This is a genomic window from Corynebacterium macclintockiae (assembly GCF_027570165.1).
Taxonomy (GTDB): domain Bacteria; phylum Actinomycetota; class Actinomycetes; order Mycobacteriales; family Mycobacteriaceae; genus Corynebacterium; species Corynebacterium macclintockiae.
Genome location: NZ_JAKMUV010000012.1, coordinates 1 through 53,788, shown reverse-complemented (window position 1 = coordinate 53,788; position 53,788 = coordinate 1). Strand labels below are relative to the sequence as shown.

Annotated in this window: 46 protein-coding genes, 3 tRNA genes and 1 pseudogene; 23 read left to right on the top strand and 27 right to left on the bottom strand. The window is 60.4% G+C overall.

Features of this window, described 5'->3' with window-relative positions; all coding sequences use genetic code 11:
* Nucleotides 1–760 (top strand): TIGR02391 family protein (locus L8U58_RS08875; protein ID WP_269955159.1); only part of this gene is annotated, 760 nt, incomplete at its 5' end.
* On the opposite strand, the gene L8U58_RS08870 is transcribed toward L8U58_RS08875, so the two are convergent.
* The 3 genes from L8U58_RS08870 to L8U58_RS08860 all read right to left on the bottom strand — a co-directional run bounded on the left by L8U58_RS08870 (nucleotide 693) and on the right by L8U58_RS08860 (nucleotide 4,128).
* Nucleotides 693–1,262, bottom strand: coding sequence for a hypothetical protein (locus tag L8U58_RS08870; protein WP_149029082.1), 570 nt, complete (start codon nucleotides 1,260–1,262; stop codon nucleotides 693–695). The two genes, L8U58_RS08875 and L8U58_RS08870, sit on opposite strands and share 68 nt — an antisense overlap.
* Before the next feature lie 715 nt (nucleotides 1,263–1,977).
* Entirely contained in the window at nucleotides 1,978–3,456 is a 1,479-nt protein-coding gene (locus L8U58_RS08865; RefSeq protein ID WP_232501698.1) for a hypothetical protein, read from the bottom strand.
* A 504-nt stretch (nucleotides 3,457–3,960) separates the two neighbouring features.
* Nucleotides 3,961–4,128, bottom strand: coding sequence for a hypothetical protein (locus L8U58_RS08860; protein WP_155272463.1), 168 nt, complete (start codon nucleotides 4,126–4,128; stop codon nucleotides 3,961–3,963).
* A 186-nt stretch (nucleotides 4,129–4,314) separates the two neighbouring features.
* On the opposite strand from L8U58_RS08860, the pseudogene L8U58_RS08855 reads away from it, so the two are divergent.
* The 5 genes and pseudogenes from L8U58_RS08855 (at nucleotide 4,315) to L8U58_RS08835 (ending at nucleotide 11,352) form a co-directional block, all read left to right on the top strand.
* Nucleotides 4,315–6,160: pseudogene (locus tag L8U58_RS08855) on the top strand (site-specific DNA-methyltransferase).
* 2 nt (nucleotides 6,161–6,162) lie between these two features.
* Entirely contained in the window at nucleotides 6,163–8,757 is a 2,595-nt protein-coding gene (locus L8U58_RS08850; RefSeq protein ID WP_269955158.1) for a DEAD/DEAH box helicase, read from the top strand.
* Nucleotides 8,758–8,806: 49 nt separating this feature from the next.
* Nucleotides 8,807–9,379: an SLATT domain-containing protein gene (locus L8U58_RS08845; RefSeq protein ID WP_115737492.1), complete on the top strand. Its 573-nt coding sequence runs from the start codon at nucleotides 8,807–8,809 to the stop codon at nucleotides 9,377–9,379.
* 5 nt (nucleotides 9,380–9,384) lie between these two features.
* Nucleotides 9,385–10,674: a nucleotide-binding domain-containing protein gene (locus L8U58_RS08840; RefSeq protein ID WP_011273192.1), complete on the top strand. Its 1,290-nt coding sequence runs from the start codon at nucleotides 9,385–9,387 to the stop codon at nucleotides 10,672–10,674.
* Nucleotides 10,675–11,022: 348 nt separating this feature from the next.
* Nucleotides 11,023–11,352, top strand: coding sequence for a hypothetical protein (locus L8U58_RS08835; RefSeq protein ID WP_011273190.1), 330 nt, complete (start codon nucleotides 11,023–11,025; stop codon nucleotides 11,350–11,352).
* 46 nt (nucleotides 11,353–11,398) lie between these two features.
* Here the strand turns inward: L8U58_RS08835 and L8U58_RS08830 are convergent, their stop codons facing one another.
* The gene (locus tag L8U58_RS08830) at nucleotides 11,399–12,166 is read right to left on the bottom strand and encodes a DUF6882 domain-containing protein (protein ID WP_034975742.1); all 768 of its coding nucleotides are present in this window, start codon (nucleotides 12,164–12,166) and stop codon (nucleotides 11,399–11,401) included.
* A gap of 159 nt (nucleotides 12,167–12,325) precedes the next feature.
* On the opposite strand from L8U58_RS08830, the gene cmrA reads away from it, so the two are divergent.
* From cmrA to L8U58_RS08810, 4 genes are all read left to right on the top strand, one after another.
* Nucleotides 12,326–13,129 (top strand): mycolate reductase, encoded by an 804-nt coding sequence (cmrA, locus tag L8U58_RS08825; RefSeq protein WP_269955160.1) that lies wholly within the window; start codon nucleotides 12,326–12,328, stop codon nucleotides 13,127–13,129.
* Between the two features lie 58 nt (nucleotides 13,130–13,187).
* Nucleotides 13,188–13,820 carry an oligoribonuclease gene (gene orn / locus L8U58_RS08820; protein WP_034969063.1) on the top strand — a complete coding sequence of 211 codons (633 nt, stop codon included), beginning with the start codon at nucleotides 13,188–13,190 and terminating at the stop codon, nucleotides 13,818–13,820.
* A 96-nt stretch (nucleotides 13,821–13,916) separates the two neighbouring features.
* A tRNA-His gene (locus tag L8U58_RS08815) sits at nucleotides 13,917–13,992 on the top strand.
* A 27-nt stretch (nucleotides 13,993–14,019) separates the two neighbouring features.
* Complete coding sequence (locus tag L8U58_RS08810) at nucleotides 14,020–14,517, top strand: flavin reductase family protein (protein WP_237744606.1); 498 nt, start codon at nucleotides 14,020–14,022, stop codon at nucleotides 14,515–14,517.
* A gap of 83 nt (nucleotides 14,518–14,600) precedes the next feature.
* Here the strand turns inward: L8U58_RS08810 and L8U58_RS08805 are convergent, their stop codons facing one another.
* Nucleotides 14,601–14,822: a heavy-metal-associated domain-containing protein gene (locus L8U58_RS08805; protein WP_034975739.1), complete on the bottom strand. Its 222-nt coding sequence runs from the start codon at nucleotides 14,820–14,822 to the stop codon at nucleotides 14,601–14,603.
* 447 nt (nucleotides 14,823–15,269) lie between these two features.
* Here L8U58_RS08805 and L8U58_RS08800 point away from each other — a divergent pair, with 447 nt between their 5' ends.
* Nucleotides 15,270–16,244: a phytoene/squalene synthase family protein gene (locus tag L8U58_RS08800; protein WP_269955157.1), complete on the top strand. Its 975-nt coding sequence runs from the start codon at nucleotides 15,270–15,272 to the stop codon at nucleotides 16,242–16,244.
* Here L8U58_RS08800 and L8U58_RS08795 read toward each other — a convergent pair.
* Entirely contained in the window at nucleotides 16,241–17,446 is a 1,206-nt protein-coding gene (locus L8U58_RS08795; RefSeq protein ID WP_269955156.1) for a L,D-transpeptidase, read from the bottom strand. The genes L8U58_RS08800 and L8U58_RS08795 overlap by 4 nt on opposite strands.
* Before the next feature lie 358 nt (nucleotides 17,447–17,804).
* Here L8U58_RS08795 and L8U58_RS08790 point away from each other — a divergent pair.
* Together L8U58_RS08790 and L8U58_RS08785 are read left to right on the top strand one after the other, a co-directional pair.
* Nucleotides 17,805–17,877, top strand: a tRNA-Lys gene (locus L8U58_RS08790).
* Between the two features lie 436 nt (nucleotides 17,878–18,313).
* Complete coding sequence (locus L8U58_RS08785) at nucleotides 18,314–19,348, top strand: LLM class flavin-dependent oxidoreductase (RefSeq protein ID WP_269955155.1); 1,035 nt, start codon at nucleotides 18,314–18,316, stop codon at nucleotides 19,346–19,348.
* A gap of 11 nt (nucleotides 19,349–19,359) precedes the next feature.
* On the opposite strand, the gene L8U58_RS08780 is transcribed toward L8U58_RS08785, so the two are convergent.
* Nucleotides 19,360–20,517: an AbrB family transcriptional regulator gene (locus tag L8U58_RS08780; protein ID WP_269955154.1), complete on the bottom strand. Its 1,158-nt coding sequence runs from the start codon at nucleotides 20,515–20,517 to the stop codon at nucleotides 19,360–19,362.
* 10 nt (nucleotides 20,518–20,527) lie between these two features.
* Nucleotides 20,528–20,806: a DUF3618 domain-containing protein gene (locus L8U58_RS08775; protein WP_034969047.1), complete on the bottom strand. Its 279-nt coding sequence runs from the start codon at nucleotides 20,804–20,806 to the stop codon at nucleotides 20,528–20,530.
* A gap of 89 nt (nucleotides 20,807–20,895) precedes the next feature.
* On the opposite strand from L8U58_RS08775, the gene bcp reads away from it, so the two are divergent.
* Complete coding sequence (gene bcp / locus L8U58_RS08770; protein WP_035001543.1) at nucleotides 20,896–21,387, top strand: thioredoxin-dependent thiol peroxidase; 492 nt, start codon at nucleotides 20,896–20,898, stop codon at nucleotides 21,385–21,387.
* 90 nt (nucleotides 21,388–21,477) lie between these two features.
* Here the strand turns inward: bcp and L8U58_RS08765 are convergent.
* Nucleotides 21,478–21,559, bottom strand: a tRNA-Leu gene (locus L8U58_RS08765).
* A 101-nt stretch (nucleotides 21,560–21,660) separates the two neighbouring features.
* On the opposite strand from L8U58_RS08765, the gene L8U58_RS08760 reads away from it, so the two are divergent.
* Together L8U58_RS08760 and L8U58_RS08755 are read left to right on the top strand one after the other, a co-directional pair.
* Nucleotides 21,661–22,092 carry a hypothetical protein gene (locus tag L8U58_RS08760; RefSeq protein ID WP_034973368.1) on the top strand — a complete coding sequence of 144 codons (432 nt, stop codon included), beginning with the start codon at nucleotides 21,661–21,663 and terminating at the stop codon, nucleotides 22,090–22,092.
* Nucleotides 22,093–22,095: 3 nt separating this feature from the next.
* Nucleotides 22,096–22,461 carry a DUF3817 domain-containing protein gene (locus L8U58_RS08755; RefSeq protein WP_034969037.1) on the top strand — a complete coding sequence of 122 codons (366 nt, stop codon included), beginning with the start codon at nucleotides 22,096–22,098 and terminating at the stop codon, nucleotides 22,459–22,461.
* A gap of 26 nt (nucleotides 22,462–22,487) precedes the next feature.
* Here the strand turns inward: L8U58_RS08755 and L8U58_RS08750 are convergent, their stop codons facing one another.
* The 9 genes from L8U58_RS08750 to clpS all read right to left on the bottom strand — a co-directional run bounded on the left by L8U58_RS08750 (nucleotide 22,488) and on the right by clpS (nucleotide 30,187).
* Nucleotides 22,488–23,882 carry an amidohydrolase gene (locus tag L8U58_RS08750; RefSeq protein ID WP_035007862.1) on the bottom strand — a complete coding sequence of 465 codons (1,395 nt, stop codon included), beginning with the start codon at nucleotides 23,880–23,882 and terminating at the stop codon, nucleotides 22,488–22,490.
* Nucleotides 23,883–24,004: 122 nt separating this feature from the next.
* The gene (locus tag L8U58_RS08745; protein WP_034973381.1) at nucleotides 24,005–24,658 is read right to left on the bottom strand and encodes a non-canonical purine NTP pyrophosphatase; all 654 of its coding nucleotides are present in this window, start codon (nucleotides 24,656–24,658) and stop codon (nucleotides 24,005–24,007) included.
* 41 nt (nucleotides 24,659–24,699) lie between these two features.
* The gene (rph, locus tag L8U58_RS08740) at nucleotides 24,700–25,470 is read right to left on the bottom strand and encodes a ribonuclease PH (RefSeq protein WP_269955153.1); all 771 of its coding nucleotides are present in this window, start codon (nucleotides 25,468–25,470) and stop codon (nucleotides 24,700–24,702) included.
* A 77-nt stretch (nucleotides 25,471–25,547) separates the two neighbouring features.
* Nucleotides 25,548–26,357 carry an MBL fold metallo-hydrolase gene (locus tag L8U58_RS08735; RefSeq protein WP_192816938.1) on the bottom strand — a complete coding sequence of 270 codons (810 nt, stop codon included), beginning with the start codon at nucleotides 26,355–26,357 and terminating at the stop codon, nucleotides 25,548–25,550.
* Nucleotides 26,358–26,494: 137 nt separating this feature from the next.
* Nucleotides 26,495–27,037: a hypothetical protein gene (locus L8U58_RS08730; protein ID WP_034973385.1), complete on the bottom strand. Its 543-nt coding sequence runs from the start codon at nucleotides 27,035–27,037 to the stop codon at nucleotides 26,495–26,497.
* A gap of 240 nt (nucleotides 27,038–27,277) precedes the next feature.
* Nucleotides 27,278–28,135, bottom strand: coding sequence for a glutamate racemase (gene murI / locus L8U58_RS08725; protein ID WP_051873892.1), 858 nt, complete (start codon nucleotides 28,133–28,135; stop codon nucleotides 27,278–27,280).
* A complete protein-coding gene (locus L8U58_RS08720) occupies nucleotides 28,119–29,285 on the bottom strand; it encodes a P1 family peptidase (RefSeq protein WP_269955152.1) in 1,167 nt (388 codons plus the stop codon). The genes murI and L8U58_RS08720 overlap by 17 nt, the downstream gene beginning before the upstream one ends.
* A complete protein-coding gene (locus L8U58_RS08715; protein ID WP_034973397.1) occupies nucleotides 29,282–29,854 on the bottom strand; it encodes a DUF2017 domain-containing protein in 573 nt (190 codons plus the stop codon). The genes L8U58_RS08720 and L8U58_RS08715 overlap by 4 nt, the downstream gene beginning before the upstream one ends.
* Nucleotides 29,855–29,881: 27 nt before the next feature.
* Nucleotides 29,882–30,187: an ATP-dependent Clp protease adapter ClpS gene (gene clpS / locus L8U58_RS08710; protein WP_034975882.1), complete on the bottom strand. Its 306-nt coding sequence runs from the start codon at nucleotides 30,185–30,187 to the stop codon at nucleotides 29,882–29,884.
* A gap of 63 nt (nucleotides 30,188–30,250) precedes the next feature.
* Here clpS and L8U58_RS08705 point away from each other — a divergent pair, with 63 nt between their 5' ends.
* Nucleotides 30,251–31,573 (top strand): nicotinate phosphoribosyltransferase, encoded by a 1,323-nt coding sequence (locus L8U58_RS08705; protein WP_269955151.1) that lies wholly within the window; start codon nucleotides 30,251–30,253, stop codon nucleotides 31,571–31,573.
* 29 nt (nucleotides 31,574–31,602) lie between these two features.
* The gene (locus L8U58_RS08700; RefSeq protein WP_269955150.1) at nucleotides 31,603–33,714 is read left to right on the top strand and encodes an ATP-dependent DNA helicase; all 2,112 of its coding nucleotides are present in this window, start codon (nucleotides 31,603–31,605) and stop codon (nucleotides 33,712–33,714) included.
* 45 nt (nucleotides 33,715–33,759) lie between these two features.
* On the opposite strand, the gene L8U58_RS08695 is transcribed toward L8U58_RS08700, so the two are convergent.
* Nucleotides 33,760–35,046, bottom strand: coding sequence for a hypothetical protein (locus L8U58_RS08695; RefSeq protein ID WP_269955149.1), 1,287 nt, complete (start codon nucleotides 35,044–35,046; stop codon nucleotides 33,760–33,762).
* A gap of 367 nt (nucleotides 35,047–35,413) precedes the next feature.
* Here L8U58_RS08695 and L8U58_RS08690 point away from each other — a divergent pair, with 367 nt between their 5' ends.
* The 3 genes from L8U58_RS08690 to L8U58_RS08680 all read left to right on the top strand — a co-directional run bounded on the left by L8U58_RS08690 (nucleotide 35,414) and on the right by L8U58_RS08680 (nucleotide 40,967).
* Nucleotides 35,414–37,300: a dynamin family protein gene (locus L8U58_RS08690; RefSeq protein ID WP_269955148.1), complete on the top strand. Its 1,887-nt coding sequence runs from the start codon at nucleotides 35,414–35,416 to the stop codon at nucleotides 37,298–37,300.
* Nucleotides 37,301–38,773: a dynamin family protein gene (locus tag L8U58_RS08685; protein ID WP_034981100.1), complete on the top strand. Its 1,473-nt coding sequence runs from the start codon at nucleotides 37,301–37,303 to the stop codon at nucleotides 38,771–38,773.
* A gap of 73 nt (nucleotides 38,774–38,846) precedes the next feature.
* Nucleotides 38,847–40,967, top strand: a complete 2,121-nt coding sequence (locus tag L8U58_RS08680) for an Hsp70 family protein (RefSeq protein WP_269955147.1) — start codon at nucleotides 38,847–38,849, stop codon at nucleotides 40,965–40,967.
* A 109-nt stretch (nucleotides 40,968–41,076) separates the two neighbouring features.
* Here the strand turns inward: L8U58_RS08680 and L8U58_RS08675 are convergent, their stop codons facing one another.
* Together L8U58_RS08675 and L8U58_RS08670 are read right to left on the bottom strand one after the other, a co-directional pair.
* Entirely contained in the window at nucleotides 41,077–41,655 is a 579-nt protein-coding gene (locus tag L8U58_RS08675; RefSeq protein WP_269955146.1) for an RNA polymerase sigma factor, read from the bottom strand.
* 15 nt (nucleotides 41,656–41,670) lie between these two features.
* Nucleotides 41,671–42,216 (bottom strand): hypothetical protein, encoded by a 546-nt coding sequence (locus L8U58_RS08670; RefSeq protein WP_269955145.1) that lies wholly within the window; start codon nucleotides 42,214–42,216, stop codon nucleotides 41,671–41,673.
* Between the two features lie 324 nt (nucleotides 42,217–42,540).
* On the opposite strand from L8U58_RS08670, the gene L8U58_RS08665 reads away from it, so the two are divergent.
* Nucleotides 42,541–44,112, top strand: coding sequence for an AMP-binding protein (locus L8U58_RS08665; RefSeq protein ID WP_043011431.1), 1,572 nt, complete (start codon nucleotides 42,541–42,543; stop codon nucleotides 44,110–44,112).
* A gap of 107 nt (nucleotides 44,113–44,219) precedes the next feature.
* On the opposite strand, the gene serB is transcribed toward L8U58_RS08665, so the two are convergent.
* The 3 genes from serB to nrdF form a co-directional block, all read right to left on the bottom strand.
* A complete protein-coding gene (gene serB, locus L8U58_RS08660; protein WP_035001568.1) occupies nucleotides 44,220–45,644 on the bottom strand; it encodes a phosphoserine phosphatase SerB in 1,425 nt (474 codons plus the stop codon).
* A gap of 919 nt (nucleotides 45,645–46,563) precedes the next feature.
* A complete protein-coding gene (ctaD, locus tag L8U58_RS08655) occupies nucleotides 46,564–48,261 on the bottom strand; it encodes an aa3-type cytochrome oxidase subunit I (RefSeq protein ID WP_034969547.1) in 1,698 nt (565 codons plus the stop codon).
* Nucleotides 48,262–48,513: 252 nt separating this feature from the next.
* Nucleotides 48,514–49,509: a class 1b ribonucleoside-diphosphate reductase subunit beta gene (gene nrdF / locus L8U58_RS08650; RefSeq protein WP_269955144.1), complete on the bottom strand. Its 996-nt coding sequence runs from the start codon at nucleotides 49,507–49,509 to the stop codon at nucleotides 48,514–48,516.
* A gap of 340 nt (nucleotides 49,510–49,849) precedes the next feature.
* Between nrdF and L8U58_RS08645 the strand changes: the two genes are divergently transcribed.
* Nucleotides 49,850–50,338 carry a ferritin gene (locus tag L8U58_RS08645; RefSeq protein WP_034993291.1) on the top strand — a complete coding sequence of 163 codons (489 nt, stop codon included), beginning with the start codon at nucleotides 49,850–49,852 and terminating at the stop codon, nucleotides 50,336–50,338.
* Nucleotides 50,339–50,398: 60 nt separating this feature from the next.
* Here the strand turns inward: L8U58_RS08645 and nrdE are convergent, their stop codons facing one another.
* From nrdE to nrdH, 3 genes are all read right to left on the bottom strand, one after another.
* Nucleotides 50,399–52,561, bottom strand: coding sequence for a class 1b ribonucleoside-diphosphate reductase subunit alpha (gene nrdE, locus L8U58_RS08640; protein WP_080719939.1), 2,163 nt, complete (start codon nucleotides 52,559–52,561; stop codon nucleotides 50,399–50,401).
* Between the two features lie 135 nt (nucleotides 52,562–52,696).
* Entirely contained in the window at nucleotides 52,697–53,140 is a 444-nt protein-coding gene (nrdI, locus tag L8U58_RS08635) for a class Ib ribonucleoside-diphosphate reductase assembly flavoprotein NrdI (RefSeq protein WP_035001572.1), read from the bottom strand.
* Between the two features lie 74 nt (nucleotides 53,141–53,214).
* Nucleotides 53,215–53,445, bottom strand: coding sequence for a glutaredoxin-like protein NrdH (gene nrdH, locus L8U58_RS08630; protein WP_034969565.1), 231 nt, complete (start codon nucleotides 53,443–53,445; stop codon nucleotides 53,215–53,217).
* Nucleotides 53,446–53,788 lie beyond the last annotated feature (343 nt).

Genomic DNA, 53,788 nt, shown 5'->3' with positions numbered 1-53,788 from the left:
GATCACCTCGCTTATCCTCGACATAAAGTGTGGACGGTTCGATCCCGGAGGAGGGATCACGAAGTGGAAGCGAATCGACGAGGCCATTAGTCGGCAGCAGGTTGCCCAAGGAGACGGCCGCCCCCTTCTCGCGGTCGCGTGCAAAGCGGTCGAACCTAGTCGCTTGATGTCCGCGGAGTATCCCGAAGCTGCTGAGCACTTACATGCGGAGCTCGACACCGTCCTGTCCACCGAAGGCTACGGGCTAACCGACGACGGGCGGGCCCACAAACTGGCACGTAAGGCAACCTTCGAAGAAGCCCGCAACAAGGCGTTGAGCTTGAGAGAACACCTCCAAAAGCGCGGCTCCCACGAGGAAATTCTCAAGCACTGTCGGGAAGAACTTCTACAAGACGAATCGGACTACTACGAGCTCGTTTTTGAAGCGGCCAAAGGTTTGGAGGATAGAATCCGCCTGCTGTCTAACAGCACAATGGACGGACGCAATCTCCCGCAGAATGTGCTCGGGTCGAAGAATCGCAAAGTTCCAATCAACTCGGGTGCAACGAAGACACAGCGCAATGAGCAAGATGCCGTCGCACTTCTCGTTGAGGGCGTGATCGCCGGATTCCGCAATCCACAAGCCCATGAGACGAGGCTTAGCTGGACAGTGACGAAGGAGGACGCTCAGGACGTCCTCGGTTTGATGGCGCTCATCCACCGGCGCCTCGACACCGCGGAGGACATTCTGCGCGGCGGGGGTGCTGACACTGTGAGCTAAGAGCCGTTGATGGCCTCGGTGACTTCGCCCGCCATGAGCTGAGCAATACTTTTGCATCGAAGCGCTCGCCCTGCTTGACCGTGACCCAATCATCGTTTCGGAGCGAGATGAGCGCTGACGAAACAATGGGAGACCCGTTGATCGGGCTCGTCCAGGTACCACCGTCAACGACGTACTCATCATCAGGGGTGATAACGAGCCGCTTGTACCTGCACTCAAAATCCGTCGGCCGAGTCTCCGGCTGGGATTTTCTCACTTTGAGGTCCTCGAACGACTCGGCGAGGGTTTCTCGCACCGTGTCCAGGTCGGTGGTGTCGTGGACAACGTGAACCGACTCGACGTAGTAGTCGTTGCCAGAGGCCGCGAAGATGCGGACGGGTTTATCAAACTTCGCAGAGGAGAACGATCCGTCATCGAAAGACGTGGTCGTCCCCGCCTTAACGTGGTCGGTTAAGCCCGGAACCATGTACGCCAACGGCATGTTCGACAACGTCGTTGTCACGCGAGTTTCCGCCTCGGAGTCCGTATCGGCTTTCGTTGCGGGTTTCGGTGCGAGCCCTTGAGCCGCCCCGCCCTTCTGCTTAGAAGCAGGGCCGGTGTAAGCGGTGTTACGCACTCGTCGGCCGTCTTTGGTCTTGACGAACTCTAAGTGTGCTTGACTCGGGCGGTGAGCGGTGTCTTTGCGGCGTGGCATCGTTTTCTCCTTGCGCTAATCGGCGGGTGCGCCAGAGAAACTAGCCGGAGGCGTCGAAGTTCTAACCTGCAACGACCGAACGTTCCGTTAGACAGACCACTGCCGGGATACCCGTCTTGCGAATCGCAGCCGCCTTCCGTTTCGCTTTACCGAGGTCTGTGGTGCGCCCGAAGAACTCCGAGCCGCACTCGCTCCATACCTCGTAGCACCTGTCATGGAAGCAGGTCTGCGCAGGTTCCCGGGGTTGATCCTCAAACGGGTACTGCCCCTCCCGTTCCAAGACATGCTGCTCGAAGTGGTCCTCGGCTATCAGCGCTCCGCGCTCCCACAGTGACAAAGCTCCAAACGGCGCTTCTGCTTCCAGACACAGCAATCCGGTTGGCCGGTCGGTGCAACGGAGCAAGGTTTAACAGAACACGGGTTGTGGGTACAAAGAGGGTATGACTAAGTTAGCTGGCTAAGTGTGAGCAGATCAACCTTAACTTTTTTTCACTAGTCAGACCCGAGAGCGCCAAGTTGGAGCCTAGTCTCCATGTCCTTCTTCAACATCACTGTTTTGATCACTAGTATCCAATACATCTACATCCGCGTGATTCCAACGGAAGCTACTATCCGCTTTAGTTAACCGAGCGCATTCCTGCTTCCATTCCTCGTCCGTCAACAGAATTGCCCAATTGTCATTATCTAATTCATCCTGCGATTTCGGATAGAACTCTTCAATGTTGGTTATACGGCTCCAGGTGTAATCCATAATCGGATTGTGGGGGTCGACTTGGAAACAACACCAAGCTCTAAGCCAGTTAATGCCTTGTTCTGCCGTTCGCACGATTTCTGCAAATTCAGGATAATCATTATCGGCATGCTTGATCCCTTTGTAAGCGGTGTTAAATCTGCTAGCCCATTGCGCAGGATGCAACATTGCAATCCTTGGCATGCTAAGGCATATCCGTTTCAGATAGACAGGAAAACAGTTATCTACTGTTCCCCGCTCTACTTGGCCAGGGATTCTGTGCCCGAATTCCTCTACCGCAACTGCTACATTTAACAGCCGATTCTCCCAAGAGATCTTTTCGGATAAAGCTCTTTTTAAAGCATCGACACCGGGCTTATTATTTGCCCAGAACTCTAGCCAGCGGGAAAGAACCTCGGGGTTTTCCGTGGAATAGTGGATTAGCGCCTCAGGATTTCGGCCTTTTTCTATATCAAGCAAAGCACCCTCGTTACCTAAAGTTTCGACTCTACACTCCTCCCAATAGTCAGGATCGATTGGTCGATGATTGAGGTCAAGTACCGGATTGCTACTCGAGCTAACGCTTCGCTCAGAAAAACCAATAGGTTGACCGTATATGATCGAAAGAAAGTCGAGAATTGCGGAATGTTCCTCAAACGCAACATCACGTTCTTCTGGCTTCTCCAGCTTTGTGATAATTCGAGCAATGCTAAATGCCTGTAGCCCCTTGCCCATTCCGATTGACTCAGTACGTGCTTCAATAACAATCCGGTGGTTCAACTGTCCCTTAAACGGAATTGTCTTCGGCTTCTTGAGATTGATCGCCAGCCAGTTTTTATCGTCTCTGTAATCGGAATCGATAAGCTCTGTACACTCCGGCATCCAGTTACGCAGCATCGGCACGTACGAAACAACCTCAGATGCGTTCTCCCATGTCCTGCCATTTCCATCGAAGATCAATTGTTGAGGTCGCAGTTCCCACCGTTCAACTCCCTGAAATGGCCCCGCACCCTGCACCTGAATTGTCCAGCAATTTGCTACCTCGACTTGCCCCAGTTCGTCTACAAAAAGGAAGTCAAACGAACGGTTCCAGGTGCCACGGGGAGTTACCGAACCCGTCCAACGTTCCTTAGGCTCGGCATATTCCGAAACCAGTGAGATCACACACTGACCACCCCGTCGTGATAACGATGCTGAAATTGGCGCATGTCCATCTGAGATGATCCAACCTTGCCGATCCCGATCTGCGGTCAAAACGTTATTGGTTTTCAATTCCCAGCCAATCCGAAAGTAGTTTCATCAACCCTGCGAAATGGGCAACCCTAATTTTAACCATGTTCCTCAACTAACTGTTCATAATTTGTCTGCAAAAGACACTGAGAGTGCAGATTTTCAAGAATGCGTGAGCGGCCTGCACGTCTACAGCAACATGCTCGCCGTCGGGTTCGAGAAAGCGGACGGCGCTCTCATTGCGGCGCATGAAAATTTGTAGGCTCGCGAGGCTGTCTCGGTCGAGGTGTAGGTCAAGGTGCAGAAGCACTCGGTCGTTGTCTGTTCGGCTGTGCCGGCTGGGGTGGTGGAGGTTCATGGGAGCACAGCCTGCCTATTCATCCCTGGTAGTCGTCAACCACGGGGGCACATGTTCTCTACTCACCAGCGTGACGTTTCAACCGCGGGTCGTTTTTCGGATTCGATCCGCTCCCACGTTGCCCCGTAGACGGCGGCTTTCTCTCCCTGTGCCAAGCGTTCACCTACTTCACCGAGGGCGGCACGAGCCTACCAGTGGACGGACAGGAGCTGAAAGTCCTCGTCACGTACTTCGAGTCGGAAACCCGAGGCGGGGTACGTGTCGCTCAGCGCATTGCCGTGGAGGGCATAAAACGTGTGGGGCGCAGCCTGGTCAGCCCAGGAGTCACCGGGGCGTTGTCGTGGAGTCTCAGTCATGGAATGACAGTGTGACGTCGCCATCGGTTTACCGCCAGCACCGGGGGTACAAGTTACGACCGGAGATGCGACGACAATATGTTCGAATCGAGGCGTTCATTTTCTTCGGGCTTGTCTGACCTCCCCGCTACGATAAGACAGACAAGATCAATACCGTCCCGACGAACGAAGCGAGGCAGCGAAGCGGTGGCCGGAGCGAAGCAACTACTTGAGTTGACCTGGTTCAACAAAGACAAGGCACTCATTCCCAGTGAGGAAGGCAAGTACGCCTACGAGTGGGTTGACCCCAAAGACCCCCGGTACTGCGAAACCCGCACTCTCGTCATTGACGAAGTCGTCACCGGCTCGCAGTCTCCAAAAAAAAGAGGGCACCCAGTACTCGGAACGCGCTGACCTGGAGCCCACCGACGACAACCTGCTCATTCTCGGCGAGTCAGGCGACGTGCTTGAGGCGCTGACTCGGGTACCTGAGCTTCGAGAGAAGTACCTGGGGAAGGTCAAGTGCATTTACATTGATCCGCCGTTCAACACTGCCCAGACTTTCGCGAACTACGAGGACAACCTCGAACACTCCGTGTGGCTCACCATGATGCGTGACCGCCTCATTCACCTCCGCAAACTGCTAAGCGCTGACGGGTCGATCTGGGTTCACCTTGATGATGTGGAAAACCACCGCATGCGCGTACTCATGGACGAAGTGTTTGGAGCCGGCAGTTTCGTTGGCGAGATGGTGTGGGAAAAAGATAAAGGTCGTCGAAACGATACCGGTATTTCCGGAGCCAACGACTTCATACTCGTCTACGCCCCCATGGGTAACCAATGGAAAAATGCCCGAAATTTGCTGCCTCGTTTGGCATCGCAGGATGCGCGTTATCAGAATCCAGATAACGATCCGCGTGGTCCATGGTTGCAAGGAGACAACGGTACTGCGAAGAGCGGAACTGAGGCCAACAGATTCCCGGTCACTTTGCCCTCCGGCAGGGTAGTGACACCACGAGGAAGATACTGGCGTTTCACTCCGCAAGGGTTGGAGGACGCCCGAGCGGAGGGGCGAGTTTGGTTTGGCCGCGATGGCGACTCTCTGCCAGTCATCAAACGCTACCTCACTGATGTCCAGCAAGGCCTGGTTCCAAGAACCTGGTGGACGGCCGACGAAGTGGGGCACAATCAAGAGGCGAAGCGGGACCACCTGAACAAAATGTTCCCTGAGCTGGAGGATACTTTCGCTACCCCTAAACCAGAGCGTCTGCTGGAGCGAATCATCCATATAGCGACGAATCCCGGTGACATCGTTCTCGATGTATTCGCAGGTTCTGGAACTACAGCTGCTGTCGCACAAAAGATGGGACGGCGTTGGTTGTCTTGTGAACTGGTTGAAGACACCTTTCGGCGCTTCACACGCCCACGGTTGGAAAAGGCCATCAATGACAACGACCCAGGAGGAGTCACCTTTACGAAAGATCGGGAGCCCAAACCCGGTGTGGAGGTGCCAGAGAAGTTCGACACAAAGAAGATGGAAGACGCTTCCAAACTTCTGCGAGCCATCCGTTCCGAACGAGACCTGAGCGACGACGAAAGCGCCGCGATTAAGACCGCTCTTAAGTTGATCGCCACCCGCCCCAGCACTGTACGGAACTGGCGCGGAGGCGGCGGCTTCACAGTTGCCCACCTTTCGCCACAATGTTTCGACTATTCACCGGAACTGAACCTCGTCACGCTCACCGAGGCGGCAACCGGACCGACATTGGTCAACTCTGTGGCTGCGAACCTCAACTTCGCGCTCACACCCGATCACCGTCACTTCGACGGCAAGCGCGGTTCCATGTTCCTCAAGGTCGTGGAGGGCCGCCTTGACCGCGAAAAGGTCGAGGAGCTGCTCACACACCTCGGGAAAGGCGAAGGCGCAACGCTTGCCGCAACGGAACTCGAACCGGGAGTTCGACAATTCGCGAGGACAACTGACAAGCCGTGCCAGATTGTCCACATTCCCAACGACATCTTTAGCTACTCGGGCACGCAGGAGGGCAAGTAGACATGGCACTTCCAATCGCACTTGACCAAGGTCTTATCGACACTATTGCGGCCGAGTTCGACCTGCGCGACCCGAACAAGCGAGCGTTGCGTCAACTCATTTTCAGCCTCACCGGCGACTTCGATCCACAAGAACCGATGGTCATGCACATGGCTACCGGAGCGGGCAAGACGTACCTCATGGCCGCGCTCATCGAGTATTTGGCACGATTCGACCTCACGAACGTGATGGTTGTCGTCCCTCCTTCGACGGTCTTGGAGAACAAGACCGTCCAGAACTTCACGCAAGGCTCGCGTCGCTACGTGGGTGGTTTTTCGGCCGCGCCACAGGTTGTCTCCCCGGGCAACTATGGTGCTTGGCGAGCCGGCCAGTCGGAGGTGTTCCGCGACACCGCCGACGGTCCTATGGTCTTCGTCTTCAACGTGACACAGCTCATCGAGCCAAAGAAGGCTGACGCTGCTGCGGGCACCGAGGACGGCATGCGCCGCAAGATTCGAGACCACCAGGAAGAAACCGGATCACTTTACGACCACCTAGTCGGCCTCGATGACCTCGTGGTGATCGCAGACGAATCGCACCTTTTCGGCTCGTCCGCGAAGGCGTTCAACCAGGCGCTCAAGGACCTCCGCCCCGCGGCAACGATTGGTCTGACCGCTTCGGCATCCGATACGGACCATGTCATCTTCCACTACCCGCTGTACCAAGCCATTGAAGACGGCTACGTGAAATCCCCGATGCTGGTGTACCGCGAAAACGGTTACCCGAAGGACTCCGCAGAAGAACGCCAACTCCTCGACGCAGTGTCACTTCTTCGCAACAAGGAAGCAGCGTACGAGGCTTACGGCGCAGCCAACTTCCCCGGTGAAGCTGGTGAAGCGAAACGCACAAAACCACTGCTGTTCGTGATCTGTGAAAACGTGGCCCACGCGGACGAGGTGACAAAACTGCTCCAAGGCCCAGGGTATTTCGATGATCCAGAGGCAGTACTCCAGTTCGACAACAAACACAATGACGCTGTCACGCTGCGGCGCCTAGACGAGCTCGACAGCCCGGCCTCGACGGTGCGGGCCATCGTCTCAGTTGATCGGCTCAAAGAGGGCTGGGACACCAAGAGAGTTGCGGTCATGTGCGCTCTTCGCGCCATGTCCTCAGACATTCTCACCCAGCAGACAATGGGTCGCGGCCTCCGGTTGCCTTACGGGGTAAGGACGGGTATCGCGGGGCTCGACCAGTTGGACATCTTGAGTCACAAGTCGTTCAAGTCACTGCTCAAAGACGAGGACGTGCTGCACTCATTCGGTCTAGGGGATGCCGCTCAAGGCGCCATCTCGGGAATGGACGTGGAGGAGAGTTTCCTCCAAGGAGAGCAGCAGGTTCAACCCCAGACCGGAGTGGCCGGCCACGGAGACAACCAAGCCACCCCGGGTGCTGGCTCGACGGCGTGGCCAGGCCCCCAGGCCGGTGGTAACGATGCCGATGCTGGACAGGCAGGCGCCTCTACCGCTGGGGAGACGACACAGGTCACCGGTGGTGAAAACGGAGGCGTGAAGTTCCGCAGGGTCGGCGACGACGAGTCCATGCAGAACCAGAATCCGATTCCCGCGACGGTCATCAAGGTCAACCACGAGTTCGCGGGGAAAACGTTCCTGTTCCCCTCAACTGTGATGGCGAAAGCAACGTCGCCGTTCCTCTTGAGCCACATTGACGACGAGGACATTATCCGGGCTGCGAAGCGTGTCTCGGACTCCAAAGAGGCGCTCACCCGTGAAGAAATCGTGGTCCGAAGGGACAAGCTCGACACGAAACGAAGCGCCGACGCGGAGGTCGAATCGGCTCCCGTGGCGGAAGACGTTGTCATCAAAGAACTGACCCGACGCGTGTTTGGACTTGGTGTTGTCACCCAGGACAAGAAGAACGCCATCACCCTGGCTCGGTATATTCTGCCGACATTCATGCAAAACGCGGGCATCGACCACTGGACAGAGAAGGCGAAGCAGTCCGCAGTTGACGAACTCGTCGCCCTGGTCAACGCGAAAGCGAAAGAGCACGCCAGCAACTTGCAGACCGAAACGACCATCGTTCCGGTCGAATTGCCGATTGACGAGGTAGTGACCTTGCCATTTGGCAAAGGGGTGCTCCAGCAACTCTCGAAAGACCAGCAGGCGAAGTTCAAGCCGCGAGAGTTTTACGACGGGTGGAACCGCGGACTGTTCCCCGCAGCGAGCTTCGATTCGTGGGGCGGCGAGTACTTGCTGGCTCTGTTGCTGAACTACACCTCGGACATTGTCTGGTGGAAGCGGCTGTACGTCTCTGACGGGGCGTCAATCATGTACAACACGAAAGACACCTACTACCCGGACTTCGTCGCACAAGATGCCGCCGGCACCATGTGGATCATCGAGGGCAAGTCCGACAAGGGACGAGATGACGAAACGGTTCAAGCGAAACGAGCCGCGGCCCGGGTGTTGGTACGCGAACTGCTCAGCGAGGACGACTTCGAGGGCCAGGAGTGGGGCTACGTCATTGCCTACGAATCAGACATTCGCGCGTCCGAATCGTGGGAGGACTTGAAGCGGAAGTCGAATCCTGGCTTGTAGGGATACAGATGGTGAAAGACCTTCAATGAAGAAAGGAAGGTGTAAAGGCTTGGGCAAAGAACGAAATCCAGATTCGGTAGCAGCACTAACCGGGCTTCTCGACGCGAGAAGAGACCGGATGCTTTACACGTACCGCACTCAAGAGAAAGCAGCAGACCGCTACCAGCAATGGGAAAAATGCCGCAAGACCACTTCGATCATTTTGACAGCCTTAACTGCGGGTGCTTTCCTAGCGAGCTTGGGGGGCCTGTTTTTCGATCCCGAGGTGAACGCTGTTCTGGTTTCCGGGGCGGCAGCGTTGGCCACAATGCTTACATTTTTGGGCGAGTCTGTTGACTGGAAGAAGTCTGTAGAAGCCCACAGAGCGGCCGCAGTGGACCTACGTACCATTCACAATCGGTACGAGTCACTCACCTGGGATATTGAACACGATGCAATCTCTCTTGAGGATGCTCTGGTCAAAAGAGACGAGCTGGAAAGGGACGAAAGGAATCTGCTTTCGAAATCACCGCGAACAACGAGTGGGGACTACAACAAGGCTGATGAAGCGATTAATGGTAAAGAAAAACCTCAATCCACGCAGAAGGAAATTGACGCACGCACGCTATGGCGGAGGAAGTAACCGTAGTGGATCAGAACGAGCTTCTCAGTGAAACATTAAACAACCTGAAAATCGACAATGCGAACATCATTGAGCAACGCCGCGATGAGATTACCAAGGCCTTAAACAAAGAGTTTGCCGGTTCAGAGTCTGACTCTACCAACCGGTTAATGGTTGGGTCCTGGGGCCGCCACACCGCTATACGCGGTATCTCTGACCTCGATATGCTGTACCGCTTACCTGCATTTCTTCGGGACGAATTTGTAGCCGATGGAGGTGCTTACAAGGCGCTAAGCCAGGTTCGAACCGCTCTCAAGCATCGGTACCCTAAGACCGAGATTGGTGTGGACAGATATGTCGTGAAAGTCCAGTTTGGTGACTTCAAGTTCGAGGTACAACCGGTTTTCGAAACCGATGAAGGTCATTTCGAATATCCCGATACGTACAAAGACTGTTGGAAATTAACAAAGCCGAGGGATGAGATTGAAGCCATCCGTGAGCTCGATGGATCAACAGGAGGCAAAGCTCGTAAGCTCTGTAAGCTGACGCGTGCTTGGAAGAAGAAGCACGATGTCCCGATTAACGGCCTCCTCATCGACACACTCGTTCATCGTTATCTCGCTTCGCAACTAGCCGATGATGTGACGCTTCCCAGACTTCCGATACTGATAAAAGAATTTTTCGACTACCTCTCCGAGCTGCCCAAGCAGGACACTTGGTACGCGCTCGGCAGCGGGCAGAAGATCACTAACGAGAGGAACTTCCAGAACAAAGCGAAGGAGGCACTTTCACTCTGCCAAGATGCAATCGCGGCCAATGGTAAGTCCACGATGAATCAAAAATGGAGGTCCATATTCGGAAAGTGCGTCCCTCTGGATTCGAACGATCAGGCGCGGGCTACTCGGTTGGAAACCTTCAACTACATCGACACTGAACAGTTCATTGAAGAGCGTTTTCCGACGGCAGCTACTGTCAGCGAATTAGCTGTCGAGTGCATGGTTACGCAGAATGGCTTTCGATCTGGACCGTTGAGACGAATCCTGGAGACCTACAATTTCCTGCGTCCACATAAGCAACTTGATTTCACGGTAGATACGAGAGACCTACCGCCGAGAACTGAGCTCTGGTGGAAGGTTCTCAATCGTGGAGACGAGGCTAAACGGCGGAACCAAATCCGCGGCCAAATTTTCAAGGATTCCGGAAAAGGGAAACATCGGGAATCTACCTTGTTTAGTGGCCATCATTACGTCGAGTGCTACGCCATCAGGGATGGTGTTCTGATAGCCCGCGGACACGTAGATGTACCGATTAGTTGAGCCCTACTGTTCGCGCTTGGGGGCGAGTTTGGACTCAATGCGATTTTTCCACGGACTGAAGCCTCCGTTAGAGAACGATCCTTGCTGCTAGATTAAATTTCGGAAACCGCCTCATGAGTCGCGACATAGTTGACACTTCAGTCGTGGCAAGGTTGCTATTTCAACCACAGCATCGCGGACACGCTGGCACCCCAGCCCCCCCCTACTTGTGAGTTGCCGTGGATGTGAAACGCGTCTCATCTAAGAAAGGGTTTAACGTTTCCTGAGCGTCGACCCCTTTTCTTGGTCTAACCTAAGAGCGATTGCAATAGAAATTGCATGTTTTTGAAACCTCAAAAGGAGACCCCCATGAAGCGTTTTGCTACTGCTGCCGTCGCTGCTGCGACAGCCCTCAGCCTCGCTGCTGCCCCAGCTCAGGCTGCTCCGAGTACACCCACTGACGCTCAGAAGATTGAAGCCGCAAAGCTAGTTGGTATGTTCGTCCTCCGTGGAACCGGTGCTGCACCGAACACCAAGGCGACCGGAGAGATGGCTGCAGGATCCGTCATGGCAGGCTCTTCTGCCAAGACTGCTTACGGCGCCACCCAGTTCGGTTGGACCCTCACCTGGATCGCCGTGGCTGCCGCAGGCATCGGCCTGATCGGCGCCGCTGCAAAGCAGGCTGGCATCCTGCGTTAAACCACTGCATCACTTTTCTGGCCACGAAGGTGCCTGACAGTTCTCGTCAGGTACCTTCTTCCGTGAAAAGTCCCTTCTTACTAAGGGACATGTAGCGCTCTTCTCTGTTAACCGTTAGCTCGGCCTCGAAGTATCGGCCCTTTTCGTCGACGATTCTCCACGCGCGCTGATATTCCTCGGGTTCAATCTCTTCGACGCGCCAGTCTGGTCGCATGTGGGAAATACCTTCGATACTCCACGCTGGGTCATCGCACTGCGACAGGATGCGATCCCACTTAACGAAGATCTCTTCGATAGTCATCTCTGGCATGGGAATGCTGAACCCATCCAGCAAGAAGGTTGCGAATGTGCCGCTCTGATTGATGGGGACGTACAAGAAAACGGTCTGTGGGCCAAAAATCTCAAACGCGGCATCGCCAACGTCCCCCGCAACCGAAGTAACAGCATCCTCGCCCGGCTGATATGGAACCTCCTGATTAACAAAGCCAGGTAGATCTTGTTGCAGCCCCCACTTTCGCATCGCTTCCGCAGCGTTGCTGACATTCAGACCGGCTGTATTCCCTTCCTGAGCTTGCCCAGACCATCGCCACAGAAGCGTTGGAGGGTCCTCAGCGACAGAAGCGATTAGGTGAGCATTAGCTGTTAGCTCTCCCTTAGGCCCCTTGAACACAAAACGGTGGATGCCACCATAAGATTCAATGTTGTACTGCCATCCCTCACCGAGTTGGTCGATTATGAAGTCAATAATCTGCTCGTTACGTGCTGTTGCGTAGAGAGTCGCGTGCTGCCCGACTCTGCGAATATCGGGGATCATGCGGTTAAACTAACACCGCCCAATTCAGCTCGCCCGCTGAACCTCGACCCCCTGTCCGGGCCGCCCGCTATGGTTGTAGCCATGACTGCGAATAGCCGCTTTAACCCTATTGACGCCCTCCGCTCCCTCCCCCTGGGCAAGTCCCAGAAGTCCGCGGAACTGGATCTTCCAGCTCCCACTCCGGGCTCCTTCGCTGTGATCACCGGCGCTTCCTCCGGCATCGGCAAGGCCATCGCTGAGGAGCTCGCCCGGCGCGGCTACGACCTGCTCCTGGTCGCCCGCACCGTAGCCCCAATGCAGGAAATCGCGGATGCATTCCCGGACCGCGACGTGCAGATCCGTTCCGTCGACTTGGCGGATGCGCCCGCCCGCGCAGAGCTGCTGGAAGAGCTGCGCACCACCCCGGTCAGCATCATCATCAACTCCGCGGGCGTTGCCACCTTCGGCCAGTTCAAGGACCTCGACTGGGACTACGAGCGCCTGCAGTTCGAGCTCAACGCCACCGCGCTCTACGAACTCACCCAGGCCGTGCTGCCCGGCATGCTGGAACGCGGCGAGGGCGGCATCGTCAACGTCGGCTCCGCCGCGGGCAACATGGCCATCCCCGGAAACGCCACCTACGTCGGCACCAAGGCGATGGTCAACACCTTCACCGAGTCCCTGCACTACGAGCTCAAGGATCACGGCATTAAGTGCACCCTGCTGGCGCCCGGCCCGGTGCGTGAGGCTCGCAAGGAAGACGAGCAGCTCACCGAGGTTGACGATGCCGTACCGGATTTCCTCTGGACCACCTACGAAGACTGCGCCATCGACACCCTGGTCGCGCTGTCCAAGAACAAGCTCCGCGTAGTCCCCGGCCCGCTGTCCAAGGCCATGAATTTCGTCTCCACCTACCTGCCGCGGAAGGTCACCGCGCCGATCGTGGGTAAGTTCTACTCCCAAATGGCAACCGAAAGCGACTGATTCCGAGGGGGCGTCACCAAAAACGACATAGAATTATCAACAACAGAAAGGAACCTCCGTGAACACCACCCCGAATCAAGTTGCCAAGAACGATCGACTCGTGTGGGTCGACTGCGAAATGACGGGCCTCGACCCGGACCAACACGTGCTGGTAGAGATCGCAGTGATCGTGACGGATGCGGACCTGACCCCGCTCGACGAGGGACTGGACGTGGTGATCCACGCGACCGAGCGCGACCTTGACCGCATGGATGCCGTCGTGACGAAGATGCACGGCGAATCCGGACTGACGGAACAGATCCGCGCCTCCGACTTCACGCTGGAAGAAGCCGAAGAGCAAGTCCTGGAGTACGTGAAGAAGCACGTCCCCACCGCAGGTGTCGCACCGCTGGCAGGCAACAGCATCAGCGTCGACCGGAAGTTCATCACCCGCTACATGCCGCACCTGGACCAGTACCTGCACTACCGCATGATCGACGTCTCCAGCCTGAAGGAGCTCGCCCGCCGCTGGTACCCGCACGTGTACAACGGCCAGCCCGCCAAGGGCATGACGCACCGCGCGCTGGCAGACATCAAGGAATCCATCCGCGAACTGGATTACTACCGCCGCGCAATGCTGGTGGAAGCCGACCCGGCCAATGCAGACGTGAACGCCGCCGCGAAGGCAGCGACGGAACGCTTCCCGATCTAGCGCCGCTTTAGCCCGCGTTCAGACCTCCCGACCTGGCATTTTGGTTAAGTCGCGGGGTGTCGGCTAACATGAAATCCGCTGTTTTCAACAGCAATGGTGACTGTAGTTCAGCTGGTAGAGCACTAGGTTGTGATCCTAGGTGTCGCGGGTTCGAGTCCCGTCAGTCACCCCAAATCTTTTCCAAGGTCTAGTGATGCTAATGAGTAACACCGATCTTCAAGCAGCGTTTCGGGACGTCTTCCGCGGACACCCGGCGGGGGTAACGCTGATCACCGCGACCGTCGACGGCGAGCCCGTCGGCCTGACCGCATCGTCTGTTTCTTCCCTATCGCTAGACCCACTGTCGATCAGTTTCTCGCTGATGAAACGCACGGGTTCGGCAGGCAAGTTGCTGCGTTGTAGCAGCATGTTGGTGCACTTTCTTAATGACGCCCAGTCCCCCATCGCGCACTCCTTCGCCACCTCGGGCGCGGACCGCTTCGCGGAATCTCAAGGGTGGGTAACCGCGGAGACTGGCGAGCCGCTGCTGCCGAATTCCCGGGCAGTGATCCGCGCGCGCATTTCCGATACGGCGCAGGCCGGGGAGGCCACGCTGGTGGCCGCGGAAGTGCTGGATGTGTCGGAGACTTCCACCGATTCCGCGCTGCTCTTCCTGGGCCACGAGTTCTACAGCATCGACGGCTTGCAGCCCTTCTAGCGGCGGCGCAGCTGGGCGCCACGCGCGACGCGCATGCGGCGCTACGCGCGACCTTCCGCGGCTTGTCGTTTCCGCCCGCGGCGCTACGCGCGGCGGGTGGCTTCGTAGCCGGCCTCATCGACCGCGTCGACGACCTGCTGATCCGTGAGCTCCCCTGCTGCGCCGTCGTGTTCGAACGTCAGCAATCCCTTGTCGGCGCTGACCTCAATGTTCGTGACACCCGGAAGGTTAGAAACTTCTTCCTTGACGGCGTTTTCGCAGTGTCCGCAGCTCATTCCAGTGACGTTGTAGGTGTATGTGCTCATGATGCTTGCCTTTCTTTGCCGTTGCTTTCGTAGCCTTCTTAGTTTTCAGCGCTTCGAAAACACGCTTTATTCCACGGTATGCCACAGCGGGTACGCCATACTGCACTGCATGGGCTCGCAGTGCCTGCACCTCGAAGATATGTGCGCGCGGACACGCGCGGACACGCGCGGACACGCGCGGACTTCTCCCTCCCTTTCAGGGGCAAATGTCCCAAATCTTCGAGTTATTGCGAAAACCAGAATCTCCGCCAAAATCCGACCCCCTCTGACCTGCACAAACAGAATAGTTATGTTCTAAGACGTGGAATTTGGGACATTTGGACTCCCCAGGGCATCCCCGAGTGCCCCGCGCCCCCAGAAAAATCCCCGGATTCACGGCTGCTGTCCAGGGATCCCTGCCTCACCTCCCAGCCAGCCTCTGACCCCCGTGGACTAGCATTAATCTCCATGGCCCGCCTGCCCAAACTCCCCCTCCGCGCACGCTTCAGCGCCAGCGCCACCGCACACCCCAGTGCACACCTCAACACCACCGCACACCCCAGCGCCGCCGCCAGCATCCACGACGACCCCGGCGCGCTGTACACGCAGGCCTCCACCGCCGCGGCCTCCCGCATCATCCGTCGCTATTCCACCAGCTTCTACCTGGCCAGCGAACTCCTCGCGCCCACGGTGAAACTGCACATCCGCAATATCTACGCTCTCGCCCGCATCGCGGATGAAATCGTCGACGGTACGGCTGAGGCGCTGGGCTTGCCGGCCTGCGGCGTCACCAAAACACTCGACGACTACGAACGCACCGCCCTCGCGGCGCTAGACACCGGCTTCAGCACCGACCCCATCGCGCACGCCTTCGCCTTCACCGCGCGCTGGGCGGAGTTCGACCGTTCCTGGACGGTGGATTTCTTCGCGTCCATGCGTTCGGACGCCCCTAGCTCCAACTCCTTGCCCCTCCCCGCCTACGTGCACGGTTCCGCGGGCGTGATTGGGTGGATGTGCAACGCGGTGTTCGCCGCACACGCCGAGCAGGCCGGGCGGCCGTTGACCCCGAAGCAGCGCGCCCGAACCGACGAGGGCGCCTACGCGCTGGGCAGCGCCTTCCAAAAGGTGAACTTCCTGCGGGACTACAGGGAGGACACGGTCGGGCTGCAGCGCTCCTACCTGCCGAAACTCACGGAAGAGTCGAAGACAGAGCTGGTGGACGAGATACGCGGGGAACTCGCGCAGGCTCACGCCACCATGGCGCTACTGCCGCTGGCCGCGCGCGTGGGTGTGCTGGGCGCGCACGATCTGTTCGCCGCGCTGAATGAGCGGCTGGCGCGCACGCCCGTCGAACAAATAAAAACGGCCCGCGTGCAAGTGCCGCGAGACGAAAAGGCGAAGATCATAGCGCGCGCCGTCCCCCGCGCCGCGCGCCTGCGCTAGCCGTCTGCGTTCCCGGCCTTCCATGTCTTCCACGGGATATTCCAGTCACCCAGGCCGTCGGAGCCGTTCAGGGTCTCACCCTGCGTGTTCTTCACCTCTACAATGTCGCCACGCTTCATGTTGTTAAACACCCAGGCAGCGTTTTCGACGGTCACGTTGATGCAGCCGTGCGAGGTGTTGGTGTTGCCCTGCGCGTACACGCTCCACGGCGCGGCGTGGATGTAGATGCCGGAGTAGCTCATCTGCGTCGCATACTGCACGTCCGTTCGGTACGCCCCAGAGCCGGTCAGCCCGAACGTCGAGGAATCCATCGTCAGCGACTCATGCTGATCACCGATGATGTAGGTACCGTTCGGCGTGGGGTACTGGTAGTCCATGCCCAGGGAGACCGGCATGGTCTGCACAGTCTTGCCGTTCTTCTTGATGGTCATCGTCTTGGTCTTGTCATCCACCAGCGCACGCATGTCGTCGCCGATGGTGAACTTCGCGCTGCGGTCCTCGCCGCCGTACACGCCTTCACCGATCTTGGTGCCGTAGAGGTTCGCCTTAACGTTGACCTTGGTGCCGGGCTTCCAGTACTTCTCCGGGCGCCAGCGCACGTCCTGTGCCGTGATCCAGTAGAAAGCACCTTCCACCTTCGGCGTGGTTTCCACGGTGATTGCGTCTTCCACGGCCTTGCGGTCTTCCACGGGGGCGTCAAAATGCAAGGCGATGGTTTGGCCGATGCCAACGGTCGAGCCGTCGAGTGGGGCGAGCGCGCCGTCGAGCGTCATACCCGGGGTCATGGTAGTGAACGTCTGCTTAAGCTTCTGTTCGCCCGACTTTGCGGTCAGCGTGTACGTGCGCGAGTAACCAAGCTTCGTGGGCACGGTCCATTCGGTCTTGTCGTCGTTGAACTTGCCCTTGACTTCCTCGCCCGCGTCGTTGGTCAGCGAGACCTTGTCGATCTTCTGGCCAGCCTTGACCTGCACGTGCTCGGTGACGTCGACCTCGTCGTCGCCGTCTTTGATGTTGGAGGTCAGTTTGTTCTCGGCCTTCTCGTCGCCGTTGCCCTGCTTGCCCGTGGAGGAACTTGACTCGATCTGATGTTCGTTGTTGTCGCGATCGATGGTGCAGGATGCGGTGAAGCCAAGCAGTGCAATGCTTAACGACGCCACAGTGATCCGTGAGAAGGTTTGGCCGAAAACCTTGGTGCTGCGCAAGACTAACTCCAAGAAGAAAAGCGTGTGAATAAAGTGACTGTTGCTGAGAATAGCGCCTGAGAGCACCTTAACGTTAGCCAATTCGGCGCGTTCCAGCGGTTCGTGGCTTAAACGTTATAAACGGTGGGCTGGGGTGAGCCAAGCAGGGTGGGAGGCCGGGGAATTCAAGCGGGCAGCTGTGCCGCGTTGCCGCGGATTGACGACCCCACAGCCGTACCGCGCAGGCGTACTGCACTGAACACTTTAGACGCAATCGCATGCGCATAAAATCCCCTTCCGACCTGGCGATTTGTGTTGCAAGGCCACTGCGGTATAAAGTTTTCCACGTTGCCGAGGCGCACAGCGCTTCGAATAACGCGGGCTATTAGCTCAATTGGCAGAGCAGCTGACTCTTAATCAGCGGGTTCGGGGTTCGAGTCCCTGATAGCCCACACCGCCAACTCCCCCGTTCACTTGGAATCTTATCCGGTGAGCGGGGGTTTTACTTTCGATTCATCGGCTTCTCAATAGCGCTTTCAAGAGCCGAATGTCCCAAATCTTCCATTCTTAAGAATTTCAGCGATTTGACGGTTCCGTCAAAACCTCCTGACCAGCAGAAACAGAATAGCTATAAAAGTAGAGTGGAAGATTTGGGACGTTTTCCCTCTAACGTCAGGCGATCGTCGTCCACTGCGAGGTAGTTTGCGGGGTGGCTTGCGCCGGAATTGACCCTTCCCGCTCCCGCCCCTCCCAACGGGAATATTCGCGCTGCCAGGGCGGTTATCGTTAGTTAGGAACGCAGGCGCAAGAGCAGTGCAAGCGACCGGCGCTGCAAGCTATCAGCGCTGCAAGCTATCAGCACCACAGTCAGGAGGCATCAACACCACAATGACGGACACAACGGCAAACGGAAACTCCCCAGCAAACTCTCTCGCCCCGCTGAGCCTCCTCGACTTCGCCACCGTCTTCAAGGGCGAACGCCCCGCAGACGCCTTCGACCGCTCCGTCCAGTGGGCCCAGCAGGCCGAGAAGCTCGGATTCGAGCGCATCTGGTATTCCGAGCACCACAACATGAAGTCCATCGCCAGCTCCTCCCCCGCGGTTCTTATCGCACACATCGCAGCGAAGACTTCCACTATCAACCTGGGCGCGGGTGGCGTCATGCTCCCGAACCACGCCCCGCTGGTCATCGCCGAGCAGTTCGGCACCCTCGCGGAGCTGCACCCAGGCCGCATCGACTTGGGCCTCGGCCGCGCACCTGGCACCGACCAGATGACCTTGCGCGCCCTGCGCCGCGAGCCTTCCGCCGCAGAGACCTTCCCGCAGGACGTCGCCGAGCTCTACGGCTACCTCAACGGCCCGTCGAAGATCCCCGGCGTGGAGGCCGTGCCGGGTATGGGCACGAAGGTGCCTCTGTACATCCTCGGTTCTTCCCTGTTCGGCGCGCAGCTGGCCGCGCACCTGGGCCTGCCGTACAGCTTCGCCAGCCACTTCGCGCCCGCCGCCCTCACGCAGGCGGTGCAGGTGTACCGCGATAATTACCAGCCTTCGGAGCGCCACCCGGAGCCCTACGTCATCGCCGCGGTCAACGTCACCGCCGCCGATTCGCAGGAGGAGGCCGAGGAGCAGTTCCGCCAGGTCTGCCGCACCCGCGTGCGCGTCATGGCTGGCCGTGGCCGCAGTCTGACGGAGGAGGAGCTGGACATGCTCATCGATTCCCCCGCCGGCCAGCAGATCCTGGATATGCTGCGCTACTCCGCCGTCGGCACGGGCGATGTTGTCCGCCGTTACCTCGAGGAATTCCGCACACACGCTCAGGCCGACGAGCTCATGGTGTCGCTGCAGTCGCCGTCGACCGCCGAGTCGCTGCGGTCGATGGAGATTCTTGCGGACGCCGCCTCACTCTCCCCCGCCCAGCGCTAACCACTAGGGTTCTAGCGCTGCGTCTCTCGCGGCTCCGGCCGCCCGTCGGCCGCGCCCGCGCCGAACACCAGCCGGATGATCTGCGGCGCGTAAGCGCCCACCACCAGCATGGCGATCATACGCATCACTTGGATGACCGTGACGATCGGCTGGCTGCCAGCGTCGTGCGCAAATGCCAGAACGGCGTAGATGCCGCCCGGCACGGTGGCGAGGTAGGCGTCCAGAACCTTAAAGTCCCACAGGCCAGCGATGGCGAAGGCCGTTCCGATAGAGCTTGCGATCATCAGGGCAATCACGCCCAGGATCACCGGCAGGGCTCGCACGAACTGCCGCAGCGCGCCCTTCGTCAGGGTGCCACCGGCCTGCACGCCGATCAGTGCGTAGGCCAGTTTCTCCAGCAGCCCGTTCGGAGCGATGAACTCGTGCGGCACGCCGAACACCATCACGCCGATCATTGCGAACGCGATACTCAGCAGCAGGTACGGCGAGCTGATACTGAACCACCGCGCCGTCGCGCGCGTAAACGCCCACACGGTCAGCCCCACGGCTGCCGCGCCTACCATGCCCTGCCAGTTCGTCTGCAGGCCGTCGAGGAGACTCTCTTTCCCTATTGACGCCCCCTCGGCCGCATCTGCCTGGTCGCCCCCGACGCGGCCGAGAAGCGTGACCAGCCCGGGGAGGGTCAAGACGATGATGGATACCCGCAAGTATTGGGTGAGGGTGACGAAGCGCGTGTCGGCATTGAGCTCCCGGGAGAGCATCACCATCGCGCTGGCGCCACCAGCGAGCGTGGCCAGCACCGACGTGGCCGGGCCAACCCGGTGGATGCGCACCAGCAGCCAAGAGGCCAGCAGGCAGACCGCCAGCGTGACGATCAGCGACATTGCGGTCGGGCCGGCGTAGGCAACGATGGTGCCTACGTCGACGGTGGTCAGGGGCGAGGAACACAAAAGGGCGATGATCACCTGGGAAGGGATCATCGCCTTTTTGGGCGGGCTGACCTGCCGGTCGCTGAAGATGGCGTAGAGGCCGAAGACGATCAGGAAGGAAAAGATCCAGGCGGCAGGCACACCCGCCGCTTCGCAGGCGAAACCTGCGGCGATCGACAGGACAGTCAGCAGAGCCAGAGTGGCCAGCTTCGCGGGGTTGGGTAGTGCCAGTTGTGGCAACGGCAACCGCTTAGCGGGTTGCTGCGAGCAGGCGCTGGATTTCCTTGATCTGCTTCTTTTCCTTGCGCTTGGAGCTGACGGCCAGGGCGGTTAGCAGTGCGACACCAGCGACTACGCCACCGAGGATCATCTGCACCTTCGGCTCCTTGAGGGTGTTCACGGCCTGGCCGCGAGCGTCATCCGCAAGGTTCTTCGGATCCGCACGGACGGACAGCTCCTCCAGCGTCCGTCCCAGCTGGTTGCGGGTGCGTTCAATGTCGCGCTGGATGGCATCGATGCTACGGGCCACGGAAGTTTCTCCCTATATTCGAACGTTTAAGTGCTACCTGAACATTGTAAATGATCCCGCCCGCTGGCGCTTTCGCTAGGGTGGGGTGCATGACTGAAAACAGCAACACCACCGCAAGCCAGCCCACCCGACTGCAGGTCGGAGACAAGGCCCCGGAGTTCACCCTGCCCAGCGATTCCGGCAAGAACGTGAGCCTGGCGGACTACGCGGGACGCAAGGTCATTGTGTACTTCTACCCCAAAGCCGACACTCCCGGTTGCACCACGGAGGCCTGCGATTTCCGCGATTCCCTCACCGAGCTCAACGGTCAAGGTGTCGACGTGGTCGGCATTTCTCCCGACAAGGTAGAGGCTCTGGAGAAATTCCGCGATAAGTACGAGCTGACCTTCCCCCTTCTTTCGGACGCCGACAAATCCGTCATGGAGGCTTATGGCGCATATGGCGAGAAGAAGAACTACGGAAAGATCGTCCAGGGCGTGATCCGCTCCACGTTCGTTATTGACGAGGAAGGCAAGATCGCCGTGGCGAAGTACAACGTGAAGGCCACCGGCCACGTCGCGCGCATCGCAAAGGAGCTGTAGCGCTTGCGCGTGCCCATGCACGCGTTGCACGGCGCACCGCCCCGCCACAAGCACACGGCCCCGCCACAGAGGCGGGGCCGAAAAAATTTGTGCGCCTGGGGAGACTTGAACTCCCACGTCATAAGACACTGGAACCTAAATCCAGCGCGTCTGCCAATTCCGCCACAGGCGCAAAAAGAACGCGGACGACCGCGTCTCCTCCTTCATGCTAGCAAGCGATCCCGCGGGAAAAGAAATTAGGCGGAACAGGCACGACAGGTAGAATGTTCCAGTGTGAACGAACACTCCGAGATTGACGGCAAGGCCCCTGCCCACCCGTTTCCGCTGCGCGTTCGCATCATCCAGATCATCTTCCTGGTGCTGGCGGTGATCGCCACCCTCCTTCTGGCGTGGTGGCAGTGGAACCGCTGGCAGTCCAACGGCGGTAGCTTCCAGAATCTGGGCTACGCCATCCAATGGCCAATCTTCGGCATCTTCTTCGTCGTGGCGTACCGCAAGTACATCCAGTACGAAAAGGAGCGGCTGCAGGGCGACGTTGCCCCGGCTGCTCCCGCCCAGCCTTCCGATGACATCACCGAGGTACCGCAGGACTTCCTGCAAGCCAACAAGGCTGAAGATATCTGGGTGGATGATAGGCGCGAGCGGGCGAGGATGAGGGCGTCCAAAAATAAAGAGCGCGAGAACAACAACGAGAAAGGGCACTAAGCAATGACCAACGAGCAGACCACCGCGATCCACCCGGAGCGTCAGGCGCGCGTGGCGAAGTCGCTGAAGTTTTACTCCGTGGCGGCGGTGGTGACCGGTGTTTGGCTGCTGATCCTGCTGGCGGAGATGATTTTTAAGTACCTGATCCTCGGCAAGGACAACACCCCGGAGTGGTTCAGCTACATCGGCCCGGCGCACGGGCTGGTGTTTATGGTCTACGTGATTTGCTGCCTGGACCTGGGAACGAAGGCGCGCTGGGAGCCAGCGAAGTGGGTCACCACGATGCTGGCGGGCGTGGTGCCTTTCCTGAGCTTCATCGTGGAGAAGAAGCGCCGCGACGAGGTTAAGGCCGCGTTCCAGCTGGACTAGCGTCGCGCGGGCGCCACACCGCGCGGTTACTCGACCAGCGAGGTCTCCACGGCGACTGCGTCGATTTCCTCGTCGGTCGGCACGGGCGCGCCCATGGCGTGCGGCTCGGCTTCCGGCTGCTCCCACGTGGACTGCAGGCACGCCAGAATCGCTACGGCCGCCGCGCGAGTAGATACCTGGAGGGTGGACAGGTCCGGCAGGAAACCCGGGTTGTGGTTGGTGGGGATATCGATGTCCAACCGCCCGGCGGATTCGGCGCGCTGCCACTGGCGGCGCGGGGTAATTCCGATGGTCCAAAGCATGTAGGGGCAGCCGAAGGACTTCGGGATCACGGAGAAATCCTCGGAGGCCGTCCAGGGCTCCATCTCTATGGAATCCTCGCCGAAGGAACTATCGAAGTGGGGGCGGACAACATCGTAAACGCCCTGGTCATTGTCGGTTGCGCCCAGCATGCCCACGAACTTGAAGTCCGGGTTACGGTCCGCGCCCGCGGCCATAGCTTCGGCGCGCACCACGCGCTTGATGGCATCCACGCACTTCTGTCGCAGCTCTTCGTCGTAGAAGCGGCAGGATAGGGAGATCTTCGCGGAGTCCGGGATCACGTTGTTCGCCTTTCCTGCTTCCACGGAGGCGACGGTGATCACCGCGAACTTGCCCGGCGGAACTTCGCGGGACACGATCGTCTGCAGCTTCATCACCGTCGAGGCCGCCAGCACCACCGGGTCGACGGAACGGTGCGGCATGGAGGCATGCGCGCCGCGACCGTAGAGGGTGATTTCGATGGTGGTAGAGGAAGTCATCACCGGCCCCGGCGCGGAGTACACCTGGCCTGCCGGTCCGGCGACGATGTGTTGCGCCAGGCAGACGTCGGGTCGCGGAATGATGCGCCCCAAGCCGTCGGAGACCATCTTGTGTGCGCCAATTGACGCCTCTTCGGCCGGCTGGAACAGTGCCACCACCGTGCCAGACCAGTGGGCGCGCTCTTCGTTGAGGATGCGCATGGCTCCCAGCAGACTGGTGGTGTGCTGGTCGTGGCCACAGGCGTGCATGGTGGCAACGCGCTCGCCGGATGCGTTGAGCTGCGAATACGTGGAGGCGTAGTCCACGCCGGTTTTCTCCGCGACGGGCAGACCGTCGAAGTCGGCGCGCATCAACACTGTAGGGCCGTCGCCGTTTTCCAGCACGGCGGTGATGCCGTAGCCGCCGATGTTGCTGGTGACCTCCCAGTCAGGGAAGCCCTCCAGTTCCTTGACGATCCGCTGCGCGGTGACTTCCTCCGCTCCCGAGAGTTCGGGGTGCTGGTGGAAGAACTTGTACACGTCCTCCATCCAGCTGAGGTCGGCCTGCGACCCGGCCACGATGCCGCTGGGGCTTGTGGGGCTAAAAGTGGCCTGGTCGCTGTCTGTGCCGGGGGCGGTCACGCGAGGGATCCTTTCTGCTGCAATCTCTTGAGTTTTGGTGTTTGTAACGTGTCCCATCATACGTGGGTTGTGCACGCCCGGCGCCAGGCCTGCGGCGTGCTGGACGGCATCTTTACGGAACTCTAATCCGCCAGCTGCGCCAGGATCTCCACCAGCTGACGCAAGGCTTTGCCGCGGTGGGATACGGCATCCTTCTGCTCCGCCGTCAGCTCGCCCGCGGACTTACCCGCCAGTTCCTCTTCCTGGCCTTCCGGCAGTTCGTCGGGTGCGAAGAGCGGGTCGTAGCCGAAGCCGCCCTCGCCCTGTTCGGCGTGCAGAACACGCCCGTACCAGCGCCCTTCCACGGCGTATTCGGTCTCCATGTCGCGCTCGGCCGCCACGTCGGCGGGCAGCTGCAGCACGCAGGAGGATACGAAGTGCGCCCCACGCCGCTCGTCCGGCACGTCCCCCATCTGCGCCAGCAGCAGGTCATTGTTGGCCTTGTCGTCGCCGTGGCCGCCGGACCAGCGGGCGCTCAGCACGCCCGGCATGCCATTCAGTGCGTCGACGGCCAGCCCGGAATCGTCAGCGATCGTCGGCAGGCCGGTGTGGCGCACGCCATCGTTGGTCTTGATCCGCGCGTTGTCCACGAACGTCGCGCCGGTCTCCGGGGTCTCCGGGTATTCCGGCACGTCCCCCAACCCGACGAGTTCAATGCCGGTCACGTTCGCCGCTTCCAGCATGCGGTTCAGCTCCGCCAGCTTCTTCTTGTTCCTTGAGGCCACCAGTACCCGCACGGTGCCACTCCCCTTCTCTTGTCGCGTTTACTTCTGCTGTTTTAGAGTTCCTGCGCCAGCGCCGCCCGCTGCGCCTCGATGAGTTCGCGCAGGCCGCCCTCGGCCAGGTCCAGCAGTGCGTTTAGCTCCTCGCGGGTGAACTCCGCGTTCTCGCCGGTGCCCTGGATTTCCACAAAGCGCCCCTCGGCCGTCATCGCCACGTTCATGTCCACGTCCGCCCGCGAGTCTTCCTCATATGGCAGGTCAAGGCACGGCACTCCGTCGATGATGCCGACGGACACTGCGGCGACGGGTGCGCGTAGCGGTTGCCCTGGTACGACGCCCCTAGCTTGCAGCACGGCCAGCGCATCAGCCAAGGCCACGTAAGCGCCGGTGATGGCTGCGGTACGGGTGCCGCCATCGGCCTGCAGAACGTCGCAGTCGATGTTGACGGTGTTCTCCCCCAGCGCCTTCAGGTCGACGGCGGCGCGAAGTGCGCGGCCGACGAGGCGAGAGATCTCCTGGGTGCGTCCCTTGACCTTGCCCTTCATGGATTCGCGCGGCATGCGCTCGTGGGTGGAGGCCGGCAGCATCGCGTACTCGGCGGTCAGCCAGCCTTCGCCGGAATCCTTCTTGAAGCGTGGCACGCCTTCTTCCACGCTGGCGGTGCACATCACGCGGGTGTTGCCAAATTCCACCAGCACGCTGCCTGCGGGGTTGCTGGTGAATCCGCGGGTGATGCGCACCGGGCGCATTTCATTGGTGGCGCGCCCGTCTGTGCGGGTGAAGTTGCTGCCAGTGTTGGTGTTGTTTTCTGCGTTGGTGTTCGTCATGGGGCTTAAGTCTACTAGCCGCCCCGGACAAGCTATCCGCCGATGCTTTGGCAGCAGCCTAGAAGATCCCCTGGCTTCTAGCCGACAGATAGGCGCATGCCTGGGCGAGCGACAAGGATCTCGCCGCCGTAGTGGCGGGCCGCGCCGCGGACCGCCGCGTCTACGTCGCCCCACGGCGGGATATGGGTGAGCACGAGCTTGCCCACGCCCGCTGCCTGTGCCGCACGGCCTGCGTCTTCACCGGAGATGTGCATGCCGGTGGGCTGGCCTTCGGCATTCTCGCCCCAGGTGGCTTCGCAGAGGAATACGTCCGCACCCGCGGCGATGTGAGCCAGGTTGTCGGTCCATGCGGTGTCCCCCGAGTACACCAGGGAATGCCCCGCGTTGTCCTCCACGCGCAGTAGGTAGGCCTCTGTGGGGTGTACTGCGGTGGCGGCGTACAGGGTGAATGGGCCGATGGGGTGGGCTGGGTACGTGGTGGCGTCGAAAAGACCCTCGCCTACCTTGTAGGCGTTGATGTCGAAGGTATCGGTGAAGTCGTCGGGGCGCTCGGGTGCGTCGGCGCCGGCAGCGGAGAGGTGACGGCGGGCGATGGTGGGGCCGAGCAGTCGATGACGTTGAGTGGAAGCCGCCGTGGGGTGGAATCGGCGCCAGACCAGCAGGGATGGGAAGTCGAGGCAGTGGTCGGCGTGCATGTGGCTGAAGGCCACGTGGCAAGCGGAGGGGTCCAATCCCTCGGTGCGTTGCATGGCGCTGAGTACGCCGGGTCCGCAGTCGAGGAGGAGGTGGTCGGTGGTGGCCGTGGTTGTGTCGCGGACGATGTATCCCGACGCTGCGCTATCGGGTCCTTCGACGCTTCCGGAGCATCCCAGCACTACCAGTTCCATAAGTTGTCATTCTGCCACGAAGCGGTGGCAAATGTGTGAAAGGGCGACCACCGTTGTGTTGGTGGTCGCCCTTTCTTTCGCGGGACTTGCCAGGATTGGCTGTTCCGCTAGGCGCTAGCGCTGAACGCTAGTGGCGGTTAGGCCTCGCCTTCTTCGCGGCGGCGGCGCAGCAGCGGGATGGCGCCGATGATCAGTGCCAGGCCGACTGCGAACACGCCAAGCACGTTCGCGCCGGTGGAGGCCAGGGTGCTCATCCGCGGGCTATCAACCTGCTTCTGAGAGCTGGTGCCACCGCTGCTTGCGGAGCTACCGGTGGACGTGCTTCCCTTGGCGCCCGGCTGGCTCGGGGTGCTGGACCTGCCAGGGGTGCCCGGCTTGTTCGTGTTACCCGACTTGCCCGGCTTGTTCGTGTTACCTGGCTTGCCTGGCTGCTCGGAATCCGGCTTCGGGGTGGAACCGTGAGATCCGCTACCCACGATGGCCCCGCCGAGTCCCAGGGAACCGATGATGCCAGGCAGGTTCGGCTTCGGAGTCACCGAACCGGAGGAACCGCCAGGTGTGTTCGGATCCTTCGGCTGCTCCGGATCCTTCGGGTTCTCCGGATCCTTCGGATCCTCAGGGTTCGGCTGCTCCGCCTCCTTCGGATCCTCAGGGGTCTCGCAGTTGCACTTGGTGCCCACGCGGATCTTGCGCGACTGAGGATCCTTCCTGAAGCTAAAGTGCGCCTACCTCTTGTCAGATCCCCAGCAGGCCAGGCGCTTACTAAAGGCTGAAAACTCACCAAAACTCAGTTCAATAAGTCAAAAACAGCCTAAGAGTACGCAGATAGTTTAACCGTATTAATGGTCCAAGTTCAACCAGAAAAATGGTTCCATAAGCACCAAACCCCCTGGTTATCCCACATAAGAAGACCTTAAACGCTAGCGCACCATCTCCGGAATCTGGGACACAGAACTAATCGCCGGCCCCAGGAACCGCCCGGCCAGCTTCGCAAACCTCTGCGGGTCGCCCGTCGACTCGAAGGACAGATCCACCGCCCGCCCCGGATCCTCATCCGCAAGCAGCCCCTGCTCCGACAGCGTCCTATAAACAGTCTTCGCCGTCTCTTCGGCGCTATTGATCAGCGTGACCTCATCCCCCATCACCAACTGCACCACCCCGGCCAGCAGCGGGTAGTGCGTACACCCCAGCACCACGGTGTCCACCCCCTGGGCTTTCAACGGCGCAAGGTAGTTCTCCGCCAGCCCCATCAGCTGCCGCCCACTGGTCATTCCGCGCTCCACAAAGGGCACAAACTGCGGACAAGCCTGCGCGTACGCCTCTACCCCGGGAATCGCCGCGAAAAGATCCTGGTAGGACCTACTGCTCACCGTCGCCTGGGTGCCAATCACACCGATCTTCCCGTTGCGGGTCGCCGCCGCCGCGCGCCGCACCGCGGGCAGGATCACCTCAACCACCGGAATGGAATACCTCTCCCGCGCGTCGCGGATAAACGCCGACGATGCAGAATTGCACGCCACCACAATCATCTTGCAGCCACGCTCCGCCAGGGTGTCCGCAATCCCAATCGACAGCTCGCGCACCTGCGCCAAAGGCTTGTCCCCGTAAGGCGAATTGGCCGTATCCCCGATGTACACCAGGTTCTCATGCGGCAGCTGATCCACAATGGCACGCGCCACGGTCAGCCCGCCCACTCCCGAATCAAACACCCCGATAGGCGCATTGTTAGCCTGTTCCGCCTGTACGTTAGCCTCAGCACCCTCAGCCACGATCCTCACCCTTCACCACATCACGCCAGCTCGACACACCAAAGGCCGATTCCGCCGCCAGGACGGCATGCACTATCGCCCTCTCCACCGTGTTGGCCGCGGTCGCCGAAAGCACACTCATGCCGATATCGTCCACGCCTCTGTCATCCACGGCCGCCTCCGAACCGTGCTCCCCCGTCGCCATTGCAAACAACGTATCGCCGTCCATCGGCATGTGCGCCGGCCGTATAGCCCGCGCGATCCCGTCATGCCCCGCCAGCGCCAGCCTCTTGGCCTGCGCTTTCGTCAGTGGCGCATCGGTCGCCACCACCCCGATCGTCGTATTGAGCTTCGGCGCCAGCATGTCCGCCGTGATCTTCGTGCCGAGCAGGTTCTTGCCCTTTAATCTATTGACGCCCTCAGCCCCCACCGGCTCACCATCAACCAGGCAGTCGGACAGTCCATAGCGGGCAAACTCCCCGCTCAGCTCCGCGGCGACTCCCCACGGCAGGCCGGTCGCCGGGTCGAAGACCGCGCCCTGCGGGTTCACGACAATGCCAACAGCCACGGTAACCCCCGCCAGCGGAGTACCTTCCGGGAACACGGCACTGGCCTGCCCGAAGCCGCCCTTTAGCGCTCCCGCCGAGGCGCCCAGCCCCGCACCGACGTTGCCGTTCTGTACCCCCTGCGCTAAAGCCTCCTGCCCAGTCGCGTCACCAGCCACTGCATTCAGCGCCGCCGCCGTCGCCGCCGCCCCCGTGGCCGCATCCGGCCGCGAATCCCAGCGCCCCAACAGCAGATCAAAAATCACGGCTCCCGGGACAATCGGCACCAACTTATCCGGGTGCTCCGGCCCCAGCGCGGGGAAGCCGATCCCCCTACTCTCCAGTTCGGCCATTGCCCCCGTGAGGGCGTCAAGACCAAAAGCAGAACCACCGCACAGACCAATAGCGTGCACGGCCTGCACCGTGTTGTGCGGCGCCAGAAGATCGGTCTCGCGAGTCCCCGGCCCGCCACCGCGCACATCCACGCTGGCAGTGGCGGACTTCGGCGCAACAATCATGGTCACGCCCGAATCACCCGTGCCGTCCTCGCACACCGCGTGGCCTACCCCTATCCCCGCGACATCCGCCAGGGAATTAGTCGGTCCGGGCTGGCAGCCGAACAGCTCTATGCTCATTGCTCACCCATCATCGCCGACAGCAAGCTGTCCTGGTGGTAGCCCAGCCAATCCAGGTAGTTCTGCGCCGCCATCGCCTGGTCGGAGCTGCCGTCTTCCTCCAGCAGGTCCTTTTTGAACTCCTCGTACTGCGCGGAGTGATACAAGCGAATGTCGTTGATCGCGCTCAGCCACGGGCGAACCTCGTCCTGCGTCAGCGACACATTCACCGAACCGTTCGGCCCCAGGTAATCCACCACGAAGCGCAAGTTCGTCAGCTTGGCCTTGATGATGTCCGTCTCGTTCAGCTGGCGGGTCAGCGCCGCATCGCCGTCGACTTCCTCGTCACCCTCGCGGAAGAAGCTCGGCAGCAGCCGCGCCAACCCCGGATCCTTCGGCGCATCGGCATGCCCGCTGGCCATGCCCGTCATCTCCGCCAGCTCGTCCTTCGGAGCCGTCCGCGCGCGCTCCATCAGCTTGTCGGACACGGCCACCGCCGAATCCCCCAGCATCTCGCGCTCCAGCGGCTCTAGCTGCGTATTAAAACGAGTCCCGCGCAGCAGGCTGTTCTTCTTCGTCCACGGCTGCATGTTCGTTCCTTCTTTCTTTATTGACGCCTACCCGTCCGCCCGCTGCATCGTCGCCCATAGCCCGGCGGTCTGCAGCTTCTTCACATCCCCTTCGACCTTGTCGCGCTCCCCGGAGCTCACCACGGCCTTCCCCTCGGTGTGGACCTGCATCATCAGCTCCGTGGCGCGCTTGCGCGAATAGCCCAGGACGGTCTGGAAGACATAGGTCACGTAGCTCATCAGGTTCACCGGATCGTCCCAACAGATGCACATCCACGGCAGGTTGGGCTCCGTCAGGGTTTCTGGCAGTTTGTCCGCCACCGGTGTGGCGGAGGGAGCAGCTGGGGAAGTCATGGTTCCCAGAGTACCGACATTGGGCGCATTCGCCGTCGGGTTCGGCGCCTGGCGTGGGCTAGCATGGAACGGGTGAACGAATACAGCACCCGCTCCTCCGCCCTTCTTACAGACAAATACGAACTCACCATGCTCGAGGCCGCAATTCTCGACGGCACGGTGAACCGCGCCTGCACTTTCGAGGTATTCACCCGCCGCCTGCCCAACGAACGCCGCTACGGCGTGATCGCCGGTACTGCCCGCGTGCTCCGCGCCGTGCGAGATTTCGTGTTTACCGAGGAACAGTTGGCGCGCATCGACTTCCTGCGCGACGAAACGCTGAAGTACCTGCGCAACTTCCGCTTCTCCGGACAGATCGACGGCTACCGGGAAGGCGAGCTGTACTTCCCCCACTCCCCCGTGCTGACGGTGCGCGGCACCTTCGGCGAGTGCGTGATTCTGGAAACGGTGATCCTGTCCATCCTGAACATGGATTCCGCCGTGGCCAGCGCCGCGGCCCGCATGGTCACCGCCGCTGGCGACCGTCCGATCATCGACATGGGTGCCCGCCGCACCCACGAATACGCCGCGGTTACCGCCGCCCGGGCATCCTACCTGGCTGGCTTCGTCGCCACCTCCAACATGGAGGCCTCGCAGCGCTATGGCATCCCGGCCTCGGGAACCTCGGCCCACGCCTGGACCCTGCTGCACACCCGCCCCGACGGCACGCCCGACGAGCTGGCCGCATTCAAGGCACAGGTCGCCGCCCTGGGCACCGATACGACCCTGCTGGTGGATACCTACGACATCACCCAGGGCGTGGAAAACGCCGTGGCGGCCGCGGGCACCGAACTGGGTGCAGTGCGCATCGACTCCGGAGACCTGGGCGTGCTGACCCGCCGCGTGCGCCGCCAGCTGGACTCCTTGGGCGCAACCAACACCAAGATCGTGGTCTCCTCTGACATGGACGAGTTCTCCATCGCCGCCCTGCGCAGCGAACCGGTGGATTCCTTCGGTGTGGGCACCGCCGTGGTCACGGGCTCCGGGGCGCCGACCGCGGGGCTGGTTTACAAGCTTGTGGAGGTCGACGGCGTGCCCGTCGCCAAGCGCTCGCGTGGCAAGGCCAGCCTGGGTGGTGCGAAGGACGCAGCCCGGCTCAGCCGCCCCTCCGGCACCGCCGTCGAGGAAGTGACCTTCCCCATGGGCGGCGAACTGCCCCAGGCCGAAGGCCTGCATAGCACCCAGCTGACCATCCCCATGGTTCGCGACGGTGAGCTCGTCGACGGGCTGCCCACACTGGAGGAGTCCCGCGAGCACTGCGCCAAACAGCTGGTCTCTCTGCCGTGGGAGGGGCTGGCGCTGACCCGCGACGAACCCGCCCTGCAGGTCCGCCACATCAAGGGCTAGAAGTTTCGCAAAGGTTCCCACAGTTTCCCATGACCTCCAACGTCCTTGACCTACTGAGCCTCGCCGTCGCCGACCTCGGCGGCGCCCCGCGCCCTGGCCAGCAGAAGATGGCCACAGCCGTGGCCGCGGCCATTAAGAGGGAACACCACCTGGCCGTGCAGGCGGGAACCGGTACCGGTAAGTCCCTGGCGTACCTGATCCCCAGCATCGCTGTGGCCATGGATTCCGAGTACCCCGTCATCGTCTCCACCGCCACGATCGCGCTTCAGCGCCAGCTGGTGGAACGCGACCTACCGCGCCTGGCCAAAGCCCTCGAGCCGGAACTCCCCCGCCCCCTCGAATTCGCCATCCAAAAAGGCCGCGGCAACTACGTGTGCCTGAACAAGGTCGCCAACGCGCAGACCGACAGCGGCGTGGACGAGGCCGAAGAATCCCTCCTGGATCCCTCCCAGCTGTCCGCCACCGGCGCCCAAGTCGCCCGCCTGCACGAATGGGCCGGTGAAACCGAGGACGGCGACCGGGATAACCTCCCCCAGGGCGTCAGCGATCGCGCGTGGCGGCAGGTCAGCGTGTCTTCCCGCGAGTGCGTCGGCGCCACCCGCTGCCCCTTCGGCGAACAGTGTTTTGCCGAGCGCGCCCGGGCCCGCGCCGCGGACGCCGACGTTGTCGTCACCAACCATGCTCTTCTTGCGATCGATGCTCTTGTGGACGCCCCAGTCTTGCCCGAACACAACACAGTGATCGTGGACGAAGCCCACGAGCTGGAGGACCGCATCACTTCCGTCGCCACCGCTGAACTATCCCCCACCGCCATCGCCGTGCTGGCGAAACGCGCTGCGAAGCTGACCGTTTCCGGCGCCGATGTCGCCGGGGATGAGCTGGCCGAGGCAGGCGACCGGTGGACGGAGGCGTTGAAGGCGGAGGCGGCGGCGTCCAGAAGTAACGACCGGTTTGGCACCGGCATCGAGGGGCGCTGGACCAGCGTGCCCGAGGGGCTACAGCTGCCTCTCGCTGCCTTAAGGGATGCGGCGTGGAAGACGAACCGGCAGGTCAGCGGCATTCCGGCATCGGAGTTTGCGAATGATTCGCAGAAGGCCTCCGAGCGCCTCGCGGTGATTGTGGCTACCGAAGAGCTGAACGATACGTGCGTGCGGATCCTCAATGCCTCGCGCGTCGGGGAAGGCGACGGTTCCGCAGCCGGCGAACGCAGCGGCAACAACGGCGGCAACAACAGCGGCAAAAACCATGGCGCGAGCGAAGACGCCGCGGATCTGCTGGGCGAAGACGTGGTCTGGTACACCGCCGATTCCGGCGTGCGAGGCCCCAAACACGTGGTGCGGGTAGCCCCCTTGAGCGTCGCCGACCTACTACGCCAGCGACTATTCGGCAGAAACACAGTAATCCTGACGTCGGCGACGCTTGCATTGGGCGGCAAGTTCACCTCCATGCTGGCGCGCTGGGGGCTGCCGAAGAACACTCCCACGCTGGATGCGGGCACCCCCTTCGATGCGCGCTCCCACGGCATTTTGTACGTCGCCCGCCACCTACCACCGCCGGGCAGGGACGGCGCCAGCGACGAGTCCGTGGACGAAGCCGCCAGGCTGATCAACGCCGCGGGCGGGCGCACCCTCGGGCTGTTTAGCTCCCGGCGCGCGGCCGAAGAAATGGCCGAGAACCTGCGCACCGTGGTCCCCTACGACATTCTTTTGCAGGGCGAGGATTCGATGTCCACGCTGGTGGAGAAATTCCGCAAGAACCAATCCGCATGCTTGTTCGGCACGCTAGGGTTGTGGCAGGGCGTGGACGTGCCCGGTCCTTCGCTTTCCCTGGTGCTTATCGACCGGATCCCCTTTCCGCGCCCGGACGATCCGCTACAGCAGGCGCGGCAGGAAGCCGCCGACCAGCGTGGCGGCAGTGGGTTTATGGAGGTCGCCGCGAACCACGCCGCACTACTGATGGCTCAGGGAGCGGGCCGGTTGCTGCGATCGGTGGACGACCGTGGCGTGGTTGCGGTTCTGGACCAGCGGCTAGAGACGAAGCGCTACGGCGCTTACATTCGCCGCTCGATGCCGGACTTTTGGTACACGCTAAAAGGCGACACAGTGCGGAGTGCACTGCGTCGCCTTGCTGCGGGTAGTTAAGAGGCTGCCAGCGGAAGCTGGGGGCAGCTCCGCTAGGTGCGGGTCTTAGACCAGGTCAGAGCCGTCGCCAGCTCCGGTGTCTGCGCCAGCACCGCCGCCGCCCAGCAGGTCGTCGAAGGTCGGGGCGACGTCCTCGGTGGTGGTGTCCTCGTAGGAGTCGTAGTGGGCATCGTTGTCGGTGTCGTATGCCTTGGTGTCGCCGTAGCCGTCGAAGTCCTGGTCGATCAGAGCCTCGTCGGTCAGGCCGTCGCCATCGGTGTCTACGTGGCGCTGATCCACCTGGCCGTCGGAGTTGGTGTCCAGGTAAATGGTGTCGGCGGTGTCGTCACCGGTGGTGTCTACGTGCAGGGCATCAACCTTGCCGTCGTTGTTGTAGTCGAAAGACACACCGTCAGCCAGGCCGTCACCGTCCAGGTCGACGTACTCGCCACCGCCCGGAGCGCCCTCGGAGCCAGCGGAGTGGATATCAGAGCCTGCGCTCGATCCCTCTTCGCCTGCCCCGCGGGAGTCCTCGGAGCCCTTGGAGTCCTCAGAAGGAGCTGCCGGAGCGTCAGACTCGTCGCCCTGCGGAGCCGGGGTCTCGGACTCGTCGCCCTTCGGAGCCGGAGCGTCGGACTCGCCGCCCTGCGGAGCCGCCGGGGTCTCAGACTCGCCACCCTGCGGAGCCGCACCCTGGGAGTCACCAGCCGGTGCGCCACCGTGGCCACCCTGGGAAGCCCAGATGCCTTCGCCTACGTTCTCCTGCGCCGCATCCGGACGGGACTCGCCGGAGGTGCCGTCGATCACGCCGTTGCCGTCAGTGTCGTGCTCGGTGTAGTCAGACATTCCGTCACCGTCAGTGTCGTAGCCAACGCTGTCGACTCGGCCGTCGCCGTCGAAGTCGTAAGAGGTGACGTCGTAGGTGCCGTCGCCATCGGAATCGAACTTCACGTTGTCACTGACACCGTCGTTGTTGTAGTCAGTGGCCTTGGTGTCCATCTTTCCGTCGTTGTTGGTGTCTGCTTCCAGCTTGTCGATCGTTCCGTCGCGGTCGGTGTCCTGGTAGACCGTGTCGACGATGCCGTCCTGGTCGTAGTCCATCTCCGCGCGGTCGGTGGTGCCGTCGCCGTTCTTGTCGTAGACCGTGCCATCCGGGCGGCCGTCGCCGTTGATGTCGACCTGGTAGGCGTCCTGCTTGCCGTCACCGTCGGTGTCCTGCGAGCCGACGACGTTGCCTTCGACCATGTTGCCGTTGCCGTCCAGTACCTCCCAGCGACCCAAGGAGTGCTCAGAGTTGCCAGCGTTGCCGTTGGTGTTGGTGCCGTTCTGGTTGTTCAGGTTCTCGTTAGACATTTCGTGTGTTCCCTTTCGGTGTTCTTGAAGCCCTGTGTGCGGGGCTTATGCGGTGTTCTTAGTATCCTTCAGGCGCTTCCTCGCTGCCTGTCAGTTGTTGAATGCCACTCCCCCTCCCTATGTTCCTTGGGGGTGTTTCCTAAGGTCATTTTTTTGACGCCAAACCCCTCAAAACCCCAAGTCACGCCACATATTCCCTCTGTTCAATAGACAAGCATTTTCGGGGGGTAAATTCAGACAGCGCGCCGGCGAATACGTCGCGCAATGTTCCCTCCGCGACCAGAAAAACCGGTTATCGGCATACTAGAATGGCACCGAAATATGGCAGAGCAATAAGCATCAATAGCAATGAAAGGCGAAGAATACCGTGACCCCCATCTTGAACGCGTCGGGTCGTTCCCCGAAGGCCAGCGTTGAGCGCGGGGCAACTATCGCCAGAAAGTACAAGATGCACGACGTTGCCGACCGCGTGCAGAACCTCGTCAACGCGAAGTACCGCACCTCGTCCGTCGTCATCATCGGGGAGGTTAAGCGTGGCAAATCTTCCCTCGTCAACGCACTAATCGGCCGGCGTGACCTATTGCCGGTGGACGTTATCACCGCTACGAGCGCCCCCATCCGCATCCACACTGAACCCGACCAGCCAGACGACAAGCCAATCCTGGCGCGCCTGGTACGCGGCACGGAGCGCGATCCGATCGAACCGTCGGAGCTGAAGAACTGGGTCACGCAGGAAGCTGTGGACGCCATCAACCGCGCCCCGAAGGATAGCCAAGAAGTTGCCTCGCTCCCCAGCGCTGCAGAGCTGTTGGTTCCTTTCTCCAGCCTGGGAAAGGTGACGATCATCGACACCCCGGGCGTGGGCGGACTGGACGAGCACGCCGTCACTGCCTCCCTGGCGGAAGCCCGCAATGCCGGAGTTCTGCTGATGGTCTGCGACGCATCCACCCCCATCACCGCCCCGGAGATGGATATCCTGCGCCGCGCCCGTGAACAGGTCGGAAGCGTCATCGTGGCCGTCACCAAGACAGATAAGAATGTGCGCCGCTGGCGCTCCATCGTCGCCGACGACCAACGCCTCATCGCAGAACACCTCGGTCTGGATATCCCCGTCATTGGAGTGTCCTCGTTGCGGGCATTGGATGCGGCCGAGGCGGCGTCACCAGAAAAAAGAGAAAAGATTGAGCAACGGTGCGGCATCGCCGAGCTGCGCCAACAGATCATCAACCACGTCAACTCACCGGGCAATCTCGGGACGATCACGGCCCTCGAGATCACCCGGTCGACGATGCAATCCATCACGACCGATATCCAGCGCGACATCAAGCTGTACGACAAGACCAGCGATGCGGTCGGCGAACTCGAAGCCGAAAAGCGCAAGCTGGAAGCGTTCCGCGACGCCACCAGCGAGTGGGAACAGCTGTTCATGCGCGATATTCAGCTCAGCCGCAACAAGGTATCCGCGGCGATGGATCAGGCACTGACCGATCTGAAAACCCGCTGGACCAACCGCATTAACTCCGAGGGCATGCGCGTGCTGCGCAGCAAGCCGCAGGTCTTCACTAGCCAGATCGAAATCGAGCTACGGCAGATCATGGAGCACATGGTGATGTCGATGGTCAGCGAAGTTACGCGGCGTGCCGCCCAGCTTTTCCAGGGTCGCCGAGACCTGGTGGATCAGGTGCAGCAGCAGATTTTCGCGGCGATGGCTCCACCGCAATCGCTGAGCCACGACGTGGAGAAAAAGTCTGCAGGGCTGGTGGATCCCTCGATGCTGACGATGGGCATTGTGGGTGCAGGCGCACTGACAGTCGTGATCCCCTTCGCGCCTGTGGCAGCCGCAGCCTGGATCGGCGTGAACATGGGCTACCGCGCGATGCGCAACGGCAAGCAGCACCTGCTGGTGTGGCTGCGAGAGACCATCGCCACAACCCGTGGCTCCATCAACCGCATGATCGACATCACCATCACGACAGGTAGGACGGAAATTCTGCTGCGCCACCGCGCTGCCATCAGGCACGAACAGCGCAACCTTCAGGGCAAGATCGAATCCGCACAGAAGATCGCCCGAGAAACCGAGGCGCAGCGCAAGCAGACCATTGCCCGGTTGAAGAAGAACGGGGAGATTGTGCAGCAGACCATCGAGGAGCTAGACGGCCACCTAGAAGCGCTGAAACGCAGCCGGCACGGAGCCGCAAGCCTAAAGGCGGCAGCCCAGGCTGGGACGATTCCGGCAAGCAGGGCGGGGATGTAAATGAACCAGGAACACCAAATCCAATCGGCCTCTGCCCACCTCAGCCAGCGGGTCTCTGACCTCACGCTGCTGCTAACGCAGGCCGTTGATGCCCTCGCAGGTGGCTCCCCTGACCTGGCGGCCCGCGCCGAACAGCTGCGTTTGATGGTTACCCGCCCGCCCCGAGTCGCTGTTGTCGGTCGTCTGAAATCCGGAAAGTCCACTCTGGTCAACGCCCTGACGGAGAACCTGATCGCCGCCACCGGTGCCCTGGAATGCACCATGGCCGTCAGCATGTACCACAACGGCGCGCCCGCCCGCGCCGAGATCCATTCCGTCGACGGCCAGATGGCCCGCATCCCACTGAACAACGGCCCGCTCGATAGCCTGCCCGTACCGTTGAACGAGGTGGACTACATCGACCAGTTCCTGCCCAACCGCCGACTGGAAGAGCTCACCCTGATCGATACGCCCGGCACCGCGACCTTGACGGTCGAAAACGAGCAGCGAACCCGTCGAATTCTGGTCGACGGGCAGCGGGATACGCGCCGCGCTAGCGGTTGGGCCGATTGCCTTGTCTTTTTGTCGGACTCTGCCCCGCGCGAGGACGAGAAGCGGTTTCTTTCGCAATTGGGAATGACGCCCCTAAATACAGTGGGCATCCTTTCCCGCGCGGACTCTTTCGGCTCCGGCGCTTTCGGTTCCATCGATCCGCTGCAACACGCCCGGCAGCACGCCAACAGCATCCAGAAGAAACTGGTGAGCACTGTCCAGCAAACCATCCCGCTTTCCGGATTGATGGCTGAGTCCGCCTTGACGGGCAAGGTGACCGGCGACGTCGCCCGTCAGCTGGCCGCACTGGCGGAGCTGGATCGTGATGATCTGCTGGATTTCCTGGAGGCCGACGACCCGCGAGAGGTCGTTGCGGGATTCTCCGCTAACGACCGGGACGATTTGCTAGACGTTATGGGCGAATACGGCGTGTTCGCCGGCCGCAGCATTGCCGCCGAAGGCGGTGCGCCGGCGCTGGTGAAGTGGATGGTGGAAACCTCCGGCGTATCCGAGCTGGTGCATCTGCTGACCGGCGACATCACCTACTTCGCCGTGCTGCAGCGTGCTGCCCGAATGCTGGATGTGTTGGACGATCTGGCCTCTAACCACCCGGATATGAACCACATCCGGTGGGTCCTGTCCGTCACACTGGCGCAGCCGGGCATGCACTTTGTGCTGCTCTACCGCAGTTACCGCAATACCTATGCCAGCACGCCCGATTCCCGACTATTACAGTTGCTGCGCACCGCGGTCACTGCTGGGCACCCGGCGGATACGGTGAATTTGCCGCGGGACACGCCGGTTGACCAAGTGCGCCGAGCCATCGAAGAGCAGATCGCCGAACTCCAGCAACTTTCGATGTCTCCCCTGTCCGCCGCGGAGGACGAGGCACGTGAACGTTTGCTCGGTTCTTTCCAATCCGCATTGCAAGCGACCATCTAACGCCACTAATTGGCATTAAAGTGTAAGCTACTTATGCCTTTAGCACACGTGTATTTCAGGAGCTGTACTTTTCATGACTAACGCATGGCACCTGGCAATCGATTTCGGAACCTCGAATACGGCTGCCGCTCACCAAAGCCCGATGGGTAAGGAGATATCCGCCCTTGCGTTGACGCACCGCTCCAACATCCTGCCGTCCGCAGTGTTCCTGGATTCCCCACACGGCGCACACGCTGCTGCCGATGGGGAGCCCACGCTACTCAACGGCGATTCCGCATTGGCTCGCGGACGCCGCGACCCCTCGCGCCTGCTGCTCAGCCCCAAGCGCTACATCGACCACGATGAAGTGAAGCTGGCTACCAAGGATCTGCCGCTGACGAAGGTCGTGGGCTCTGTGCTGGCCACGGTTCTGCGCTCCGGTAAGGCGCAGCACGCTAACAAGGATCCCGAGACCGTTACTCTGACGCACCCCGAGGCCTGGTCCGCTCACTCCGTGGACCAGCTGAAGCGAAGCGCCATTGCAGCGGGCATTCCCGAAAAGAGTCTGCGTTTCCTTTCCGAGCCACGGGCGGCCGCCATCCACTACGCCTCCCAGCAGTCCGTGCGCGCGGGCTCCCACGTGGCGGTGTTCGACTTCGGCGGCGGCACCCTGGATATCGCGGTGTTGGAAGCGAAGTCGAACGGTAACTTCGAGGTCGTCGCAGCCAAGGGCGATAACAGTCTGGGTGGCCGCACCATCGACAACTTGATGTACCGCTGGGTTCTGGACCAGCTGGAGCACGATGATCCCGATCTGGCGGACTACCTTCGCTCCGCCCCGATCGCCACGGTCCACGCGCTGGAATCCAGCATTCGCGAGGCCAAGGAGATCCTCTCGGATACGTCCTCGGCCACGATCAGCGTCTCCACTCCCCACGGGGAAACTGACCTGTTGATCACCCGCGACGAATTCAACAATGTGATCGAGCAGTCGATCATGCGTGGCGTTGAGCTGACGCGGGCGGCGCTGGCACAGGCGGGCGTCGATTCCACAAAGACCCCGATCTACATGACCGGTGGTTCCTCGCGCGTGCCTTTCGTACAGGATCGTCTGGGCGAGGTCGGCACGGTCATGACGTTGGACGACCCCAAGACGGTGGTCAGCCGCGGCGCACTGGCCGCAACTCTGCGCGGATTCACCGACGGCGGGGCTCCGGATTCTGCGAACCGTACCGCGAACGCGGGCGGTGCTGCCGCAGGTGTGGCGGGCGCTGCGGGTGCCGCAGGTGCCGCGAGTGCCGCCACTGGAGGCGGGGCTGCAGCTGGAGGTTCCTCCCGCCCCACCCCGGCTACCTCGCCCGGAATGCCGCGGGCAAACCAGAACGGAAGCTCGCCGACCAGTAGCTTCCCGAATCCTGCGCAGAACAACACGCAGTCGTTTAGCCGCCCTCCGCAGGCATCGTCCTTCGGCCCAGGTGCCCCTAGCTCTTATGGTCCCAGCAACTTTGCTTCGGCTCGCGCTACGGCTACCTCGGCGGGGCGGAAGAAGTCGAACACCCCGGTGATTGTCACGGCCAGCCTGGCGATTCTGGCGGTCGTCGTGGCAATCGGATTTGTCGCCCTCAATGGAAGTGGCGATGGCAAGGGCGGCGGCAATGGCGGCGGGAGCGATGATTCCGGCAATCCGCCGTTCTCTGAGACCAGTACGTTCGCCCTGCCGGCCAATGCGACGGACTCGGATCTGTACAAAGTGCTTCCCACCCTCCTGCCGGAGGTTAAGGACTACATGCCGACGAACTTCTACAACCGCATGCGCACCTGTGAAGCAGAAACGAAGAAGCCACCCTTCCTTGGGGATGCCTTCCGCAACATGGACAACAAGATGTACTCTTGCCTCCCCGACTACAATTCGCTGGATGGGAAGAACAGTAGCCTTACATACAGTGGTTTCCGTTACATATTGACCGGTGACGAGGCGAAGAAGGTCTACGATCACGCAGAAAGCTCCTCCATTAAGAGCACAAGAATCCAGGATGCGGGTAACGGTTGGCCGGAGATTCGCATGTATCCAGCAACAAGCGAATATGGTGCACCCGACATTATGATCTGGTATCCCGACCAAAAGGGAATCGTAGTCAGCCGCGGTGAAAACGGTGCATCAGAGGACGAGATCAAGAAGATGCTTAAGTTCTTTAACCTGATGCCGCAGGATTAATCCCGGCTAACGCGCCGAAGAGCCCCACGCGCCCGAGCTATCTAGTTCATCGCTCGAGGCCGTGGGGCTCTTTCTATCGGGCTCTGTACCGTTGTGGTGGCCTCGCTGTCTATGCGCTAGTGACGCCGGCTTCCACCAACGCAGCCTTCAGCTTCGCACGCGCGCGATTAATGCGAGACTTGACCGTTTGAATGGGAATCCCCTGGTGGGCAGCGATATCTTGGTAGCTCATGCCAGTATATTCGCGAAGGACAATCACCTCGCGAAAATCTTCCGGCAGCTGCGCGAGAGCCTCGCGCACAACCATTGCGGAGGTCACCTGCGAACCAACCTCTGGGGTCTGCGCCACCTCGTCCGCGCCCGCGTCCTCCTCCGGCACATCCCGCCGCGAACGGACGACCTGCAGAGCTGCGTTCGAGGCGATACGGTACGCCCAGGTGGAGAACCTGGCGCGCCCGTCGAACTTGTCGATGCTCTTCCACGCGGAGGTCAGCGCGTTCTGCAGAGCATCCTCCGCGTCCGCGCGGTTGCCGGTGATGGAAAGGCAGACTGCGAACATCCTGCCCCAGGCCTGGCGCGCTAGACGCGCGAAAGCCTGCTGGTCGCCTTCGTGAGCTTTGGCCAGCAGGTCGCGTTCCTCATCGCGGGTGAGTTCTTGCCGTGCAGCGTTAGTTAGTCCCGTAGACACTTGTAATCCCCCTCCCTAGAAACCGTTGTAATCGGTCAGATCGTCGGAATCACTGTGGTCAGCCGGGTCCTCGCCCAGGGCATCGTCTAGCTCATTGTCGAGCTCGTTGTCTAGGCCACCGTCCAGGCTGTCGTCCAGGTTGTCCTCCAGGGCATGGTTCAGATCATCAAGATCCTCCATGTCCCCCGAACCGCCAAGGCCGGCCCCTGCATCGTCGCCCGCGACATCACTGTCGGCGGAATCCACCGAGGTGGCGTCGTACTCCGCAGAAGAATCATCCAGATCCGTCAGATCAACGTCAGACTCCTCCGGGAAAGAGTCCAAGCTTGGAATCAGATCGCCATCGGGCATTTCGGTGTTTGGGTCCACCGCGACATCAAGCATCGCGTTGAACAGAGCATCGAGCTCCTCCTCCGAAAAACCAGACTCCGAACCGAACTGCGCATCCGCGCCGAACAGTTCTTCGAGGTTCGGCAGAATCGGAGCGTCCGCCTCTGCACTAGCGGATGGGTCCACCATGTGTCCTCCGTTGTGGATCGAATCATTCATCGTCGCACTCATCGTTCACCTCCTTCCCACCTGAGCTAGCAAGACAAGTAACTGAACTGAAGCTAGGGGCAACCCAAGCCGGCACAACCCGCTTCAGGACAGTTATGAAATGCGCGTCAGGGGAAGGAAGTTCCCGCGTATGCATAAAGAATTACATTAAAAGATTATGCCCCAAACTGGGCGCAGTTCAATAGGAATGTCGTCTGAACTGGGCTGGTCACCCCTACCAAAAAACTGCTTAGCAAGCCAAAAGAAAAGAAAGTGACGTCGACTACACCAACCGAACGCTAGAGTGGAGGCCAAGAACAACCGCGAACGGATAGGAGCCCCGACGCAATGCCCATCAAGAGCGATCGCCCGGACATCGAACTCAGCCCGCTCGGCCTGTACGACTACATCTTCCACGACCTCACCACGGAGGAAGAGGATCGCGTGGCCGTCATCGACATCGCCGATGGCTCCGAAACGACCTTCGCGCAGCTGCAGAACTACATCGAATCCACCGCGGGCTGGCTGGCCAGCAAGGGCATCAAGAAGGGCGACGTCGTAGCGCTGCACCTGCCGAACTCCCTGAACTTCATCGTCGCCGCTTACGGACTGTGGCGCATCGGTGCGGTGCCGTCTCCGCTGTCACTGCTTTCTACCCCAGAAAGCGTTACTGCGCAGATTAAGGACTCTGGCGCGAAGATGCTACTTACCGTTGCTGCGCTTGGGGACGCCTCGTCCCAGGGGGCCAAAGACGCCGGCATCGACGAGGACTTTATCGTCCACCTGGATACCTCCAAGGGCATGCAGCAGATCATGGCAGAGCGACGCACCGCACCCGCGGTGGAGATTGACCCGGACGAGGATCTTGCGATTCTGCCCTATTCCTCCGGCACCACCGGCCTGCCGAAGGGCGTGCGCCTTATGCACCGCCAACTGGTGGCTAATGTGCAGCAGGGGCAGGACCTGAACTTGATACAGCGCGACGACATCGTCTACGCCGTGCTGCCGTTCTTCCACATCTACGGCCTGACCGCGCTGGTGAACCTAGCCCTGGCACAGCGCAGCACGCTGGTAGTGGTCCCCCGCTTCGAACTGCAGAGCTTCCTGGAGCACCACCAGAAGTTCAACGTGACTTTCACCCTGATTGCGCCGCCCATTGCCGTGCAGCTGGCCAAGCACCCGATGGTCGACAACTACGACCTGTCGCGTATGCGCGCAGTGTTCAGCGGTGCGGCAACCCTGGACGAGGATCTGGCTGTAGCGCTGGAAAACCGCCTGGGGATTCACGTGCAGCAAGGCTTCGGCATGACCGAGACTTCGCCACTGGCGCACGCTAACGTCTCCAAGGACATCAACCGCGGTTCCATCGGCAAGCCCTGTGCCAACACGGAAAGCAAGCTGGTGGATCCGGAAACCCTGGAGGAAGTCCCACTGCCCAGCGAAGGCGTATCCGAGGTCGGCGAACTGTGGGTGCGTGGCCCGCAGATCATGGCCGGATACCTGAACAAGCCAGAGCAGACCGCCGAAGCCCTGCCGGGCGACGGTTGGCTGCGCACCGGCGACCTGGCCAACGCGGATCCGGAGGGCAACGTCCACATCGTCGACCGACTGAAGGAGCTCATTAAGTACAAGGGCTACCAGGTTCCGCCTGCAGAGCTGGAGTCCGTGCTGCTCAGCCATCCGGAGATCGCAGACGCCGCCGTCGTCGGCGTACACCGCGCCTCTGATGGCGAGGAGCTACCCAAGGCGTTCGTGGTTGCCCAGCGCGGATCCGCCCTCAACGAGCAACAAGTGATGGACTTCGTAGCCGAGCGCGTGGCGCCCTACAAGAAGATCCGCATCGTGGAGTTCGTGCAGGGCATTCCGAAGTCCAGCACCGGCAAGATTCTGCGCCGCGAGTTGCGCGAGCGCGAGGGCTAGTTCAATCCCGCTGATCTAAATCCCGCCGGGCTCTCGGCAAGCTCGGGGCGGGGTCGGTCTAATACCCCAACCTGAAGCCTGCCGGGCTGGGTAGGTGGGCGTCCGAACTACTCGCCTGCAAGGGGCACGCGGCGGTAGGTACCATCGCGCAGGTCGGCGTCCTCAATCTCGTGGCGAGAAATACCCAGAATAAACAGCACCTGATCCAGGAACGGGTAGTTCACGGAGGTATCCGCGACCGCCTTCAGCGCGGGCTTTGCGTTAAAAGCGATACCCAGGCCGGCAGTCGAAAGCATGTCGATGTCGTTAGCGCCATCGCCTACCGCGACCGTCTGATTCAGCTTGATGCCGTTCGACCAGGCGAATTCCTTGAGGCTCTCAGCCTTTGCCTGGCGGTCGATCACTGGGCCGATAACGCGACCGGTCAGCTTGCCATCGACGATTTCCAGGGTATTTGCGCGGGCGAAGTCGAGGTCCAGTTCGCGGGCAAGCGGCTCGATGACCTGAATGAACCCGCCGGACACCACGCCAGTCTTGTAGCCCAGGCGCTTCAGAGTGCGGATAGTTGTGCGGGCGCCGGGGGTCAGCTGGATGTCGCGGGCGACCTTCTCCACCACCGCTGCATCCAGACCGGCCAGCGCCTTCACGCGCTCGTGCAGGGATTCAGCAAAGTCCAGTTCGCCGCGCATGGCGCGTTCGGTTACTTCGGCTACCTCCGCTTCGCGGCCCGCGTAAGCTGCCAGCATCTCGATAACCTCGTGCTGGATAAGGGTCGAATCGACATCGAAGCAGATCAGGCGCTTTGCACGGCGGGCCAGGCCGGCGCGTTCGATGGCGATATCCACACCAACCTCCGTCGTAAGGGTTGCCAGCGCCTTGCGCAAAGGCACGCCGCCGCCGGGCGCGGGATTGGCTACGGTCAAGCTGAGTTCCAGACCAGTGACCGGGTAGTCTGCGATGCCGGTGATGGTGTCGATGTTTGCGCCGTAGTCCGCGAGGGTCTGACCAATACGCGAGATGTGGGTCGCGGTCAGCGGTCGGCCGAGCACCACCATGACGTGCGTGGAGTGCGGACGAGTGCTGGAAAGGTTGTCGTCCGCTTCCACGCTGACGCGCATGCCGTAGGAAGCCAGGGTTTCCTTCAGCCCTTCGCCGAGGGGTTCAAGGTCTTCTTGTCCGACGCCCACCAGCGCCGCCAAAGACAGCTTCCCACGGAATACTGACTGTTCAATGTCTAAAAGCTGCACTCCGTAGGAGGACAGCACTCGGAAGAAGGCCGCCGATACGCCCGGCCGGTCGGGGCCGGTGACCGTGATAACACTCGGGGCAAGGCCTTCCTGCAGAGTGTCTTCGAGGGCGCTTTCGAAGTGCGGGTCGGGGCTCGCCGCTGCCACAGCTGCAGCAGCGGTTGCAGTGGGCTGTGCCTGCGGCTGCGCTACTGCTGCGGTTGCAGCGGGCTGTGCCTGCGGCTGCGCTACGCCTGGCCGGTCGGCGGAAGAGTTGGGGTTGCTGGCATCATCTGAGGTAGTCACGCGTTATATTGTCCCACTTCCCTACCGGAAGTGATAACCGGACCAGCGACTTCCATCCGGTCCATCCCCTGGCGCGCCGAAATGTCGCAAAAGCTGCACCTTGTCCGCCGAAATGAGGCAAAAGCTGCACCCTGCCCGCCGAAATGTCGCAAAAGCTGCACCCAGCGCGCCGAAATGTCGCAAAAGTTGCAAAGCATGTTTGCTACAAAACAGTACTCGCCATACCTAAGCTCCTGACCTGCGTAAACGCCTATTAGCAATGGTTACCACTAAAAGAAATGCAACAAAAACGACATTTACCTCTCATCGGGCACACCAAAGGGCACGCACCCACTTTCGTTCCACTCTCCCGATAGCGCCAGTGTCGCTAGAACGGGAATCCGGAACGGCCCACTTTCGCTAATGAAAATCCAAGAGCCCCTGACCTGCGTTCTTACTTATCCGTGATCATGTTCGTTTAACAGATTCCCGTTCTAACGACATTTCCGGCGAAATCCACTCGCAGATTCCCGTTCTAACGACATTTCCGGCGAAATCCACTCGCAGATTCCCGTTCTAACGACATTTCCGGCGAAATCCACTCGCAGATTCCCGTTCTAACGACATCTGGACACTGCATGAGTTCTGGACACTGCATGGGTACTGGACACTACACGGGTTTTGGAAACTGCATGGGTTCTAGAAACTGCATGGGTTCTGGACACTGCATGGGAAAGGAGCCCAGACCCACAGACCCCGGACATACAAAAATCCACACCCCGCGTAGTTAAGGGTGTGGATCTTAGTTGCTATTTGCACCAGCTGGCCAGAGCTCTAAGCACCGACCGAGCCGCCCGGCACCTCGGGACTGCGCTAGGCAGTGGCGCGGTGAGGGGGCGTACAGAGTAGCACCTGGAAGCGCCCCGCTAGGAGCAGGCTCCTAGAAGTGGCGGCCGACGTGTGCCTCGTCGCGCATGCGCTTGACCATGTGCGGGTGGTGCAGCTCGAACGCCGGGCGCTCGGAGCGAATGCGAGGCATCGAGGTGAAGTTGTGGCGCGGCGGCGGGCAGGAGGTAGCCCACTCCAGGGAGTTGCCGTAGCCCCACGGATCGTCAACCGTCACAACCTCGCCGTAACGGTAGGACTTAAAGACGTTCCACAGGAACGGAATCATGGAGACCGCCAGGATGAAAGCACCGATCGTGGAGATCTGGTTAAACAGGGTGAAGCCGTCCGTCGGCAGGTAGTCAGCGTAACGACGCGGCATACCCATGTTGCCCAGCCAGTGCTGCAGCAGGAACGTGGTGTGGAAGCCGATGGTGACCAGCCAGAAGTGGATCTTGCCCAGCTTCTCGTCCAGCATGCGACCCGTCATCTTCGGGAACCAGAAGTACACGCCTGCGAAGGAAGCGTAAGCCACGGTACCGAACAGGGTGTAGTGGAAGTGAGCAACCACGAAGTAGGAGTCCGAGACGTGGAAATCCAGAGACGGGGAAGCCAGCATGACACCGGTCAGACCACCAAAGAGGAAGGTGGCGAAGAAGCCGATGGCAAAGATCATCGGGGTCTCGAAGGTCAGGCGACCCTTCCACATCGTGCCCAGCCAGTTGAAGAACTTCATACCGGTCGGCACACCGATCAGGAAGGTCATGAAGGAGAAGAACGGCAGCATAACGGCGCCAGTCACGAACATGTGGTGCGCCCACACGGCCATGGACAGTGCAGCAATCGACAGGGTCGCGAACACCAGGCCGACGTAGCCGAACATCGGCTTACGGGAGAACACCGGGAATACCTCAGACACGATACCGAAGAACGGCAGTGCCAGGACGTACACCTCGGGGTGGCCGAAGAACCAGAACAGGTGCTGCCACAGGATGGCGCCACCGTTGCCGGCGTCGTAGATGTGGCCACCCAGCTTGCGGTCGTAGAACACGCCCAGAGCAGCAGCGGTCAGCAGCGGGAAGATCAGCAGAACCAGCAGAGAGGTAACGAAGATGTTCCAGGTGAAGATCGGCATGCGGAACATGGTCATACCCGGTGCACGGAGGCACAGGATGGTCGTGATCATGTTCACAGCGGAAGCGATGGTACCGATACCACCAACACCAACACCCAGGATCCACAGTTCAGAGCCAACACCTGGAGAGTGAACAACGTCTGCCAGCGGCATGTACATCGTCCAACCGAAGTCGGCGGCACCGCCCGGAGTCAGGAAGCCGAGCAGCATAACGACACCACCAGCGGTGGTCATCCAGAAGCCGAAGGCATTCAGACGGGGGAAGGCCACGTCAGGCGCGCCGATCTGCAGCGGCATGATGTAGTTCGCGAAACCGAACACCATCGGGGAGCCGTACAGCAGCAGCATGATCGTGCCGTGCATCGTGAACAGCTGGTTGAACTGCTCGTTGGACAGGAATTGCTGACCCGGCTCGAAAAGCTCGATACGGATCAGAAGGGCCATCAAGCCACCAATCATGAAGAAGGTGAAGGACATGATTAGGTACATGATGCCCAGAAGCTTGTGGTCGGTCGTGGTCAGCATCTTCCACGCGAGGTTGCCACGCGGCACCTCACCGAAAGGCGCAGGCCGAGCCGGGGAAACCTCGTGGCTTTCCCTTGGCGCTACTGCGGTCATTTGTTCCTCCTGACTACGCGTGACCTGCCTAAACTATCCGCCGAACCTCTCTGAATTCTGCGGATCCTCTGGGCAAGCCACCCAAAAGAATGTTTCCTCTGTCCTGTTCCCACTGGATCAGCCTCGTCAATGACCGTTCCGAAACAGACACAGAATGCTTACATACTATCCCGTCAACGCGTTTTTCAATAGCCGTGGACGGGGCGGTCTTGGCAGAACCCACGTTTTCGGGGGTGCTGCTTCAGAAAAACCTTAGAAGTCCCAGTCGTCGTCGACGGTGTTCTCTGCCTTACCGATCACATAGGAGGATCCGGAACCGGAGAAGAAGTCGTGGTTTTCGTCGCCACCTGGGTTCAGCGCGGACAGGATGGCCGGAGACACGCGAGTCTCGTCAGCCGGGAAGAGGCCTTCGTAGCCCAGGTTGTTCAGAGCCTTGTTGGCGTTGTAACGCAGGAAGCGCTTCACGTCTTCAGTCCAGCCGAGCTCGTCGTATAGATCTTCGGTGTACTGCGCTTCGTTGTCGTAGAGCTCCAGAAGCAGGTCGAAGGTGTGCTCCTTCAGTTCCTCCTGGCGCTCCGGGGTCTCCTTTTCCAGGGCGCGCTGGTACTTGTAGCCGATGTAGTAGCCGTGGACGGACTCGTCGCGGATGATCAGGCGAATAATGTCCGCCGTATTGGTCAGCTTCGCGTGGGAGGACCAGTACATCGGCAGATAGAAGCCGGAGTAGAAAAGGAAGCTCTCCAGCAGCACCGAGGCGATCTTCTTCTTCAGCGGGTCATCGCCCTCGTAGAAGTCGAGGATGATCTTGGCCTTGTTCTGCAGCTTCTCGTTCTCTTCGGACCAACGGAACGCGTCGTTGATCTCTGGCGTGGAGGCTAGCGTCATAAAGATAGAGGAATAAGACTTCGCGTGAACGCTCTCCATGAAGGAGATGTTCGTCATCACAGCTTCCTCGTGCGGGGTAGCCGCGTCCTCGATCAGCTTCACCGCACCGACGGTGCCCTGGATGGTATCCAGCATGGTCAGGCCGGTGAATACGCGCATGGTGGACTGGCGCTCGAGGTCGTTGAGCGTCGACCAGCTCTGCACGTCGTTGGACAGCGGCACCTTCTCTGGCAGCCAGAAGTTGGCGGTGAGGCGATCCCACACCTCCAGGTCCTTGTCATCCGGAATGTTGTTCCAGTTGATGGCGGATACCGGATCGCCGTGGACGCGGTGGGCGGGAGTGTGGGGTGCGTGCGCACTCATCGCTTCGTTTCTCCTTCTCACAGAACGTGCTGATTTTCTTGCTGTCCCTCAGCTTGTGCACTTCGCCCCATGTTACCCCGTTTCCGCGACGCACCCCCCCTCGGCCACCACCCCCATTTTGGGGGGTCTTTCTTAATGACGCCCTCAGCGCGCGCTGGAGCCGATTTCAGCCCGGAGCTGGGCGCGTCACTACCTAAAGAGCACGTCAGGATTGGTTTACAGGGCAACCTAAGTAAAGACAGCCTCACCGACTATACAATAGGCTCTGACCTGCATTGATAATATAAGGGTAGCCTGCGTTTGCTAGCCGATTGGATAAACCCTGAGTACGGTGAGCTGCATGGAAATCAACGAGAAATTTCAAAAGCAACTGAACGAACAGGTCACCGCAGAGCACCAGGCCGCGCTGGTCTACACCCAGCTGGCTTATGAGCTGGATCGCCTCTCCTTCGACGGCATGAGCAGCTGGATGAAGGCTCAGGCGGATGAGGAGCGCGTGCACGCTCAGAAGTTTGCACAGCACCTGCTGGATCGCGACGCTCGCGTGGATGTCGAGACGATTGAGATGCCGTCTCTGAAGATCTCCACCCCGCTGGACGCCTTCGAGGCATCCCTGGAGCACGAGCGCAAGGTCTCCGCTTTGATCCGCGACCTGGTGAAGACTGCCGACGAGGTGGGCGATGTGGATTCCCGCAACCTGCTGAACTTCTTCCTGGAGGAGCAGATTGAGGAAGAGGCCACGGTCAGTGGCATCATCGACCGCATCAAGCTGGTTGGCACCGACGGCTCTGGCCTGCTGCGCATCGACGCAGAGCTGGGCAGCCGCTAACAGCTAGTACGAAGCCAACAAAAAAGCCGACTGGGATTCCTCCCGGTCGGCCTTTCTCGCTTAGAGCATGCAGCTCACGCAGCCCTCGACCTCCGTACCGGTCAGGGCTGTTTGGCGTAGGCGGATGTAGTAGATCGTCTTGATCCCCTTGCGCCAAGCGTAAATCTGCGCACGGTTAATGTCGCGCGTGGTCGCAGTGTCCTTGAAGAACAAGGTCAGCGACAAGCCCTGGTCCACGTACTTCGTGGCGACTGCGTAGGTGTCGATGATCTTCTCATAGCCGATCTCGTAGGCATCCTCGTAGTACTCCAGGTTCTCGTTCGTCATGTACGGAGCCGGGTAGTACACGCGCCCGATCTTGCCTTCCTTGCGGATTTCGATCTTGGAGGCAATGGGGTGAATCGAGGACGTCGAGTTGTTGATGTACGAGATCGAGCCCGTCGGCGGGATGGCCTGCAGGTTCCGGTTGTACAGACCATGGGTCTGCACGTCATCCTTCAGCTGCTGCCAGTCCTGTGCCGTCGGCACCTGGATGCTGGAATTGCCGAAGATTTGGCGCACGCGCTCTGTCTTCGGTGCAAACTCGGCCGGATCGTAGCGGTCGAAGAATTCGCCGGTGGCGTACTCGGAGTTCTCGAAGTTGTGGAACTTCTCTCCACGCTCCTGGGCAATCTTGTTGGAGGCCCTGAGTGCCTCGTACATCACAACCGCGAAGTAAGCATTCGTGAAGTCCAGTGCTTCCTCGGAGCCGTAGTGGATGTGTTCGCGGCCCAGGAATCCGTGCAGGTTCATCTGACCCAGACCAATGGCGTGGGAGTTGTCGTTGCCCTGGCGAACCGAAGGCACCGAGTCGATCGACGTCTGATCCGCCACTGCGGTCAGGCCACGGATAGCGGTCTCGATGGTCGTGGAGAAGTCCTCCGAGTCCACCGCCTTCGCAATGTTCATGGAGCCCAGGTTGCAGGAAATGTCGTCGCCGATGGTCTTGTAGGACAGGTCGGCGTTGAACTCAGACGGGGTGGAGACCTGCAGAATCTCGGAGCACAGGTTGGAGTGGGTGATGCGCCCCTCGATCGGGTTGGCCTTGTTCACCGTGTCCTCGAACATGATGTACGGGTAGCCGGACTCGAACTGGATCTCTGCCAGAGTCTGGAAGAAGGCGCGGGCGTTGATCTTGGACTTGCGGATCCGCGGATCCTCTACCATTTCCTCGTAGTGCTCGCTGATTGAAACATCGGCGAACGGCTTGCCGTAAACGCGTTCCACGTCGTACGGGCTGAACAGGTACATGTCGTCGTTGCGCTTGGCCAGCTCGAACGTGATGTCCGGGATCACCACACCCAGCGACAGGGTCTTAATACGAATTTTCTCATCCGCATTCTCGCGCTTGGTATCCAGGAAGCGCAGGATATCCGGGTGGTGAGCGTGCAGGTAGACCGCGCCGGCGCCCTGGCGGGCACCCAGTTGGTTGGCGTAGCTGAAGGCATCTTCCAGCAGCTTCATCACGGGGATCACGCCGGAGGACTGGTTCTCGATGTGCTTAATCGGCGCCCCGGCCTCGCGCACGTTCGACAGCAGCAGGGCCACACCGCCACCGCGCTTGGACAGCTGCAGCGCGGAGTTGATGGAGCGGCCGATGGACTCCATGTTGTCCTCGATACGCAGGAGGAAGCACGATACCGGCTCGCCGCGCTGCTTCTTGCCGATGTTGAGGAAGGTCGGCGTTGCAGGCTGGAATCGGCCATCCATGATCTCGTCGACCAGGTTGGACGCCAACTCTGTATCCCCCGCAGCCAGGCCCAGCGCAACCATACACACGCGATCCTCGAATCGCTCCAGGTAACGGCGTCCGTCGAAGGTCTTCAGGGTGTACGAGGTGTAGTATTTGTAGGCTCCCAGGAACGACTGGAAGCGGAACTTCTTCGCGTAGGCCTGCTTGAACAGGGACTTCACGAAGCTGAACTCATACTGCTCCAGCACCTCTGGATCGTAGTACTCGTTGTCGATCAGGTACTTGATCTTTTCTTCCAGATCGTGGAAGTAGACCGTGTTCTGGTTGACGTGCTGCAGGAAGTACTGGTTGGCAGCCTCGCGGTCCTTGTCGAACTGAATCTCCCCTGCTTCGTTGTACAGGTTCAGCATCGCGTTGAGCGCGTGGTAATCCAGCTGTTCGCGCTGGTCAACGGGCTCCTGGACCTTTTTTCCAAGCTCGTTGGCGGTCATGTGTATGTGTTCTCCTCAAAATCTCGCGCCGAATTATGCTCGCGCTAATGTGTTCGTTTCGATTCTAATAAGCACCCCAGACAACCGCGGGGTGACTTTTGTTACTTGTCTCGTTACTTGTGGTGCGTTTATCCGTCAGCTCGCAAGGTCCCACCGGCCTTCCTGACGCAGAGAGTCCTCAAACTCCGCCAGTCCTTGCCTAACCCTGCGTACATCCTCTTCGGTGCCCATCAGCTCAAAGCGATAGAGGTACGGGACATGGCATTTGGCCGAAATGATCTCCCCCGCCTTCGCAAAGTCCGAGCCGAAGTTCAGGTTTCCCGAGGCGATCACTCCGCGCAGCCACTTGCGATTTTGCTCCACGTTTAGAAACTTGATCACTTGTTTTGGAACCGGTCGCGAGAAGTCCCCCGTCATCCCCGCTCCCCCACCATATGTCGGCACTATCAACACATGCGGTTGATCGATGAACAGTGGGGCGTCACTACGTTTGAGAGGGATGCGGCAGGAAGGCAACCCGAGCTTGCGCACAAAACGGTGAGTGTTCTCCGTCGTGGAAGAAAAATACGTGATCAGCATTGAGCCTCATTAGGGAACTAGACAGCGCATTATTCTCCCGACCTGCGACGGTGCAGGTCGGGTGACGCTGGGGTTTAAGCGGCCTCTACAGCCAGGGTGCGAATGCGATCCGGACGGAAGCCAGACCAGTGATCCTCACCAGCAACAACTACGGGAGCCTGCAGGTGCCCCAGCGCCATAACGTAATCGCGGGCATCATCATCGAGGCTGATGTCTACGAGTTCGTACTCAAGACCGGCCTTGTCGAGGGCCTTCTTGGTGGCGTTGCACTGAACACAGGCGGGCTTGGTGTAGACGGTGATCATGGCGGCTGTCATTCTCCTGAAAGTGTTGAAACTGTGGCCCCGGTGGCAATAGTTTTTGTGGGCACTATCGGTGTTGATCTAGTTGGTGGTTGTCGTGCGAGGCGCTAGTGGTGCATCCGGGATTCCCGGTTTCACCTTGTCCTCATTGACTTGCTTAAGACTACACATCACACGCGTGTAAGACAACCGCTAAAACACAACATTTTGGGGGTCAAGGAAAGCGTGAGCACTATATGTAGTAGTTACAAGCTGAGTATTCGCAGGTGGCGGAATTTCCCACCACTACATCTAGCCACATGAAAAACATGCATGTAATTTCAAAGCCGGGATTTGGGACAAAAAA

What these genes read in the sequence shown, in the direction of transcription:
- clpS (WP_034975882.1), bottom strand. Translation starts at nt 30,187, where the DNA reads ATGACTTCCCCAGCTGCTCCCTCCGCCACACCGGTGGCGGACAAACTG.
- L8U58_RS08830 (WP_034975742.1), bottom strand. Translation starts at nt 12,166, where the DNA reads ATGATCCCCGATATTCGCAGAGTCGGGCAGCACGCGACTCTCTACGCA.
- nrdF (WP_269955144.1), bottom strand. Translation starts at nt 49,509, where the DNA reads ATGAGTGCGCACGCACCCCACACTCCCGCCCACCGCGTCCACGGCGAT.
- L8U58_RS08685 (WP_034981100.1), top strand. Translation starts at nt 37,301, where the DNA reads ATGAACCAGGAACACCAAATCCAATCGGCCTCTGCCCACCTCAGCCAG.
- rph (WP_269955153.1), bottom strand. Translation starts at nt 25,470, where the DNA reads ATGACGAACACCAACGCAGAAAACAACACCAACACTGGCAGCAACTTC.
- nrdH (WP_034969565.1), bottom strand. Translation starts at nt 53,445, where the DNA reads ATGATCACCGTCTACACCAAGCCCGCCTGTGTTCAGTGCAACGCCACC.
- L8U58_RS08700 (WP_269955150.1), top strand. Translation starts at nt 31,603, where the DNA reads ATGACCTCCAACGTCCTTGACCTACTGAGCCTCGCCGTCGCCGACCTC.
- bcp (WP_035001543.1), top strand. Translation starts at nt 20,896, where the DNA reads ATGACTGAAAACAGCAACACCACCGCAAGCCAGCCCACCCGACTGCAG.
- L8U58_RS08645 (WP_034993291.1), top strand. Translation starts at nt 49,850, where the DNA reads ATGGAAATCAACGAGAAATTTCAAAAGCAACTGAACGAACAGGTCACC.
- L8U58_RS08860 (WP_155272463.1), bottom strand. Translation starts at nt 4,128, where the DNA reads ATGACTGAGACTCCACGACAACGCCCCGGTGACTCCTGGGCTGACCAG.
- L8U58_RS08735 (WP_192816938.1), bottom strand. Translation starts at nt 26,357, where the DNA reads ATGGAACTGGTAGTGCTGGGATGCTCCGGAAGCGTCGAAGGACCCGAT.
- L8U58_RS08850 (WP_269955158.1), top strand. Translation starts at nt 6,163, where the DNA reads ATGGCACTTCCAATCGCACTTGACCAAGGTCTTATCGACACTATTGCG.
- L8U58_RS08720 (WP_269955152.1), bottom strand. Translation starts at nt 29,285, where the DNA reads ATGAGCATAGAGCTGTTCGGCTGCCAGCCCGGACCGACTAATTCCCTG.
- L8U58_RS08800 (WP_269955157.1), top strand. Translation starts at nt 15,270, where the DNA reads ATGGCCCGCCTGCCCAAACTCCCCCTCCGCGCACGCTTCAGCGCCAGC.
- L8U58_RS08665 (WP_043011431.1), top strand. Translation starts at nt 42,541, where the DNA reads ATGCCCATCAAGAGCGATCGCCCGGACATCGAACTCAGCCCGCTCGGC.
- nrdI (WP_035001572.1), bottom strand. Translation starts at nt 53,140, where the DNA reads ATGCTGATCACGTATTTTTCTTCCACGACGGAGAACACTCACCGTTTT.
- L8U58_RS08785 (WP_269955155.1), top strand. Translation starts at nt 18,314, where the DNA reads ATGACGGACACAACGGCAAACGGAAACTCCCCAGCAAACTCTCTCGCC.
- L8U58_RS08680 (WP_269955147.1), top strand. Translation starts at nt 38,847, where the DNA reads ATGACTAACGCATGGCACCTGGCAATCGATTTCGGAACCTCGAATACG.
- L8U58_RS08805 (WP_034975739.1), bottom strand. Translation starts at nt 14,822, where the DNA reads ATGAGCACATACACCTACAACGTCACTGGAATGAGCTGCGGACACTGC.
- L8U58_RS08695 (WP_269955149.1), bottom strand. Translation starts at nt 35,046, where the DNA reads ATGTCTAACGAGAACCTGAACAACCAGAACGGCACCAACACCAACGGC.
- L8U58_RS08755 (WP_034969037.1), top strand. Translation starts at nt 22,096, where the DNA reads ATGACCAACGAGCAGACCACCGCGATCCACCCGGAGCGTCAGGCGCGC.
- L8U58_RS08810 (WP_237744606.1), top strand. Translation starts at nt 14,020, where the DNA reads ATGAGTAACACCGATCTTCAAGCAGCGTTTCGGGACGTCTTCCGCGGA.
- ctaD (WP_034969547.1), bottom strand. Translation starts at nt 48,261, where the DNA reads ATGACCGCAGTAGCGCCAAGGGAAAGCCACGAGGTTTCCCCGGCTCGG.
- L8U58_RS08835 (WP_011273190.1), top strand. Translation starts at nt 11,023, where the DNA reads ATGAAGCGTTTTGCTACTGCTGCCGTCGCTGCTGCGACAGCCCTCAGC.
- nrdE (WP_080719939.1), bottom strand. Translation starts at nt 52,561, where the DNA reads ATGACCGCCAACGAGCTTGGAAAAAAGGTCCAGGAGCCCGTTGACCAG.
- L8U58_RS08715 (WP_034973397.1), bottom strand. Translation starts at nt 29,854, where the DNA reads ATGCAGCCGTGGACGAAGAAGAACAGCCTGCTGCGCGGGACTCGTTTT.
- L8U58_RS08705 (WP_269955151.1), top strand. Translation starts at nt 30,251, where the DNA reads ATGGAACGGGTGAACGAATACAGCACCCGCTCCTCCGCCCTTCTTACA.
- L8U58_RS08670 (WP_269955145.1), bottom strand. Translation starts at nt 42,216, where the DNA reads ATGAGTGCGACGATGAATGATTCGATCCACAACGGAGGACACATGGTG.